The following is a 57,199-nucleotide window of genomic DNA, read 5'->3' on the forward strand; positions in this document are numbered from 1 at the left end:
CCCCTCAAGATTGAGGGGCAGGGGAGTTGAATAGGCGAAGCCTATTTTTTATGTCAAGTACTGTGATCTGTCACTGAACTATAGACAAATGGTTATAACTGTTATAGATATGATAGATAAGAAACAATCATTGATCGGTACATCTCGCATATCGTTTTACAGATTATTTATTACAATCATCTTTTAGATCATTTCCAGAAATGTACTGACTACCCGTGGCATATAGCGGCCCCGTTTATAATAAAAATTCACTTCCCGGAGAGCATCTTTATGATCCAGCTTGTAGTATACCAGGCCTTCATCGTCAGGAACATGGCGCACCAGGGTATCAGAACAGAAAGAGATCCCCATTCCATACCGGGACAGATTGTAGGCAGTGATCTGCTGGTCCAGCTCCAGTTTTATTTTGGGGAGAACATGGGCATTATGGCAGATGCGGTCTGCCCGGGAGCGGGTATCATTTCCGGATTTTAAAAGTAAAAACGATTCATTTTGAAAATTTTCCAGGGGAACCGGCGGGATCCGGGAGTTTAGATGCCGGTTTTCTCTTATATCGGAAGCTGTAAGGGCATAATTTTTCATTTTTTCATTTACAGCCAGGCGGATGGGCACAGCCAACAGCAGGTGTTCTTCACAGAAGAAACTTTTCTGGTAAACAGCCGGATCCATGTTTTTATTGTCAATGAGCAGATCTAAGGAGCCGGAGAAAAGGCGGTCTGTCAGCTGGGAAGTGGTAGCTTCCACCAGATCGACCTGGACCTGGGGATATTGTTCTGTAAAGCGGGATAAAAGAGGCGGGAGCACATAAGAGGCAAACAGATTAGTGCCGCCAATGGCAATGGTACCGCTTTTTAATTCTTTCATATCATTAATATAATTCTGAAATCCAGTTTCCACATCCATGATGATCTCAATGGAACGTATGTATTCTTTTCCCAGTTCTGTCAGCTGGATATGATTGGAACTGCGGTCAAAAATAGGAAAGCCGATCTGTTTTTCTGCTTTTTTAACTGCAGCACTTAAGGAAGGCTGGCTGATAAAAAGATTTCGTGCAGCTTTGGAAAAACTCATTTCTTTGTAAACTTCATAAACATAGTGCATTCCCTGGAACATGGGAGTCCTCCTTGTCCTTGGTATTCATACAGATAATGTATTATAGACATTTATCTATAAGAAGTATGAAATTATAAGTATTTGAAAATATTGTAGCCTGGATCTATAGTAGAGTCAAGAGGATGATTGCGTACAAAAGAACGAAAAAATGGTCACTGATGTACGTATGATAAATGTGGAGGAAAGACATGAGCGAGATCATGAATAATGGAATGAATGAAATAGGAAGTAATGGAATAAAAGGTAATGGAACAGAAGAGAAGAAATACCGCATAGAGCACGACTCTATTGGAGAAAAGGAAGTACCTATTGATGCTTATTATGGGGTACAGACTCTGCGTGCCCATGAAAATTTCTATATTACAGGCTTAAAAATGCATCCGGAGCTGATCAAAAGTGTAGCCCAGATCAAAAAGGCAGCAGCTATTACCAATTTTGAGGTAGGAGAGCTGGATAAAAAGCGTGCTTCTGCTATTACACAGGCCTGCGATGAGATCATAGCAGGGAAGCTTCACGACCAGTTTATTGTTGACCCGATCCAGGGCGGTGCAGGAACTTCCCTGAATATGAACGCCAATGAGGTGATCGCAAACCGTGCCATTGAGATCTTAGGAGGCAAAAAGGGCGATTACAGCCTGGTAAATCCAAATGACCATGTAAACTTCGGCCAGTCTACCAACGATGTATTCCCGTCCTGTGGCAAGATGGCAGCCTTAAAGCTGATCTCTAATGCTCAGGAGCAGTTAAAACGTCTGGAAAAGGCATTAATGGATAAGTCAAAGGAATTTGACGCTGTTATTAAAATGGGAAGGACCCAGCTTCAGGATGCAGTGCCCATCCGTTTAGGACAGGAATTTCATGCCTATGCATCTGCGATCCGCCGCGATATCAAGCGTTTTGACAATGCAAAAGAAGAGATCCGCTGCTTGAACTTAGGCGGAACTGCTATTGGAACCGGCTTGAACGCAGATGTACAGTATTTCCACAGAGTAGTTAAAAACATGTCCACATTGACAGGAGAAGAACTGGTGCAGTCCTATGACATGATCGATGCAACCCAGAACCTGGACAGCTATGCTTCTGTATCCGGTATCGTGAAAAACTGTGCAGTGAACCTTTCCAAGATGTGTAATGACCTGCGTCTTATGTCATCCGGCCCAAGGACCGGCTTTGGAGAGATCAATCTGCCTGCAAGACAGAACGGTTCTTCCATTATGCCAGGAAAGATCAATCCGGTTATCCCGGAGGTGGTAAACCAGGTTGCGTTTAACATTATAGGAAATGATATGACCATTACTATGGCAGCAGAAGCAGGACAGCTGGAATTAAATGCCTTTGAGCCGATCATTTTCTATAACCTGTTTGAGTCTCTTGAAACACTGGCATCAGCCGTTAATACACTGGTAGATAACTGTATAGTGGGAATTACCGCAAATGAAGAACACTGCCGTAAGCAGGTGGAGAACAGTATCGGTGTTATTACTGCGATCTGTCCTTATGTAGGATATGAGACAGCTGCCAATATTGCAAAAGAAGCGCTGCGCACCGGCAGACAGGTCCGTGATCTGATCCTGGAAAAGGGACTGATGGATGAAAAACAGTTAAATACAGTATTAAATCCATACACCATGACAGAGCCGGGTATCCTTGGAAAGGACCCTATGGACCAGCTTCGTTAGATGATCAGAATAAAATTGGGACAAAAATACAAAAAAATTAAAAAAGTGCTTGACTAGAACTGGTATTATATGTATAATAATCTTCGCAGTCGCGATTGAGGCTGCGAAGACAAAATAATGGGCTATCGCCAAATGGTAAGGCAACGGACTCTGACTCCGTCATTGTGAAGGTTCGAGTCCTTCTAGCCCAGCTAAAGCGCAAAGCGCTTTTAAAAACTTCCTATTATAATGGGCTATCGCCAAATGGTAAGGCAACGGACTCTGACTCCGTCATTGTGAAGGTTCGAATCCTTCTAGCCCAGCTAAAGCGCAAAGCGCTTTTAAAAACTTCATATTATAATGGGCTATCGCCAAATGGTAAGGCAACGGACTCTGACTCCGTCATTGTGAAGGTTCGAATCCTTCTAGCCCAGTTTGAGAGAGTCTTTGATTTCTGAGTTTTGGAAATGAAAGACTTTTTTGTTGCACCTGTAACCGCCCCGTGTTATACTTGGGGAGAAAAGCGGTTATCTATGATAACACATTTATAATAAGAAGAAACACTAAAAAGAAACAGAGGAAATGCATGTATACATTTGACAGCAGGATCCGTTACAGTGAGACAGATGAGACCGGTGCGTTAAGTTTGCTGGGAGTTATCAATTATATGCAGGACTGCAGCACGTTTCAGTCAGAGGATATTGGCCTGGGAGTAGAATATCTGGAAAAAAAGAAGAGGGCGTGGCTGTTGTCTTCCTGGAGGATCGTTATTGACAGATATCCGGTCCTGGGAGAAAGGATAAAAATAGGAACCTGGGCTACTTCTTCTAAAGGAATTTACGGTTACCGTGATTTTGTACTTATGGACCAGGAAGGAAATTACCTGGTAAAGGCAGAGTCCGTCTGGTTTTTCTGTGACACGGAAAAGATGATCCCGGTGCGTGTAATGCCGGAAGATGTAGAAGCCTACGGAGAAGGGGAAGCGCTGGATCTGGGAAAGGCACCAAGAAAGATCGCTGTTCCGGAAAATTATGAAGAGGAAACACCGGTTACTATTGCAGTCCATCATTTAGATACCAACCACCATGTAAATAATGCCCAGTACGTAGATATTGCAAGGGAAGCAGTAACCTGTACGAAAAAGGTAAAAGAGATCCGGGTGGATTATAAAAAGGCAGCTGTTTTAGGGGAAGTCCTTATACCAAGAGTGACGAAAACAGGGGAAGATGAGTGGACCATTGTGTTGGCCGGAGAAGATAAAGAGATCCGTGCGGTGGTCTGGCTTAAGTACGAAGAAGCATAAAAGGAGTATAAACATATGATAGAATTAGGAAAGACACAGGAATTAGAGATCGTGCGCACCAAAGAATTTGGCGTGTACTTAAGTGAGAAAGCAGGAGATGAAGCAGCAGTCCTTCTTCCTAAAAAGCAGGTTCCTGCAGGAGCAAAGATCGGAGATAAGATGACTGTATTTATTTACAAGGACTCTTCCGACCGTCTGATCGCAACCACAGGTACTCCAAAGTTGGAATTAGGCCAGTGTGCAGTTCTGGAAGTAAAGGATGTGGCAAAGATCGGTGCATTCCTTGACATGGGTCTGGAAAAAGACCTGCTCCTTCCATTTAAAGAGCAGACCCATCCGGTACGCAAGGGAGAAAAATGTCTGGTATGTCTCTATGCAGACAAGAGCCACAGACTGGCTGCAACCATGAAGGTCTACTCCCATATGAGTAATCAGTCTCCGTACAAGGCAGAAGACTGGGTAGAAGGTACTATTTATGAGATCAATGAAAATATTGGTGCTTTCGTTGCAGTTGATAATAAATATTATGGTTTGATCCCTAAAAAAGAGATGTATGGAAAGTACCGCGAAGGAGATACTGTTAAGGCAAGAGTCATGAGAGTCCGCGAAGACGGAAAGTTAGACCTTTGTGTAAGAGAACGTTCCTATGTGCAGATGGGTTCTGACGCAGAACTGGTATTAAAGGTGATCGATGAATTTGACGGAGTTCTTCCTTTTAATGATAAGGCAAGACCGGAGACCATTTTAAGAGAATTCCATATGAGCAAGAACGCATTTAAGAGAGCCGTTGGACATCTCTTAAAAGAAGGCAAGATACGGATTACGGAAAAGACCATAGAAAGGGTATAAGAAGTACTCTTAAAATATTGCAGGAGAATATCCGCAGATATAAATATGGGTAGCAGAAAGACAGTTGTGTTTAGCAGCTGTCTTTTGTTTTTAGATAAGGAGGGAACATAAAAATGCAGAAAATATGGAAAGATTACGGTGCCATCACCATAGGGACCATCCTCATTGGTCTGGCCACCAAAAATATTTTTGATCCCGCCAGTATGGTAACAGGAGGCGTTTCCGGTATTGCCATTATTGGAAAGGAACTTAGGAACCTGCCTTTGTGGGTCACCAATACGGTTTTAAATATCCCGCTGTTTTTGGCAGGTTTTAAGATCATGGGATGGAAATTTATTAAACGTACATTGTATGCAACAGTGTTACTGTCCGTTGCCTTTTATATCCTGCCGGAAGGTATGTATATAGAAGATGATCTGCTGCTGTCGGCTCTTTTTGGCGGTATCATCACAGGCGTTGGTACAGGTCTTGTACTGGCCGGAGGCTGCACTACAGGGGGAACAGATATGCTGGCCGCTCTGATCCGGGCAAAATTCCCCCATTATTCCGTTGCGCAGATCATGCAGGTATTAGACGGGCTGGTAGTAGTAGCCGGTGCAACCGTATTTGGGATCCGCGCTGCCCTTTATGCACTGATCGCTATTTTCTGTATGGGAAAAGTTGCAGATGGTCTTATTGAAGGAATGAAATTTTCCAAGCAGGTTTATATTATTTCAGATAAATATAAAGAAATTTCAGATGCCATCATGACCCGTATGGGAAGAGGCGTTACAGGTCTTGCGGCAAAAGGAATGTATTCAGATGAGACGAAAAATATGCTTTTTTGTGTAGTTTCCAGAAAAGAGATCGTGGAGATCAAAGAAATTGTATCAGAATACGATCCGAAAGCATTTTTTATCGTCAGTGACGCCCGTGAAGTTTTTGGTGAGGGATTTATTGAAGATAAAAACCAATTAACATAATAACCAAAGTTTTTGAGGCAAACGAAGGAAAACTTTGACAGATACAGCACTTTTTTAATTGAATATACATTTTAGCTAAATTCCAAATTTAGATTTTGTGGATTTACAGTATGGAATAAAAATACGCTTTCCTGTATGATAGAGACAGTTGCAAAAGACCTATATGAACTTCCTAAAAAGCCTGTAAAAGGGCAGGAAGTACATCTATAAATCAGGAGGAAAATAGAATGGCAAGTTTATCACTGAAGAATGTAACAAAGAAATATCCTAACGGATTTGTGGCTGTTAAGGACTTCAATCTGGAGATCGCTGACAAGGAATTCATCATCTTCGTAGGCCCTTCAGGATGCGGAAAGTCAACCACTCTTCGTATGATCGCAGGTCTGGAAGATATTTCATCCGGTGAACTGTATATCGATGGAAAACTGGTAAATGACGTAGAGCCAAAAGACAGAGATATTGCAATGGTATTCCAGAACTACGCTCTGTATCCACATATGTCCGTATATGACAACATGGCATTCGGCCTGAAGTTAAGAAAGACACCAAAGGATGAGATCGATAAGAAAGTACATGACGCAGCTAAGATCCTGGATCTGGAGCATCTGTTAGACCGTAAGCCAAAGGCTTTATCCGGTGGTCAGAGACAGCGAGTTGCCATGGGACGTGCCATTGTCCGCAGCCCTAAAGTATTCCTGATGGATGAGCCTCTGTCAAACCTGGATGCAAAGTTAAGAGGCCAGATGCGTGTTGAGATCTCCAAATTACATCAGAGACTGGAAACAACCATCATCTACGTTACACATGACCAGACCGAGGCTATGACACTGGGTACCAGGATCGTTGTTATGAAGGATGGTGTTGTACAGCAGGTAGACAGCCCACAGAACTTATATGACAAGCCATGCAACAAGTTCGTTGCAGGATTTATCGGCGCACCTCAGATGAACATGATCGATGCCCAGGTAGCTAAGAACGGTTCTGATGTAACTTTAGCATTCGGCGGACATACATTAACTCTGCCAGAAGCAAAGGGCAAAGCACTGGAAGCAGCTGGTTATGTAGGCAAGGTAGTTACCCTTGGTATCCGTCCAGAAGATCTGCATGACGAAGAAGCATTCCTGGCAGCTAATCCAAAGAGTACCTTCCAGGTAGAGATCCGTGTATACGAAATGTTAGGTTCTGAAGTTCTTCTGTACTTTGATATTGACGAAGCTAACTTCACTGCAAAGGTTAACCCACGTACCACTGCAAGACCTGGCGATACCGTAAAACTGGCTATGGATCTGGATAAGGTTCACATCTTTGATAAAGAAACAGAAAGCGTTATCATTAATTAATTATTAGCTAATATTCAGAGGAAATAGTGAAAATCCTCTGTAGAAAACGACAGTAAAAAAAGGCAGGAGAGTTTACAACTCTCTTGCTTTTTTTGTTATTTTGCATTAAAATATGAAAATAGGGAAAACAGTAACTCCACCATGATTTATCATGGCAATGTTCATAAATTTTCAATAAGGCGAAAAGGAGAGAGTTGAATGATCTCAAATCAGATACTTCAGACTACATTAGATGGATTAAAAGCAATCACAAGAATTGACTTAGGTATATGTGACACCGAGGGAAAGGTACTTGCTTCTACTTTTACAGATGCGGAAGAATCTGAAAGCTCCGTTCTGGCTTTTGTAGACTCACCGGCAGACAGTCAGGTGATCCAGGGCTATCAGTTTTTCAAGGTGTTTGACGAGCATCAGTTAGAGTACATCTTACTGGCAAGAGGAGCAAGTGATGATGTATATATGGTAGGAAAGTTAGCCGCTTTCCAGATCCAGAACCTGTTAGTTGCATATAAGGAGCGTTTTGATAAGGACAACTTTATCAAGAACCTGCTTCTTGACAACCTGCTGTTAGTAGACATTTACAACCGTGCAAAGAAGCTGCACATTGATACAGATGTAAAGCGTGTTGTATATATTATCGAGACTCACAATGAAAAAGATGTAAATGCATTAGAGACTGTACGCAGCCTGTTTGCCTCTAAGACAAAAGACTTTATCACAGCTGTAGATGAGAAGAACATTATCCTTGTAAAAGAAGTACGCCAGGGCGAGTCATATGCAGAATTAGATAAGACTGCAAACATGATCTTAGACATGTTAAATACAGAAGCTATGACCAAGGTACGTGTAGCTTACGGTACTGTGATCAATGATATCAAGGAAGTTTCCCGTTCTTACAAAGAAGCGAAGATGGCTCTGGATGTAGGCAAGATTTTCTACGCAAGCAAGAATGTGATCGCATACAGCAACTTAGGTATCGGACGTCTGATCTATCAGCTGCCGATCCCTCTGTGCAAGATGTTCATCCGAGAAGTATTTGATGGCAAGTCACCGGACGAGTTCGACGAGGAGACCTTAACTACCATCAATAAGTTCTTTGAGAACAGCTTAAATGTATCCGAAACTTCCAGACAGCTGTATATCCACAGAAATACCCTGGTTTACCGTCTGGACAAGCTGCAGAAGAGTACCGGTCTTGACCTTCGTGTCTTTGAGGATGCTATCACCTTCAAGATCGCTCTTATGGTTGCCAAGTACATGAAGTACATGGAAAGCCTGGACTACTAATTTCCGGTGGTTCTGGCACGTAAGAGGTAAGTTAGAAAATGATAGAAATAAGTCATGTAAGTAAATCTTACGGAAGCGGCAGCAAGGCCATCCGTGACCTGTCCTTAACCATTGATGACGGGGAATTTGTGTTTATCACAGGCCGCAGCGGTTCCGGAAAGAGTACATTGATCAAGCTCCTGATGAAGGAGCTTGATCCTACTAAGGGGCGTATTGTAGTCAATGATATGGATCTTGGGAAGATGCCCCGCAGATATGTTCCCAAATACAGAAGAAAGTTAGGGGTAGTTTTTCAGGATTTCCGCCTTTTAAAGGACCGGACGGTATTTGAAAATGTGGCTTTTGCCCAGAGAGTGATCGGTGTTCCATCCAGGATCATCCGCGAGACGGTTCCCCAGATGCTGCGCCTGGTAGGTCTTTCTTCTAAATATAAGGCATACCCGGGTCAGTTGTCCGGCGGCGAACAGCAGAGAGTGGCTATTGCAAGGGCATTGATCAACAAGCCGGAAGTTTTACTGGCGGATGAGCCAACAGGAAACCTGGACAGCTTCAATACCCATGAGATCATGAACCTTTTGGATGAGATCAACCAGAGGGGAACAACGGTGATCGTAGTAACCCACAGTCAGGAGATGGTTGCGGAGATGAACAAACGGGTCATCACCATGGACCGCGGGGAAGTCATCCGGGATGAGGGCGGAACCAGGAGATAGAAACGGCCTGGAACCGCCGGAAAGGCATAAGAAGTAAATGAGTACATTTTTATATTGCCTGAAACAGGGCGTTATTAATATATGCAGGAATATATGGTTTTCCCTGGCGTCTGTGGCAACCATTTCTGCATGTATTTTTTTATTTTGTCTGTTTTTTGCCATGGTGGCCAATGTACAGCACGGAGCCAGGGCTGCGGAAGAGACAGTAGGGATCTCTGTGTTTTTTGATGAAGGAATGGATGAAGAACAGATCAGGTCCATTGGATCACAGATACAAAGCTGGAGCGAAGTGCGGGAAGCAAGGTATATATCCGCAGAGGAAGCATGGGAGTCCTTTAAAAGTGAATATTTTGAGGGAATGGAAGAGCTGGCAGAAGGTTTTGAGGCAGATAATCCTCTGGCAAATTCCTCCTCTTATGAGATCTATTTAAAAGATATTTCTAATCAGGATATGATCGTAAAGCGGTTAGAAGGTATGGAAGGCGTGCGAAAAGTCCGTTATTCCAGCGCTTTGGTGGCAGGCTTTACAAGCGCAGGAAAGATGATCGGCGCTTTATCTGCTGTGATCATTGGTGTGCTGTTAGCAGTTGCTATTTTCCTGATCAGCAATACCATATCTGTGGCAGCTGCCTTCAGACGGAGGGAAAATGAGATCATGCGCTATATAGGCGCTACGAATTTTATGATCCGGGCACCTTTTATTGTAGAAGGCCTGCTTTTAGGGCTCTTTGGAGCAGTGATCCCTCTGGCTGGAATGACCATTCTTTATAAAAGAGGACTGGTGTATCTGAATACCAATTACCAGATGATCACAGGACTTTTTGAACTGCTGCCTTTAAAACAGATCTTTCCTGTAATGGCAGGTGCAGCTATGGCTTTGGGCGTTGGGATCGGAGCTATTGTAAGCTTTCTGACCATACAGAGACATCTGCGTGTGTAGAGAGGAAGGAACAGATGAAGAACCGAAAAAACAAATTTCTGGCTCTTGGACTGGGGGTCGTTCTTGGCCTTAGCTGTGTATTTTCTTCTTATGCTACCAGTGCGGATCTGAAGGATGCAAAGAAGAAAGTTTCATCTCTTCAGGAGGAAAAAAAGAAGGTCCAGGATACCTTAAAACAGTTAGAAGGACTGAAATCAGATGCAGCTGCTTATGTAAAGGAACTGGATAAGAAGTTGACTTCCTTAGACTCCGAACTGAGCCAGTTAGAGAAAGATATTTCCGCAAAGGAAGATCAGATCGAGAATACAAAAGCGGAGTTAGAAGAGGCAAAAGCAGTGGAAAAGGAGCAGTATGCTTCTATGAAACTGCGTATCCAGTATATGTATGAAAATGGAAATGTCAGCTTTGCGGACAGCATTATGACTTCTAAAAACGCTTCCCAGCTGTTAAACCGTGCAGAGTATGCCAGCCAGATCGCTACTTATGACAGGAAAATGTTAAAGGAATATCAGGCTACCAGGGAAAAGATAAATCAGAAAGAGCAGGATCTGGAAACAGAACATTCCAATCTGTTAGCACTTCAGGAGTCTACGGAAGCAAAACAGGCTTCTGTAAAGGAGCTGATGAGTTCCAAGCAGAAGGAACTGACCTCTTACAACAGCCAGATCGGTGCGGCTCAGAGTAGTATTGACCAGTATAATGCGGATATCAAAGCCCAGGAAAACCAGATGAAGGCCATTGAGGCAGAGATGAAGCGAAAGGAAGAAGAGGCCAGAAAGAAAGCGGAGGCCCAGAAAAAGACGTATAACGTAACTAATCTTGGGAATATTAGCTTTAAATGGCCATGTCCTTCCAGCGGACGTATCACCTCCGGTTTTGGCGGAAGAAAGTCGCCTACCAAGGGCGCGTCCAGCAATCACCAGGGTATTGATATTTCGGCCAGTACAGGAGCTTCCATTGTGGCAGCTGCCGATGGTACGGTAGTGATCGCTACATACAGTTATTCAGCGGGAAATTATATTATGATCGACCATGGCGGCGGCGTCAGCACCGTTTACATGCACTGCTCCCAGCTTCTTGCAAGCCAGGGACAGAAGGTGAAAAAGGGACAGACCATTGCAAGAGTGGGCTCTACAGGATATTCTACCGGTTCTCATTTACATTTTGGAGTCCGTTCCGGTGGAAGTTATGTAAATCCAAGTAAATATGTAAGCCCATAGGAAAGGGACAGTCCTTTGAAGGGCATTTTGCAGGAAAAAACAGCATAGGCTGTGAATAAGAAAAAGGCACAGGCAGATAGGAGAGCGGAGCAGTGGAAGAACAGGACAGAGAAGAGATCTCAGACAGCATAGATAAAAAGAAAGGGCGAAAAGGCGGCCGCTTCTGGGCGGGGGTCCTTGTAGGTGCCCTGATCATGGCATTGGCCGTTCTTTTGGTAGTAGGTGTATCTGCCGGTATTTATATTACAGGCAGAAAAGTGATCCGTACAGAGCAGTCTTCCGGTACAGGAAATGGTGCTCCGGGTATCACGGACGGCGAAAAGGCAAGCAAACCTGATCTGAAAAAGGTATCCTCAAAAATGCAGATGATACAGAGCATTATCGACCAGGTATTTTTATACGATGAGGATGCCACAGAGGTGGAAGAGTATATTTACAGAGGAATGATGGCAGGTTTAAATGACCCATATTCCGTGTATTATACAGCAGAGGACTATAAAGCGATCCAGGAAAGCACAGACGGAAGCTATTCCGGGATCGGAGCTATGATCAGCCAGAATAAAACGACGGGGCTGTGTACGGTTGTAAAGGTATTTGAAGGTTCACCGGCTCTGGAGGCTGGTATGAAACCCGGGGATATCATATACAAAGTAGGGGATACTCTGGTAGCAGGGGAAAGCCTGGATGTACTGGTAAGTAATTATATCAAGGGTAAGGAAGGCACAGATGTACAGATCACCGTATACAGGGCAGAGTCTGATACCTATGAGGATATGACCATTACCAGACGTAAGATCGAAGTTCCTACTGTAGAGTCAAAGATGCTTGCGGACAATACAGGTTATGTGGCAGTAAGTGAATTTGACGCTGTTACAGTGGAGCAGTTTGAAAAAGCCATTGATGAACTGGAAAACCAGGGAATGAAGCAAATGATCATTGATCTTCGCAGCAATCCAGGTGGTATGTTAGACAGCGCTGTTGCCATGGTAGATTACATTTTACCAGATGACAGGAAAGACTTTGAAAAGGGCGAAGGAAAGACTCTGATCGTGTATACAGCAGATAAAAATGGAAAGGGAGACACCTACACAGCTGCTGACGGACACGAAGTAGATGTTCCTATTGCGATCCTGGTCAATGAGAACTCTGCCAGCGCTTCTGAGGTATTTACAGGGGCTTTAAAGGATTACAAGAAAGCTGTAGTTGTGGGAACCACCAGCTATGGCAAGGGCATTGTGCAGAACCTGATCCCCTTAGGTGACGGATCAGCAATTAAGATCACCACGGCTCATTACTATACACCAAGCGGTTTTGACCTTCATGGAAAGGGAATTACCCCGGATGTGGAAGTAGAGTTAGATGAAAACTTAAAGAGTCAGTCCGTAGTTACACCTGAGGAAGATAACCAGGTGCAGGCGGCAATAGAAGCACTGAAAGAAAATTAAAGAGTATGTGAAAAAGCTGAGGCAGCATAGCAGTCAGATGTTATGCAGACCTTGGCTTTTTTGTAGATAAAACGTATGGAAATCGTATATAAATAGTAAGTAAACAGGCATAAATCAGATAGCTTTTCTGTCGTGTATTTGCTATAATCAGGTGTGTAGATAGTGTACTATATGCACAAGTATTGACGTTTTTTTTTGTGTGTTGGGGGGGGGTGGATAAAGGCATGAAAAAGAAAACAACTTATTATAAGCATTACACGATGGTTACGGGATTATTTATTTTGTCAATGATCCTGGGGATCATGATATTTTTTGGCTACGTACAGTCTTCTGTAAGGAAAAATTCCAGGCAGACCATGATGAACAATGTTTCACGCCAGAGTCAGCATTTACGGACGATCTTAAGCATTCATTACCAGTATCTGAATGAGATCGCGGAAGAGATGGCAAAGGAAGAAGAACTGTTTTCTCAGATCAATCTGGATACTCTGGTTACGATCCACAATAAAACAGATCTGGACCGGGTGGCACTGATCGAAACAGATGGTACGGCTCATTATGATACCGGGGATGTGAAAAATGTATCCCACCGCAGATATTTTAATGAGGCTGTAAACGGGCAGCAGACCTTAAGTGACCCAATAGAGAGCAGTGTTGATAAAGAAGTAAGAGTGGTCCTGGGAGTCCCGGTATTAAAGGATGGGGAGATTGCCGGTATTTTAGGCGGTTCTTATAATGTTACGGCTTTAAGTCACATGATGTTTGATGACCTGTTTGGGGGAAATGGCTACAGCCTGATCACAGATAAAGATGGAAACGTGATCACTTATGACAGAGTGTATTCAGAGCAGGAACAGGAGGTATTTTCCGGCAATATATTTGATTATTTTGATAATTGTCAGATCAGGACAGCTGCAATCCAGGACATTAAGACAGATTTTGCGGCTGGAGAAGAGGGAATTCGTGAATTCCGCTTTTCTGCCGGGAGAAAGCCCTTTTATTATATTGCCTATACCCCTCTTGGGATGAATGACTGGATGATCAGTTATATTGTTCCTGTGAGGGCAGCGGAAGCTTCCTATGACTTTATCAGGGATTATGAGATCATTTTTATCATTGTCTTTGGAATGTTGATAGCAGCCATGGTCCTTTTTATTGTTTATAAAAACCGGCAGGAAAAGGCGAGACTGTTAAAACGGGCACAGAGAGATGCACTGACAGGGCTTTACAATAAAAAAACGACGCAGGACCTGATCGAAAGGTCATTAGAAGAAGGGGAGGCAGAAAGCTGTAACGGCCTTCTCATTATGGATGTGGACTATTTTAAACAGGTCAATGACACCTATGGCCATATTGTAGGTGATAAGGTATTAAAGACATTCGGACATCTTCTTGCAAGACAGTTCAGGGAGCACGATATTGCAGGGCGTATTGGCGGTGATGAATTTATGGTCCTGATCCGGAATATAAATAATGGAAGTATTGCGGAAAACAGGGTGAAAAAGCTGATCGACGAGGTGAGAAGCCTTGAGATACCGGAGATGGATGGAAATGGCATTACCATCAGCGTTGGTCTGGCATTTTCACCGGAACACGGAACAACGTTTATGGAACTGTACCGTCATGCAGATACTGCATTGTATCAGGTGAAGCAGGGCGGCAGAAACGGGTTCAGTGTGTATGAAAAGGCAAATTAAAAGTTGACAAAATTTTTTAAATAGACATATTGACTTACAAAAAAAGCTATGCTATAATCCAACCAATTTAATACTTCAAACCGATGAAGCGGAGATAACGGCTATGATGCCTTCACAGAGAGCCTGAGGTGGTGGAATTCAGGTAAGAAACACATTGTCAAATGGATCGCTGAGGGCGCAGTCAAAAGCGAAGTTCCGGATATTGTCTGGTGCATATGCTGAGTATTCTGCGACGTTGCAGGCAGACGTCATTTGCCGGGGATATAGTTGTATCCTGCTAAGAACTCGGCTTATACCGTGAATCAAGGTGGCACCGCGGATCATATTTTAGAGAAATTGTATTCGTCCTTGACAGAGTAGTAGTATTCTGTCAGGGGCGTTTTTTGTTTATCCCAATTGTGCATAAGGAGGTCATTCTATGAAGTTTTTTCCGGAACTTGAGGAAGTTAAAAAGATCGCAGCAGATGGAAAATACCGTGTACTGCCTGTAAGCTGTGAAATGCTTTCTGATTTTACCACACCTATTGAAACCATGAAGATCCTTAAAAATGTTTCTACCCATTGCTACATGCTGGAGTCAGCCATGGCAAATGATAAATGGGGCCGGTACACATTTATGGGATATGAGCCGAAAATGGAGATCACCTGCAGGGACGGGGAAATGAAAGCAGGCAGTTTTTCCGTAAAGACAGAGGATCCTTCTAAATTTTTAAGACAGATATTAGCGGACTATAAAAGTCCAAGATTTGACTACCTTCCGCCATTTACCGGTGGTCTGGTGGGATATTTTTCCTATGACTATCTGGGATACAGCGAACCGGCAGTGCGGTGCAAGGTGGAAGATACGGAAAATTTCAAAGATGTGGACCTGATGCTTTTTGACAAGGTGATCGCTTTTGATCACGTAAGACAGAAGATCATTTTAATGGTGAACATGTCTTTGGATGATGTGGAAGTTGGATATAACAAGGCTGTAATGGAGTTAAAGCAGCTGGCGGAACTTCTGAAAAAAGGAGAGAAGAAGCAGGAACCGGGGGGTAAGCTGACAGGAGAAGTTACGCCTTTATTTAACAGGGAACAGTATTGTGCCATGGTGGAAAAGGCAAAGCATTATATCCGGGAGGGAGACATTTTTCAGATCGTTCTTTCCAACCGCTTAAGTGCTCCTTTTGAGGGAAGTTTATTAAATACTTACCGGGTACTGAGAACATTGAACCCGTCTCCTTATATGTTTTATTTTTCAGGAACAGATGTAGAAGTGGCAGGTGCTTCACCGGAGACACTGGTAAAACTGGAAGATGGCGTGCTCCATACATTCCCACTGGCAGGAACAAGACCGAGAGGAAAGACGGATGAGGAAGATAAGGCATTGGAAGAGGAGCTTTTAGCAGATAAGAAGGAACTGGCAGAACACAATATGTTAGTGGATCTGGGAAGAAATGACCTGGGAAAGATCAGTAAGTTTGGTTCTGTAAAAGTAGAGAAACTTCATTCCATTGAGCGGTATTCCCATGTAATGCATATTGGTTCCACAGTGCGGGGAGAGATCGATGAGATGCATGACGCACTGGATGCCATTGAGGCTGTGCTTCCGGCAGGAACCTTATCCGGTGCGCCAAAAATCCGTGCCTGCCAGCTGATCGGGGAACTGGAAAATAATAAACGTGGCATTTACGGAGGAGCCATTGGATATATTGATTTTACAGGAAATATGGATACCTGTATCGCCATCCGTATTGCATATAAGAAAAATGGCAAGGTATTTGTAAGAAGCGGCGCCGGTATCGTAGCAGACTCAGATCCAAAGAAGGAGTTTGAAGAGTGTTTAAATAAGGCAAGAGCCGCATTAAAGGCACTGGAAATGGCACAGGAGGAAGAATTATGATCTTATTAATCGATAATTATGACAGTTTTTCCTATAATCTTTATCAGCTGATCGGTGAGATCAACCCGGATATTAAGGTGATTCGCAATGATGAAATGACAGTGGAAGAGATACGGCAGTTGAAACCGGAACGGATCATCCTTTCACCGGGACCTGGAAGACCGGAGGACGCAGGGGTGATCGTGGATGTGGCAAAAACGTTGGGAAAAGAGATACCGGTTCTTGGTGTCTGCCTGGGCCATCAGGCCATCTGCGCTGCTTTTGGAGCTACAGTTACTTATGCGAAGGAGCTGATGCATGGAAAACAGTCGGAGGTGACGTTTGATACAGAGTCGTTGCTGTTTAAAGGATGCCCAAAGAGTATCATTCACTGGCAGCGGATCCGGAGACAATGCCGGATGTGCTGAAGGTAACAGCAGTGACAGATGACGGGGAGATCATGGCAGTACAGCATGTGGAATATCCGATCTATGGAGTACAGTTTCATCCGGAGTCCATTATGACACCGGATGGGAAAGGGATGATACAGAATTTCCTGGAACATTGATCGTTCAGCTTTCCTCCTGCGTCAGCAGGGGGATGACGAGAGCGGGAAGAGAGTACAGAATGTTTTGAACGGTTTGAAATTTTTAAAATGAGCAGAATATCAGGAGGTAAGAACGATGATCAAAGAGGCTATTGTAAAGATCGTAAATAAAGAGGATTTAAGTTATGAAGAAGCATATACCGTGATGAATGAGATCATGAGCGGAGAGACTACACCTACCCAGAACGCGGCATTTCTGGCAGCTCTTTCTACGAAAAGCGCCAGAGCAGAAACGACCGATGAGATCGCAGGCTGTGCAGCTGCTATGAGAGATCATGCTATCAAGGTAGAAACAGATATGGATCTGTTTGAGATCGTTGGTACTGGCGGTGATAATGCAGGAAGCTTTAATATTTCTACTACAGCGGCCCTGGTTGCAGCAGCAGGCGGTGTAAAAGTGGCAAAACACGGAAACAGAGCGGCTTCTTCCAAGTGCGGAACAGCGGACTGTTTAGAGGCGCTGGGAGTTAATATTGAGCAGAGTCCGGATCTTTGCAGAAAATTATTAAAAGAAGTGGGAATGTGCTTCTTCTTTGCACAGAAATATCATACTTCCATGAAATATGTTGGCGCGATCCGGAAAGAGCTGGGATTTAGAACAGTATTTAATATTTTAGGACCGCTGACCAATCCGGGAACACCGACCATGCAGCTGTTAGGTGTATATGATGAATATCTGGTTGAGCCTCTGGCAAGAGTTCTGGTAAGTCTGGGAATTAAGCGTGGTATGGTTATTTATGGTCAGGATAAGTTGGATGAGATCTCTTTAAGTGCTCCGACTACCATTTGCGAGATCAGAGATGGATGGTACAGAACTTCTGTTATTACTCCTGAGGAGTTTGGCTTTGAACGGTGTACAAAGGATGACCTTAAGGGCGGAACACCGGCAGAAAATGCAGAGATCACACGGTCTATTTTAAGAGGTGAAAAGGGTCATAAGAGAAATGCTGTTCTGATGAATGCAGGTGCTGCTTTGTATATTGCAGGGGAGGCAGAGGATATGAAGTCTGGTATTGCCCTGGCAGCAGAACTGATCGATTCTGGAAAGGCACTGGATACACTGGAGAAACTGATTGAAGTGAGTAATGTTCTCTAGAAAAGACTCCTAGAGGACATAGTAACGGAGAGGCGGAATAATATGACGATTTTGGATCAGCTGGCGGATCATGCCAGGGAGCGGGTAGAATATGGGAAAGAGAAAGTGGCTGCGGATGAGATGAGAAGGCGGGCCTTTGATCTTGGAAGAGAGGGCAGGCTGGGCAGTTTTGCATTTGAGAAGGCTCTTAAGAAGCCTGGGATCTCGTTTATTTGTGAGTGTAAGAAGGCTTCTCCTTCTAAGGGACTGATCGCACCGGATTTTCCTTATTTAAAGATCGCAAAGGAGTATGAAGCAGCGGGAGCGGACTGCATTTCGGTGCTGACGGAGCCAAAGTGGTTTTTGGGAAGTGATGCTTATTTGAGAGAGATTGCTGAGAGTGTGGGAATTCCCTGCTTGAGGAAGGATTTTACAGTTGATGAATATATGATTTATGAGGCGAAGGTTCTGGGAGCTTCGGCTGTGCTTTTGATTTGTTCTATTTTGTCAAAGGAGCAGTTAAAGGAATACAGGTGTATCTGTGATGAATTGGGACTTTCTGCTCTGGTGGAAGCTCATGATGAGGCAGAGGTGGAAATGGCCGTTGAAGCAGGCGCCAGAATGATCGGAGTGAACAACCGGAATTTGAAGGATTTTTCTGTGGATACGGAAAACAGTAGACGGCTTCGCAGCATGATACCGGCAGAGGTGCTTTTTGTATCAGAAAGTGGCGTAAGGGATGAGAATGATGTGAGAAAGCTTCGGGAGATTGGGGCAGATGCAGTTCTTATTGGAGAAGCACTGATGCGGGCTGAGGATAAGAAGGCGAAATTGGCGGCGCTGAGAGGTTAGAAAACGGAATAAGTATGTGTGTTGACAAAGCGGGAGTATAAACAGATGACCAGAGTGAAGTTGTGCGGAATGATGCGGCCGGAGGATATCCAGGCGGTGAATGAGATCAAGCCGGAGTATATTGGGTTCGTGTTTGCAAAGAAGAGTCGCAGATATGTTTCTAAGGAGCAGGCGAAAATGCTTAAGGAAATGCTGGATCCGGCGGTGAAGGCTGTAGGTGTGTTTGTGAATGAGCCGGTGGAAAATGTGGCTGATCTTTTGAATGAAGGGATCGTTGATATGGCGCAGCTTCATGGAGTGGAAGATGAGGCGTATATTTGTCGGCTGAGGGAACTTACTGGCAGAGGTGAAGATACGTTTATTATAAAGGCGGTTCAGGTGAAGTCGGAAGCGGATGTGAAAGCGGGAGAGCAGTCCGGGGCGGATCTTGTGTTGTTTGATGCCGGCGCCGGTGATGGGAAGGTGTTTAACTGGAAATTACTGGAAAATGTGAAACGGCCTTATTTTCTGGCTGGTGGGCTGGATCCGGAGAATGTGAGGGATGCGGTGGAAAGGCTGCGACCATTTGGAGTGGATGTGAGTTCTGGGATTGAAAGCTTTGGGGTGAAAGATGCTTTGAAAATGGAGCGGTTTGTGGCGAGAGTTAGAAATTGAAATAAATGGTTCCGGGAGTAACTCTTTCTCGTAAGAAACGGCCTTACATATTACTTGTCATTGTCCACTGGCTTTCGACATGCACCTGTTCGCCTGTATCGGACTACGTCCGCTACATTCGGACAGCTGCGCTCAAGATGTGGACAATTGACAAGTAAGATGACGGCCTGTGTATACAAGGAATAACTGAAAAATAAGTGTGATTATTAAAATACCGTCTGGGACAGCGAAGGATTGGATTGCTGCCCAGGCGGTATTTTTATATACTTGTTTTACTTGTCTTCTGGAGTGTGCCACTGCCAGTTGCGGATCTCTTCCAGATCCTGGCCATATTCGGCAATGTACTGTTTGTGTTCTACCAGTTTGTCATTCATCTTCTGGATCAGGAAGGAACCTCTGTTTCCTAACTGTGGAAGATGCATGATGGCGTCTTTTACAAGGTCGAAACGGTCTAACTGGTTCTGGACACGCATATCGAATGGAGTGGTGATGGTACCTTCTTCCTGATAGCCGTGAACGGATACGTTGTGGTTGTTGCGTCCGTAGGTGAGTTCGTGGATCAGGGTTGGATAGCCGTGGAATGCGAAAATGACTGGAGTATCTTTGGTGAAGATCGCGTCATATTCGGCATCGCTTAAGCCGTGTGGATGCTTGGTGTTGGACTCCAGCTTGAACAGGTCTACTACATTGACAACACGGATCTTTAATTCCGGCAGTTCGTCACGGAGAATGGTGACAGCAGCCATTGTTTCCAGGGTTGGTGTATCACCGCAGCATGCCATGACCAGATCTGGTTCTTCGCCGCAGTCGTTGCTTGCCCATTCCCAGATGCCGATACCCTGGGTGCAGTGCTTTACGGCCTGTTCCATGGACAGCCACTGGCAGCTTGGATGTTTGGATGCAACAATGGCGTTTACATAGTTTTTGCTGCGGATGCAGTGGTCAAAGCAGGAGAGCAGGCAGTTGGTATCTGGTGGCAGATACATGCGGACTACGTCTGCTTTTTTGTTTGCAATGTGATCTAAGAAGCCTGGATCCTGATGGGTGTAACCATTGTGGTCCTGCTGCCATACATTGGAGGACAGGATGAAGTTTAAGGAAGCAATCGGCTGTCTCCAGGAAAGCTGGTTGCATACTTTTAACCATTTTGCATGCTGTGCAGCCATGGAGTCAACAATACGGATAAATGCTTCGTAGCTTGCAAAGAAACCGTGACGTCCTGTAAGCAGGTAGCCTTCCAGCCATCCCTCACACATATGCTCACTGAGCATACTGTCCATGATACGTCCGCCTCTTGCCAGTTTGTCATCGTCATCTTTTAATTCACCGTTCCAGTCACGGTTTTCTGCCTCAAATACGCGGTAAAGACGGTTGGACATGCTTTCGTCGGGTCCGAAGATACGGAAGTTTTTGTTGTCCTCATTTAAGCGGAAGATGTCACGGATGTATCCGCCCAGTTCGATCATATCCTGGGCTTTGGTCTTTCCAGGTTCTACAGGAATTCCGTAGGTTCTGAAATCTGGCAGACGCAGGTCTTTTAAGAGAAGTCCGCCGTTTGCATGTGGGTTTGCGCCCAGTCTTGCATTTCCCTTTGGAGCCAGTTCGGCTAATTCCGGGATCAGACGGCCTTTTTCGTCAAACAGTTCTTCTGGATGGTAGCTTCTTAACCAGTCGTTTAACAGTTTTAAGTGTTCTTCCGGATTTTCCATGGAGATCGGCACCTGATGAGCACGGAAGGAACCTTCGATCTTCTGGCCGTCTACTACCTTTGGTCCGGTCCAGCCCTTTGGTGTACGAAGAACGATCATAGGCCACTTTGGACGCTCTGCATCTCCTGTTTCACGGGCATGTTTCTGGATGGCTTTGATCTCTTCGATAACGGTATCCATGGTTTCGGCCATCTTGCGGTGCATGGTCATTGGATCGTCGCCTTCTACGAAGTATGGTTTCCAGCCACAGCCTTTGAAGAAATCTTCAATCTCATCATGTGGGATACGGGAGAAGATGGTCGGGTTGCTGATCTTGTATCCGTTTAAGTGAAGGATAGGAAGAACAGCGCCGTCTGTTACAGGGTTTAAAAATTTATTGGACTGCCAGGAAGTAGCCAGTGGGCCGGTTTCTGCTTCGCCGTCACCTACTACAACGGTAGCGATCAGATCCGGGTTATCGAATACAGCACCGAAAGCGTGGGCAATGGAGTAACCTAATTCGCCGCCTTCGTTGATAGAACCTGGAGTTTCAGGAGCACAGTGGCTTGGCACGCCGCATGGGAAGGAGAACTGCTTGAACATTTTCTGCATTCCTTCTTCGTCCTGGCTGATGTTTGGATAGATCTCGCTGTAGCTTCCATCCAGATAGGTATTGGCGATCAGGAAGTTGCCGCCGTGTCCAGGTCCGGATAAAAGGATCATGTCCAGGTCATAACGTTTGATCACACGGTTACAATGTACATAGACAAAGTTCTGTCCAGGTACAGTTCCCCAGTGACCTACGATCTTTTTCTTGATCTGGTCAAGGGATAATGGCTTTTTTAAAAGCGGATTGTCTAACAGGTAAAGCTGTCCTGCAGACAGGTAGTTGGCTGCCCGCCAGTATGCGTTCATTTTTGTAAGCATTTCCTCACATAAAGGCTGCTTTTCAAGACATGTGCCGGTGTTGTTTTCCATGATGTTGCCCCTTTCAAATGCACGTTATTTTTTTCACATATAATATGCCACGAATAAAAAGGGTTGTAAAATAGCAAAAATGTATTATATTCATATCAGAATGGTATGGAAAGGCGCAAAAGAAAAACAAGCGGCGCCTGCAAGGCGACATTTGTTTTTCTTGCGTCATTCACGAACGGACCGTCTGCGTCAGCAGACAGATGAGCGCGTTAGCGCGTGTCCGTGAGTCGAAGCTAGCTAGATAGAAGGGACATTAGTTATGACATCTAATTTTGAATACTACAGGATTTTTTATTATGTTGCAAAGTATGGAAATCTGACCAGGGCTGCATCTGCCCTTAATACCAGTCAGCCGGCGGTAACAAGGACCATACATAAGCTGGAGGATGATCTGGGGTGCCGGTTATTTATCCGCAGCAAGATGGGGATGGAGCTGACGGCAGAGGGACAGCAGTTTTTTGAGTATGTTTCAGCAGGCTGCGCCCAGTTTTTTAAAGGGGAAAGTGATCTGAAGGACAGGCTGAGCCTGGAAAAGGGTACGATCTCGATCAGTGCCACAGAGACAGCCCTTCATTGTTATCTGTTTCAGGCAATGGAGGAGTTTAGCCGGAAGTACCCGAAGGTCCATTTTCAGATCTTAAATAACAGTACCAGGGACTCGATCCAGGCAGTTCGTGATGGTAAGGTGGATATGGCAGTGGTTTCGTCTCTTCCTTTGCATATGGGGGATCCATTGAAAATGAAAGTGCTTCGCAGCTATCGGGAGATTTTGATCGGAGGCCCCAGATTTGAGCAGTTAAAGGGACGAAAATGTTCTTTGCGGGAGCTTTCAGATCTGCCGTGGATCAGCCTTACTTCCGAGGCGATCAGCCGTAATTTCCTGAATTCCTATTTTTTGCAGTATGGCCTGACATTTTCACCGGATCTGGAACTGGCCACTACGGATCTGATCCTTCCGGCAGTGCGCCATAATCTGGGAATTGGTTTTATACCGGAGGAGATTGCAGCGGAAGACTTAAAAGCAGGTGTTGTATTTGCCATTGATCTGGAAGAGGCATTTCCGGAAAGGAATGTTCTTATGATACGGGACAGCGAGTATCCTTTAAGTGTGGCAGCCAAGGCATTTCAGAAGTTTGCGCAGGAAAGGGAATAAGAGCAGATGGTTGCTGCAAAATGAAACATTCGCGAAAGAAAAATCGCGTCCTGTTCTTGGAAAAATGAAAGAAATGGAGTATAATGAGAAAATATAAGCAGTAAAGTGTTTCAAATTGCTTCAGGATTATATTCAACAGGAGGGCATGACCATGATTCGTAAAGACAACGTTCTGGAAGTGGAACATTTAGGCGGAGGTAAGGGAACAGCGTATGTTCATCATATTGTATCTAAGGAGGAGCTGTTAGGACACGGCAGACTGTATGCTAAGGTAGTTCTTCCTCCAGGTGCAAGTGTAGGCTGGCATCAGCATGTACATGATACTGAGCCATATTATATTTTAAAGGGCGAGGCAGATTTTATTGATAATGACAAGTCTGTGACCAAGGTTGGCCCTGGTGACTGCTGTATTATTGAAGTGGGACAGTATCACAGCATTGAGAATAATTCAGACTCTGATGTAGAGTTTATGGCTCTTATTTATAATGAACCAGGTTATCTGAATGACAGAGATTAATAGAAATGATTTGAGCCAAAGATGTGGATCTGGCAGTTGATGTTTGAAAATTTTTATAGTATACTGTGGAACGTTCATCGGAGGGCAAGTTGTTCTTTAGAAACAATAGCTGGATAAGATGGCGGGCTGAGATGCCTGCTTCTTATCCGGCTTTTTTAATGTGAAAAAGGAGAAAATGTACAATGGAGAGAAATACGACATTTACAGAAGGGAAGATCTTACAGCCTCTTATTTTGTTTGCCATGCCAGTGTTGTTTGCGCTGTTTTTGCAGGCTATGTACGGCGCTGTGGATCTCCTGGTTGTGGGTAAGTTTGCGTCTTCTGCGGATGTATCGGCGGTGTCTACAGGTTCTCAGATCATGATGACTTTGACCAATCTGATCAGCTGTTTTGCTATGGGAACCACGGTGCTTTTAGGACAGCTGATCGGCTGCGGAAAGAAGGAAGAAGGGGGAAAGGCAGTGGGAACGGCCATGGTGATGTTTGCTGGTATTGCATTGGTCATGACTGTCCTTCTGGTGTGTTTTGCACCTCAGATCAGCAGTATTATGCATGCTCCAAAGGAGGCTTTTGACAAGACGGCTGCTTATGTAAGGATATGCGGCTGCGGTATGATCGTTATTGTTGCTTATAACCTGATCGGTTGTATTTTCAGGGGAATCGGGGACTCCAAAATGCCGCTTTTTACAGTTGCGATCGCCTGTGTTTGTAATATTGCAGGAGATCTGGTGCTGTGTGCCGGTTTTCATATGGGAACTACAGGAGCGGCCTGTGCTACTGTTTTTGCCCAGGTGGTCAGTGTGGTGGTATCTTTTGGGTTTATCAGAAAGAAACAGCTGCCATTTGTATTTAAGAAGGAAAATGTGCGGATCCATAAGGATTTGCTTAAGAAAATGGCGGGCCTTGGAGCGCCGATCGCATTACAGGATCTTCTGGTAAGTATTTCGTTTCTTATTATCCTGGCGATCGTAAATTCCATGGGAGTGACCGCTTCTGCAGGTGTGGGAGTGGCTGAGAAAGTTTGTGCTTTTATCATGCTTATTTCATCTGCTTTTATGCAGTCTATGTCTGCTTTTGTGGCCCAGAATTATGGCGCAGGAAGGATGGACCGGGCAAAGAAGGCCCTTTATAATGGGATCGGACAGACCAAATTTGTTATGTTACAGGGAATTGCCGGGGCTTTTGGAGTTCGTGTGCCTGTATCTTATCTCATGAGCATCCGACCGGATACTTCTTTATTTAAAATCGGATTGGCAACGCCTATGTCATCTGTTGTGCAGCTATTGCTTTGCCTTGGATTTATGGTTATACTGAACAGGAGAGCCAGAAAAGGAGAGATCCGATAAGGAAGACTGGCAAAATATTTTCGCAGGAAAGGAGAGCGCAGGATGAGAGAAATTCACTGGGCTGTACTGGGAACAGGTGTGATCGCCAATGAAATGGCAACGGCACTGGAAAAAAATGGAAAAAAGCTTTACGCAGTAGGAAACAGAACCTACGAAAAGGCTGTAAAGTTTGGAGAAAAATACGGGATCAAAAAGGTGTATACGGATTTTAATGAAATGTTCACAGATCCGGAGGTGGATGTGATCTATATTACAACGCCTCATAATACCCATATCCAGTTTATGAAAAAGGCCATTGAGAACGGAAAACATATCCTGGTGGAGAAATCTATTACTTTGAACAGTAAGGAACTGGATGAAGCTTTGGAGCTGGCGAAGGAAAAGGGGGTTATTGTTGCCGAAGCCATGACCATTTTCCATATGCCGGTCTATAAAGAATTGAAGAAGATTTTGGAGTCCGGAAAGCTGGGAAAAGTAAATCTGATCACCATGAATTTTGGAAGTTTTAAAGAATATAACATGGAAAACCGTTTCTTTAACCGGAACCTGGCTGGGGGTACCATGCTGGATATCGGCGTGTATGCTCTTTCTTTTATCCGGTGGTTTATGGACTCCAAGCCGGATCAGTTATTGTCCCAGATGAAGGCGGCGCCTACAGGGGTAGATGAGCAGGCGGGGCTGCTTCTTACCAATAAGGAAGGACAGATGGCTACCGTGATGCTGTCCCTGCACTCCAAGCAGCCAAAGAGAGGCATGGTATCCTGCGAAAAGGGCTATATTGAAGTCATGGAATATCCAAGGGCCTGGGAGGCGAAGATCGTGGACGCAGAAAGCGGAGAGGTGCAGGTGATAAAGGCCGGAGTTCATGAGGATGCACTGGCTTATGAGCTTTCTGATATGGAAAAGGCGATTGCCGGGGATGTTTCCTGTATGCATCTGGACTATACAAAGGATGTAATGGATCTGATGACGGAGTTTAGAAAGTCCTGGCATTTTACGTATCCTGAGGAAGAATAACAGATAAATTGTTTACAGGAGGTTGCATTAATGAGTTTTTTAGATCTTTTAAAGCATAGACGGAGTATCAGACAGTATAAAGAGGAAGCAGTTTCTAAGGAGGCACTGGAGGCCATCGTTGAGGCAGGTCTGCTTTCTCCATCCGGACGAAATATCCGTCCATGGGAACTGATCGTAGTACAGAAGAAAGAAACACTTGAAAAAATGTCTGAGTGCCGCGTGGGTTCTGCAAAAATGCTGGCAGGCGCGTCTGTTGCGATCGTTGTGATCGCAGATCCGGAAAAGACAGACGTATGGACAGAGGATTGTTCCATTGTTATGTCCAACATGCACAACATGGCCCACGACCTGGGGCTTGGAAGCTGCTGGATCCAGGGACGTTTAAGACAGGCACCTGATGGAAGAACAACGGAAGAATATCTAAGAGATATTTTAGGTTATCCAAAGGAATATTGTCTGGAGGCGGTCTTATCGATCGGTGTACCGGCAGTGCATCCGGAAGGCCGTAAGTTATCTGAAGTTCCAGAACATAAGGTACATTTTGAAATGTATGGTAAATATGAAAATATATGAAGTAAAAGAGCGCACAGAATTGTTGATGGAACAGCTTTTAAAGGTGTGGGAAGAGTCGGTGAGGGCAACTCATCAATTTCTTTCTGAAAAAGAAATTGAGAAGATAAAAGAGTATGTCCCACAGGCATTAGCCGGTGTACAGAGCCTGGTTATTGCGGTCAATGGTTCAGGTGAGCCAGCTGCATTTATGGGGATAGAAGACCACCGCCTGGAAATGTTGTTCCTTTCCCAAAAAGAAAGAGGAAAAGGCCTTGGAAAACAATTGCTTTTATACGGGATCCAGAATTACGGGATAGAGGAACTGACTGTAAATGAGCAAAATCCTCAGGCAGTTGGCTTTTATGAGCATATGGGCTTTGAAACATACAAAAGGACAGATATGGATGAGGAAGGAAATCCCTATCCCCTTTTGTATATGAAGAGAAATGATGAAAGGGTATAGGAGACAGAGCAATGACTGAGTGGGAAAAGGCGCAAAATGGCTATCTGTATGATGCAAATTACGATAAGGAGATCATAGAAGCAAGAACACGCTGTGCGGATCTGTGCTATGAGTTTAATAACTGCAGGCCATCAGATACTGAAAAACAGCAGAAATTACTGGGACAGATCCTTGGAAGAATGGGAGCAGATCCGGTGATCACAGCTCCCTTTTACTGTGATTACGGTTTTAATGTTTCTATAGGAAAAAATTTTTATACGAACCATAATGTTACCATACTTGACTGTGCAAAAGTTACTTTTGGGGATAATGTATTTATTGCGCCCAACTGCGTATTTTCTACAGCCGGACATGCTATTGACAGTGAACAGAGAAGTAGGGGACTGGAAATTGCACTGCCAATCACAGTAGGAGATAATGTCTGGATCGGAACCAATGTATCGGTGCTACCGGGAGTAACCATTGGAAGTAATACGATCATTGGCGCAGGAAGCGTTGTGAATAAGGACATTCCGGATGGTGTGATCGCAGCAGGCAACCCCTGTAAGGTGATCCGCAAAATAACAGATGCTGATAAGAAAAAATATCCTGTGTTTGAGGGATAGATGAGTTTGTTACAGGATAATGCTTTTTAAGCATAAAAAACCATGTAATATAAGTATTAGACATAATAAAAAAAAGAGTTATATAATAAATGTGCAGGATAGAAGTGAAAGGTCCTGCACATTTTTCATTTTATTATTTTTCACTGTTAAGCATAACAGTAGGAGGTTTTAGCCATGAAAAAAACATTAGTAGCATATTTCAGTGCAAGCGGAACAACCAGAAAAGTAGCAGAGATGATCGCAGAAGCAGGAGATTGTGCGCTGTATGAGATCACACCAAAGGAATTATATACAAATGACGATTTGAACTGGATGAATAAGAAATCCAGAAGCAGCGTGGAGATGAGCGATAAGAAGATCCGTCCACAGATCACAGATACAGATGCTCATATTGAAGAATATGATACTATTATCCTGGGATTTCCGATCTGGTGGTATGTGGCACCTACCATTGTAAATACATTCCTGGAGAAATATGATTTTTCCGGTAAAAAGATCGTGCTCTTTGCAACATCCGGCGGAAGCGGCTTTGGCAATACAGTAAAGGAATTAAAGCCATCTGCACCGGGAGCTGAGATCGTAGAAGGAAAGCTTTTAAACAGAGCCAACAAGCAGGAAATTGAAAAGTGGGTAAAGTCCTTATAATTAAAAGTTTATCATACAGATAAGGAGAGACAGAAAGATGAAAAAAGTAGTTCAGACAGCAGGAAGAAATGCATTAGGAACCTTTGCTCCTGATTTTGCACATTATAATGATGATGTCCTTTTCGGAGAAAACTGGAATAATCAGGACATTGATCTGAAAACAAGAAGTATCATAACCGTAGTAGCTTTAATGGCATCCGGTATCACAGACTCTTCTTTAAAATTCCATTTACAGAATGCAAAGGCTCATGGCGTAACCCAGAAAGAGATCGCAGCCGTTATCACCCATGTTGCTTTTTATGCAGGCTGGCCAAAGGGCTGGGCTGTATTTAATCTGGCAAAGGAAGTATGGGCAGATGATGAAGGCGACCTTCCATACGAAGATGAGGCAATGAGAGCCCACGCAAAAGAAATGGTATTCCCCATCGGTGCGCCAAATGACGGTTTTGCCCAGTATTTCTCCGGAAAGAGTTTCCTGGAACCTGTATCTACCAGCCAGGTTGGTATTTTTAATGTAACTTTTGAGCCAGGCTGCCGCAACAACTGGCATATCCATCACGCAAAGAGCGGTGGCGGCCAGATCTTAGTCTGTGTCGCAGGACGTGGATATTATCAGGAAGAGGGAAAAGAAGCCGTTGAAATGAAACCAGGCGACTGCATCAATATTCCTGCAGAAGTAAAGCACTGGCATGGCGCAGCACCGGACAGCTGGTTCAGCCATCTGGCTGTTGAAGTACCAGGTGTTGAGGGCTCTAATGAGTGGTGCGAGCCTGTTTCTGATGAAGAATATGGTAAACTGAAATAAACGATAAAAGAAACAAAAAGTAAGGCCGGAAATCCGCTGTGGATCTCCGGCCTTGGTTATTTCTGAAATAATTAAGGCATTTCATATGCGCGTTTTTCTTAAAAGATAAACTGGATAAGAAGCATATAGCAAACCGTACCGCCTGCAATAGACAACAACATTTGTCTTTTCCAAATGTGAAGTCCAACTGTCAGAAGAATTGTGATCAGCTCCGGTAACCCATGACTGCCCTGCAGTAAGGAAACATGTCGCAGGCAGTAGACCACCAGCATGGAAAAGATCGCGCCAGGCAGTACTTTTCCTAAATATTGAATGTATGGCGGCGTAGGACGTTTGGAACTGAAGACTGCGAATGGCAGAAAACGTGTCAGCATAGTTCCAAGAACGCACATAGCAATGGTAATGATCTGTTGTGATAAAGTCATGCTGCATCCACCTCTTTTCTCTGGTCCAGGGTTTTTCTAAGAATTGTTAAGGCAACTAAAATACAGATCATGGTAGGGATCAGAAAATTATCTGCGCCGAAGAGCAGCAGGCAGCCGATACTTGCCCCAAGGCCGATCCACTCGCTGATGTGGTGTTTTTCTTTCAGCCATTGTTCCAGGAAGATAACTGTAAACATTGCTGTCATGACAAAATCCAGCCCATCGGTGTTAAATTTTAGCAAACTGCCTACAAGCCCGCCGATGGTCGCTCCGCTGAACCAGTAAAAATGGTTGAGAAGTGTGGTAAAGAAATAAAACCAGCTGCGGTCAACATCAGCAGGTATGTCCGCTGTATAGTTGATACTGAATGTTTCATCACACATTCCAAAAATCAGGTAAGGTTTTTTCCAGCCCATTCCTTTAAACTTGTCCAGCATGGCAATTCCGTAAAACAGATGGCGTGCCTGGATCATCAATGCCATGATAAATGCCTGTACCGGGGCAAATGGCGCAAGCAGCATACTGACTGCTAAAAATTCCAGACTGCCGCCGAAAATAGTCAGGCTCATTAACATGGGATACCAAAAACGGAAGCCGGATACATTCATGTAAATACCATATGTCATCCCAAGAAAGCAAAAGCCGGCAAAAATCGGTATTGTATGAGGAAATGCACATTTGAATGCCTTTGTTATAACTTGTCTTTTGTTTTGCATAAAAACCTCCTGTATTAAAATCCGCCTGATCAAGAGTAACATTGTTTATGAAAACATTCAATGATATAATTGTAGGTATTAAAAAATGGGCGAAGGCAAAAGAAATAAAAAGAGGAGTTTATATGGATTTAAGAGTATTGCGTTATTTCCTGACAGTGGCAAAGGAACAAAGTTTTACCAAAGCTGCCAAACAGCTGCATATTACCCAGCCTACACTTTCCAGGCAGCTGGCTGCTTTGGAGGCAGAACTGGGAGTGACTCTTTTTGACCGGGGCGGACATGGGATCACCCTTACTAATGAGGGGATCCTTCTTAAACGCCGTGCTCTGGAAATGGTGGATCTGGAAGATAAGATCGCCAGTGAATTTAAAGGCAGTGACGGGATCGTAGAAGGGACGATCACCGTAGGCTGTGGGGAATTTATGGCTGTGGAGATCTTTGCCCGGATATGTAAAATCTATAAAGAAAAGTATCCTATGGTCCGTTTTGCCGTGCATACAGGTACCGCAGATACTGTTTTTGAAATGATGAACCGTGGACTGGTGGATATCGGCCTGTTTTTAGAACCTGTGAATACAGAAGGTCTGGATTACATCCGGATCCAGGGAAGTGATCATTGGATCGTAGGAATAAAGCCGGATGATCCCCTTGCAGAGAAAGAATATATTACAAAAGAGGATCTGATAGATCTGCCTTTGATCCTTCCGGAACGGCTGACAGTCCAAAGTGAGCTTGCCAATTGGTTTGGAAAGGATTTTAACCGGTTAAATATTGCATTTACAAGTAATCTTGGGACCAATGCCGGGGTAATGGCATTGTATGGGCTTGGATATCCTGTTTCTGTGGAAGGAGCAGGAAGATACTGGAGATCAGACCTTCTGGTCCAGAAAAAACTGTATCCTGAGATCAAAACCAGCACTGTGATCGCCTGGAGAAGAAATATCCCCTATTCCACAGCCGTAAGTAAGCTGATCGAGGAGATCAATGGATTTAAGATACACATGTAATATGTAAGAAAATAGTAAGTTCCTCTTTCTTGTCAGAAAACAGGATCGTTATCTATAATGATCATAGATAGAACATTGAGAAAACAGGACTGTTTTGCGGAAAGGGGATGGGGACATGAAGGAAAAGAAACGGGTCTGGTTTACTTTTAATTTGTGTGAGGCAGATGCATTTGAGCAATATCTGGAGAAAATGGCACTCCAGGGCTGGTTTTTAGAAAGCGTTGGTGGCGCTGTGATGAGATTTTACAGGGCACAGCCGGAAAAACGAAGATATGCCGCCCTTCTGGTACCGGAAAGCTCTTCCCTTATAGGCGCAGATGACTGGAAAGCAGAGCAGTTGCGGGAGCAGTGCGAGGAAGCAGGCTGGATTTTTCAGTGCAACAGCATCTACTGGCAGATATTTTATACAACAGATGATGCAGCAAAACGAAGGGGCGATATGGAGAAAGAGAGACAGTTTCAGATCCAGAAAGCCCTTTCCTGGAACTGGTCGGTGAAATTTTTCTATCCTATCTTGGTTGTATTAGAAATATGGGCTGTGTATCAGTATCTGCAAAATCCAGGGAAACTGTTTGCAGATCCCATGCAGCTTCTTTTGACTCTGCTGCTGACAGGTATGATCATTTCCTGGGCAGCGACGTATATACGGCTGTTTCGCTGGAGTCATGGAAATATGGCGGCCATAAAGAAGGGAGAGCCTCTTACGGAACAGGATCTTAAACGGACCCTGAAATGTAAAAAGTATACTTTTATGGGAGATGGGATCCTGATACTGGGAGTTATAGCGCTGGCATTTCTTTCTTCCATGGAGGCTCTGATCAGCTTTATACTTTCCTCCACCCTCATTGTACTGATCGCCCTTTTCGTAAGAAAATGGGTAAGGGAAAATGGAAGTGGAAGTAATAGAGATGACTGGATGACCTATCTGGTTGGAGTTGGGGTTGCCTGTATGATCCTTATTCCATTGTGCAATGGGGCTGCAACGCATTTTTTTAGCGAAGAGGAACCGGACACCGGGAGAAAACAGACGATATTGGCAAGTTATGAAGAAGGTGATCCCAGTGGAAAAAGCATTGACAGACCTATAGGCGTTACCGTGTATACAAGTCCTATTCCCTGGATCATCAACAAAACCAGCAAATGTTATCCCAAGGATATGACAAAACTGTGGGATTGTACCAGGCAGGAGATTCCGGCGGAGATCGGAGCGCTTCCAGAGGATATGGAAGTGTCCTGGTACCGGTATATGGTCCGCAAAGACGGGATAAGATCCGGTGGTCAAGAAGGAAACGATCCTCAAGAGGATGCATATGAGGCAGAACCGGCAGTGGATGAAGTGATATTAAAAGATAAAAGGCGGTTAGTGGTGCTGGATTATGGCGGTGGAACGGATTTAGATGGAATAAAAGAGGCAGTAGATGCTTTTAAGGAGGGAAATATACAATGAGTAAAGTTATAATAGCAATAGTTGCAATGTTTGCCTTAATGATTTTCCCAGGCGCAGGATTTTGGAACTTACTTTCCAATGTAGTCGGCGGAGGTGTAGCTGAGTCCTTTTTATATCCCATTTACGGAGGTCTTATCCTTTTAGCAGGGCTTGTAGTGGGATGTACGGTGCTTATTTTGGAAGAGATACAGTCATTAAAAGAAAAAATCGATGATTTATCAAATAAATAAATTGAAAAAATAAAGTCTTGTGAGATAATATTATATAAAACAGAAAGTATATCAGAAATGATGGAGGAATTGTTATGAACGAGATTATGAATGTTATGAAAGAACGCCGCAGCATCCGCAAGTTTAAACCAGATATGCCATCTAAAGAGGATTTAAACCAGATCATAGAGGCTGGTCTGTATGCAGCAAGCGGTATGGGAAAGCAGGCAGCGATCATTGTTGCTGTTACCAATAAGGAACTTAGGGATAAACTGTCAGAGATGAACCGCAGGATCGGAGGCTGGGAGAAAGGATTTGATCCTTTTTATGGTGCACCGGCAGTCCTTGTTGTGCTGGTTGACAAAAACTGTCCGACCCATGTGTATGACGGAAGTCTTGTAATGGGCAATATGATGCTGGAAGCGAAAGCCTTAGATCTTGGAAGCATCTGGATCCACAGGGCGAAAGAAGAATTTGAACTGCCGGAGTATAAGCAGTTGTTAAAGGACCTGGGTGTAGAAGGCGAATGGGAAGGCATCGGCCACTGTGTAGTTGGCTATGCAGATGGCGATCTTCCAAAAGCAGCGCCGAGAAAAGAAAATAGAGTGTTCTGGGTAGAATAAATAGTGTTCCGTACATTTTTATGACCACGAAACAGATGGGGAACAGAAGATGCAGATAATAGGGATCGATATTGGGACAACGACCATCAGCGGTGCAGTTTTAGAGTATGAAAACGAAAAAACGGTAAAATTACTGGAAGCAAAAACCATAGAAAATGGCGGCTTTATGCCAACTGCCAATGAATGGGAAAAGATCCAGGATGCCGGGGCGATCGTTAAAAAGGCTGAAAAACTGTTGGATGATCTTTTAGATAAATACCCGCAGACAGAGCGGATCGGTCTTACCGGACAGATGCATGGGATCGTATACATAGATCAGACGGGTACATGTGTCAGTCCTTTGTATACATGGCAGGATGGCAGAGGAAGTCTTTGTGAAAAAGGGCAGTGTTCTCTGGTCCAGGAGATCAAAGAAAAATGTGATCTGGAGGCAGCATCTGGATATGGACTGGTTACTCACATTTGCAATTTAAAACATGGGCTGGTTCCGGAAAGGGCAGTTGGTTTTTGCACCATTATGGATTATTTTGGAATGTGTCTTACTGGCCGGAAAAAGCCAGTGGTACATGTAAGCAATGCAGCGGGCTTCGGATTTTTCGATGGTCGGAACATGAAATTTGAAACAGAAAAATTAAGCAAAATGGGAGTAAAGGAAACCTGGCTTCCTGAAGTATGTACAGGGATTGAAAAGCTGGGACTTTACAGAAATCGCCAGGTAACTACTGCCATAGGAGATAATCAGGCCAGTTTTCTCGGGGCAGCGGGAAAAGAAGAAAATACCCTGCTGGTCAATATGGGAACAGGCGGCCAGATCTCGATCCTTTCCGATCAGTATTTTGCAGAAAAGGGGATCGAAGCCAGGCCATTTCTGGATGGAAAATACCTGTTGGTGGGGTCTTCTTTATGCGGCGGAAAGTCCTATGCACTGCTGGAACAGTTTTTCAGAAGGGTCGTAAAGGCTGTTACAGGAGAAGACAGCTCTCTTTATCCGGTGATGGAACAGTTTGCAAAAACAGGAAAAGAACAGAGCAACAGGATCTCTGAAGATAGAAAACTTAAGATCAGGACAACCTTTGACGGCACAAGAACAGATCCAAAAAGCAGCGGAAGCATCCGGGGTTTAACGTCTGACAATTTTACTCCTGAAGCGTTCACCTATGGAATACTGGAAGGTATGGGTGATGAATTATATCAGATGTACAGGACGATCAAAAATGGAACCGGTATCCAGATCAAAAATCTCATCGGTTCAGGCAACGGAGTGAGAAAAAATCCTGTATTTTGTGAAATGCTGGAAGAATTATTTCAAAACAAATTGGTACTGTCTGCTTATAAGGAAGAAGCGGCTGCCGGGGCAGCTATAAGCAGTACGCTGTGCAGTTAAAGAAAAAAGGATAAGAAGTTACAGGGAGAGGAACGGAATGACCAGACAGCAGTTAATAGATGCAATAGAAAAATACAGGCCCTATAATGAACAGGAAGAAATGGATAAACCGCTGATCTTAAACTGGATTAAAAATGAGAAAGATGCATTTCTAAGGGAAAATAAGATCGCTCATATAACAGCTTCTGCCTGGGTGGTAAATAAAGACAGGAGCAAAGTCCTTATGGTGTATCATAACATCTATCATTCCTGGTCCTGGCTGGGAGGCCATGCAGACGGGGAGACAGATCTGTTGTCGGTTGCCATCCGGGAAGTGAAAGAAGAAGCAGGTATTTCCAAGGTTTATCCTGTATCAGAAGAGATCTTTTCCCTGGAATCACTTACTGTAGATGGTCATGTAAAAAAGGGTAAATATGTATCCAGCCATCTGCATTTAAATGTAACATACCTGTTGGAGGCAGATCCGAAAGAGAATGTTTCCGTAAAAGCAGACGAGAACAGTGGAGTAGCCTGGTTTTCTCCGGAAGAAGCACTGGGAAAGTCCACGGAACCATGGTTTGTGGAGCATGTATACAAAAAACTGATAAATAAAGTAAAGATGGATACAATGTAATTAAAAATGGCAAAAAGCTGACCTGTTTTTTAGCAGAGTCAGCTTTTTGTTTACTGGCATAAACTGTTTCCGGTCATGCCTGCTACGATAATGGCAATACCAGCCAGTCCGATTGCGGAAGGAACAGGATCTTTTAAAAACAGGATACCGCCTAAGAGTGTGAAGATCACTTCTCCGGACTGAGTAGCTTCGATCACTGCCAGCCACTTATGGTTGTGTTTTACCATGTCAGTGGCTTTAAAGAACAGGACAGTAGCAGCGGTTCCGGAGAAAAGCGCTACAAAGAAGGACTGGATCAGTTGATCTCTTCCAGGCAGTCCGTGAGTGATAAAAGCCCATATTGAAAGAAAAATCCAAACAGGAAGGCTACATAAAGTCATGGCATAGACCCGTTCCAGGGTAGAGATATCGCTGGAAACCAGGCTCATGACTTTCCGGTTCCCCAGGGGATAGGAGAAAGCTGCAATGAGAATGGGAATCAGTGTTAATGCCATTGTCTCCAGTTTCATTTGCCGCATATTGGGAACCTGAAGGAGAAAAACACCGGCCAGGATCAGGCAGGACCAGGAGAGGTTTCTGATCGGTATTGGTTTACCCCATAAAGGTGTTAATAAAATACCGGCAACAATGGTCAGCTGCCAGGTTGCTGCTGCCAGCCATGATTCACCGAAAGTTGAGCCAAAAGTTAAAGGCGCATAAAACAGTACAAAACCAACACTGCTCCAGAGAAACCATTCTCCGGGAGCTTTTGTTATTTCTGCCCAGGTATGTGAAAGAGGCCTTGTCTTTTGCTTTTTTCCTGAAATTGCCAGTACCGCAGCAAGGATAGGAAAGGTAAAAAGATAACGCAGGCATGCAGACCATAGCCAGTATCCTCCTGCAAGATGCATACTACGGTTTAGTAAAAATGTAAAAGCAAAGAAAAATGAAGCAAGTATCCCGTAAAACAGTGCCTTTTTCATTAAAATACCTCCAGATCCCGTCCATTCACAGTCATTCCCTCATAACCGGCAGCACGGATCTCATCTAAGATGGCATCATCCCTGCGTCGCATTTCCGCTTCCAGATTGATGTGGTTATCCTGGATATTCATGTGGTAGATGCGGTGATAAGTGACAAGAAGTTTTGGCTTTGCTTTCTGGGCCACTTTTGCCAGGTCCGTGCTTAAGGTGTGGACCTCCTGGTGGTATTTCTGCCATTTTGGTTCCCTGCAGGCGATACCGGCACTGTATTCTACTTCATGGAGAAGGATATCGCAGCCAGCGGCTTTTTCAGCAACAATGTTCAACGGGGCAGTATCTCCGGAGATCACAATGGTGCGATCAGCAGTGACAAATTTATAGCCGTAGCTGATCAGGGTTCCGTGGCTTACCGGAAAGGCCTCTACAGTGACACGGTCATCTTTATAAACAATACCAGGTTCTTCAATTTCTGTTACATCTACCTGATAGCCCTGTTCATTTGCCTTTTCAAAGCCATGGATACGGAAATCAATATCAGTTTCATAGGCCATTAAAATGTGTTCGGTCATGTGCTTTAAGCCCTTTGGGCCAAAAACTTTTAACGGAACAGGCCGCTCTAATACCCATGGAGTAAAAATAAGGTCCGGGTATCCGGCAGTGTGGTCTGTATGCAGATGAGTGGAAAAAGCCACGGTAAGGCGGTCCGGGCGAAGGGCATCAATGCCGTTAAAATAAGCTTTGGAAGCCTGACGTACCACGCCGGGGCCAAAATCTACAAGGTAGGCTCTGTCACCAACAACTACAGCAGAAGCAGGTCCGCTGGCATTGGGGCAGGCATTTGGGGTTCCGGTTCCTAAAAGGACAAGTTTTGTTTCCATAATATATATTCTCCTGTGTATTTTACTATATATGAAAGTAAGTCAGTTGTTACGTGCCGCTGGCACTCCCACAACTGCCGCCAGCATTCGTAATCCGGGCTGTCGCCCTGCTTACTCATACCGGCTTGGTTGTCAAATGTCTATGGTTCCTTGCGTGCAAGCACGCAGTCCCCATAGTCGCTTGACAACACTTTCATAGTATATCAAGCAGCATTTTCTTTACTTCGATCATACGGTCGCGCAGATTTGCAGCTTCCTCAAAGTTCAGCTCTGCAGCAGCCTGGCGCATCTTCTTTTCCAGTTCCTTTGCCAGCTTCTTTAATTCCTTTTCGTCCATGGACTCAGGATCTTTGGTATCGGCAGCATGAGGATTTTCCACAGCTTTGGAGATAGCAATCAGATCACGGACCGCTTTTTTGATGGTAGTAGGAGTAATTCCGTGTTCTTCATTGTATTTCTGCTGGATCCTGCGGCGGCGTTCTGTTTCATCAATGGCTTTTCTCATAGAGTCAGTAATGGTGTCAGCATACATGATCACATGACCTTCCGAGTTTCGGGCGGCACGTCCGATGGTCTGGATCAGGGAAGTTTCTGAACGAAGGAAGCCTTCCTTATCTGCATCCAGAATGGCAACCAGTGTGATCTCCGGGATATCCAAGCCTTCACGCAGCAGGTTAATACCCACCAGGACGTCAAATACATCCAGACGCATATCCCGGATGATCTGTGCCCGCTCTAAAGTATCAATATCTGAGTGGAGATATTTGACCCGGATACCAGCTTCCCGCATATAATCTGTAAGATCTTCTGCCATTCGTTTGGTAAGAGTGGTGATAAGGACTTTGTGATGGGCGGACGTTTCTTTGTTTACTTCAGAGATCAGGTCATCGATCTGTCCTTCTACAGGCCGCACAGAGATCTCCGGATCTAAAAGTCCGGTAGGACGGATGATCTGCTCTGCACGGAGCAGTTCGTGGTCTCTTTCATAGTCAGAAGGAGTAGCAGACACAAACATCATCTGGTTGATCTTACTTTCAAATTCCTCAAAATTTAAAGGTCGGTTGTCAAGGGCAGAGGGCAGGCGGAAACCGTAGTTTACCAGAGTAGACTTACGGGAGCGGTCACCGGCATACATGCCACGGACCTGGGGCAGTGTAATATGGGACTCATCTACAATAATAAGGAAATCTTCCGGGAAATAATCGATCAGTGTACAGGGCGGTTCTCCTGGTGCCAGACCGGTTAAATGTCTGGAATAGTTTTCAATACCAGAGCAGAACCCGGTTTCCCGCATCATTTCCACATCAAAATTGGTGCGTTCCGAAATACGCTGTGCCTCTAAAAGCTTGTCTTCGCTTTTAAAATAGGCCACCCGTTCTTTTAATTCCTCTAAAATGTGCTCTGTTGCCTCTAACATCTTCTCCTTGGGAACAACGTAGTGGGAGGCAGGGAAAATAGCCACATGGCCTAACTGGGCTTTGATCTCGCCGGTTACTGTATCAATTTCCATAATGCGGTCTACTTCATCACCGAAAAACTCGATCCTGTAGGCTTCACTGTCCGAGTAAGCCGGGAAAATGTCGACCACATCTCCTTTAACACGGAAAGTACCACGCTTAAAATCCATATCATTGCGGTCATACTGGATCTCGATCAGCTTTTTGATCACATCATCCCGGTCTTTTTCCATACCCGGCCGCAGGGAAATAACCATGTTCTGATAATCAATGGGACTTCCCAGACCATAAATACAGGAAACAGAAGCCACGATCACCACATCCCGGCGCTCAGAAAGAGCAGCAGTGGCAGAGTGACGCAGCTTATCAATCTCATCGTTAATCGAAGAGTCTTTTTCAATGTAAGTGTCCGTAGAAGGAACATAGGCTTCCGGCTGATAATAATCGTAGTAGGAAACAAAGTATTCCACTGCGTTTTCCGGGAAAAATTCCTTCATTTCAGAATAAAGCTGGGCTGCCAGCGTTTTATTGTGGGCAATGATGAGCGTCGGGCGGTTTAGCTGCTCGATCACATTTGCCATGGTAAATGTCTTACCGGAACCGGTAACACCTAAAAGAGTTTCAAACTGATTTCCCTCTTTAAAGCCCTTTACCAGCTGCTCGATGGCCTGAGGCTGGTCACCGGTGGGTTTATATTCAGATACTAATTTAAAATGATCCATGAAATGCTCCTTAGTTGCTTAAAATTTTTCATATCATTTTGAACAGTCGAGAATTACTCGACAGTTGCAGGTGTATCTATTTTTCTTCATAAATTAAAATTTATAAAAAGTATACCATGCATTTTATAAAAAGTATAGATATAATAAAGAACATTTGTTCTACTGGTGAATAAACAATATTCTTCCACAAACCTATATTATATGGTAAAATGGATATAGAAAGACCGGGGGAGGGAAATGAAAATGCCAAGAAAGAAAAATGATCTGAACACCATTTACATATCAGAGCGTTTGCAGGAGAAGCTGCGGCCGATCTCCCGGTGTACCCTGACAACGGTGGTAGCTCCTATGGGCTATGGGAAGACCACGTCTGTAAACTGGTATCTGAATGAGCGGGTGAAAAAGGATCATGGGGTTGTGATCCGCATCAGCATTTATACCAATAACCTTCCGATTTTCTGGAAAAGCGTGCAGAATGCCTTTCGGTTTGCAGGTTTTGACTTTTTTGAGGAATATGAGTGCCCTTCGGATCCGGCCAGCGGCGGTCTGTTTGCAGATGACCTCAGCCATCTTCTGGCAGGCGAGACAGATTATTATATTTTTATTGACGATTTTCATCTTCTTACGGATGCAAGGATCAGTGAATTCCTCTGTACATTAGCAAGGCGGATCCCGGAAAATGTTCATCTGGTAGTGGCCAGCCGGGACCGTTTTTTATCAGGCGGTGCAGTGGTTGGCTTAGGCGGCAAGCTGCATCAGATCACAGTGGATCATCTGCGGTTAAACCATACAGAACTTTCTGTCTATGCCCATCTTTGCGGTACACAGTTAAGCGACCGGCAGATCGAGTCACTTCTTCATTCCAGTGAAGGCTGGTTTTCTGCTGTTTACCTGAATTTATGCGCCTTTGCGGAACAGGGAGAGCTGCCGGATAATCATTCCGATATTTATGAAATGTTTTCAGCAGCTATGATCGATCCGCTCCCTGAGATACAAAGGGAATTCCTTGTTGTAATGGGCCTTGCAGATGAATTTTCTGCAGAAATGGCCAAATTTATTACGGAAAATGAAGACACAAAACGGCTGTTGTCTGCCATGACCAGGCAGAATGCCTTTGTCAGCCGTCTCACAGACGGAGTGACCTACCGTTTCCACCATATGATGAAGGAATGCGCAGAGCGGGCCTTTATGGCAATGGATAAAGAGAAACAGACAATTTATCTGGACCGCTATGGCAAATGGTACGAAGAACATAAGCAGTATCTGCATGCACTGGACTCTTACAGGAAAAGCGGAAATTTTGATGCAGCCCTCAGAGTGATCCGGAAAGATGCGGGAATTCTCCTGGCATCTTTAAAGGCGGATGATGTATTAAACTTTTTAAGTAAATGCCCAAAAGAGGATTTAGAAGCCCATCCGTTATCGATCTTAGTGCTGATGCGCTGTATGTTTAACTGGCGTAAGATCCAGGAGATGTTAAAATTAAAAGATTTTCTGATCCGGGTCATTGAAAGACACACGGAAATATCAATGGAAGAACGGGGAAATCTCTTAGGAGAGTGCGACCTGATCACCAGTTTTCTGATGTACAATGACATTTCAAAAATGAGTCATTTCCACCGCAGCGCCAGCAGGCAGATGTCGCGGCCTGCCATCAGTATCCGCAATGACGGTGGCTGGACCTTTGGTTCGCCCTCTGTACTTATGATGTTCCACAGGGAACCAGGCAGTCTTTTAAAAGAGCAGGAAGAAATGAATGAGTGCATGCCCCATTATTATAAGATTACCAATGGTCATGGTCAGGGGGCAGAACGGGTCATGGATGCAGAGGCACTGTTTATCCAGGGGCGTTTGTCAGATGCCCAGATCGCTTTGGAAGGAGCCTATGCCCGGATCGAGGAAAATGGTCAGGAATGTATGGCATTGTGCTGCGATTTTCTGTCCCGGCGGCTGTCGTTGTGTATGAACATTAAACAGAGGTATTCCTTTGAACAGCGTTATATGGATCTGATGAAGCATCATAATTCCATGTGGATCAATATTTTTAACAGCACCAGCGCTTATTATTATGCATTGATCGGCCGTGTGGAGAAGATCCCGGAGATATTCGGAGAACACAGACTTTTTGCTGTGAATTTCCTGGCGCCGGGAAGACCGATGATGGAAATGATCGAAAATCAGGTGTATTTAGCCCAGGGAGCCTATGCCAAGGTGATCGGGAGAAGTGAAGGGATCCTGGCAGTGTGCAGTGCTATGCATTATGCTTTAGTTGCCCTTCATGTGCAGATCCAGACTGCAGCGGCCTATGAAAGGATCGGAAAACACGGGGAGGCCAGAACGATTTTAAAACAGGAGCTTTCAGATGCTTCCAAAGATCATATGGTCATGCCTTTTGTGGAAAATTTTATCTATCTTTCATCCCTCTTTGAAGGGAAATTCCCGGAAATAGACCAGGAATTTCTTGCAAAAATCCTTTCGCTTGGAAAAGCATATGAAGAAAATTGTAAAAAAATGGGAAAAGAAAAGTCTTATCCGGAGCAGTTTAAATGTCTTACAGAACAGGAGTTGAAACTGACAGAATTAATGGCAGCCCACATGAGCAATAAGGAGATCGCAGCAAGGCTTTATCTTTCAGAGGGAACGGTAAAGCAATATATTAACCAGATCTATTCTAAATTAGAGATCACAGGGGATACCCGAACCAAGCGGAAACAGCTTTTAGAACAGTTTTATACCAATAACTAACCTTTAGTTAATATTTTTTCAGAAGGATCTATCGTACAGTAAAGATACGGTAGATCTTTTTTAGTATGAAAGTGTTGTGGAGTGGCTGGTCAGATTGCGTGCACGCACGTAGATGCTGATCTTTATTCAACTTGGAAGGAGGACTCATGTGGAGAGAAAGTATATTTTGGCTGTTAAGCCCTTAGAACCTTATATCCTGCAGATCGACTTTATATCAGGAAGCCGGTTGCTTTTGGATATGAAGCCTTATGTAGATAAAATACGGTTCCGCACCCTTACAGATCCAAAGGTCTGGAACAGTGCCGTAACAAATGGGATATTTGTCCGGTTCGGCGATGTGGAACTGAGCCATGATGAGATCCTTTCCATGGCAGAACGGGAACATTTGAACTGGCAGTAATTATTTTTTAACGTGTCACACATGATCGGGAGAAAAGAGAGAGGAGAAGGAGTATGGCGGATCGGAACGAAGCGGATGCTTTATTTGCTACTAAAAGAAAAAAACAGCAGGAAGAACAGGCAGAGCAGGAACGAAGGGAAGAAATGAGCCGGAAAAAGGCAGAAATGGAAGCAGAGATCCGGCGGTTAGAAGAAGAGGCCAGACGGCAGAAAGAAAAACAGGAAGAAGACAGGCGCCAGGCAGAAGAAGAGGCCAGACGGGTAAAGCAAGAGGCAGAAGAAGCAGAAGCCAGGGCTAAAAGAGCTCAGGAAATGGCAGAAGAAGCTAAAAGAAAGCAGGAAGAGGTAAGGCGGGAAGAAGAGCGCCGGGTCCAGGAAAAGCGGGAAGAGGAGAAACGGGCAAGAGAGCGGGCAGCACAGGAAAAAGCCCAGGCAAAAGAGGCTGCGAAAGCAGAGACCAGAAACGGAGTAAAAGAAAAACCAGCACGTCCAGGAAGAGATAAAGCAGACATACAGCCGGGAAAGAAGCTTCCCGTACTACCGTTAGCTATCGGCGGTGTAGCTGTGATAGCTGTACTTGTTATCTGTCTGGTACTGTTTTCAGGCGGCAAAAAGGGTGGTGTATTTGGTACAGACTGCGATCGTATGGCAGCAAAACAGGTGTTAAGCTACGATGTATTTTACCCGGAAAGTTTTGAAGAAGCATACGACGATGGCGGTGTCTACTTAAAATATGGCAGTGTAGAAAACGGGGATTTTTCCTTTGTTTATGTGTTAGGAAGTACACAGGAAGATATGAATTACATGACAGAAAGCACAGATCCTACTGATCTTATACATGTAATGGAAGAATATGTTTTCGGTATGAATGACAAGCAGGTATATAAGATGACTACGGGATCCGGACGGTCGGTTTACTGCAGTGAATATATCTCCTTTGATATCAGCAGTATCACAGACCAGGAGGAAGGTGTCATGGCATCCACTTCCATAATGATGCTTCCCTTAGAAGGAGAATATCTGGTTGCTGTTTACGGGACCATGAAAACTTCTTATGAGGAGCCGCTGGAAGAGGTAACAGCAAGTATCCTTGACAACACCTATTAAAGGAGGGAGATCTATGGCATTACTTATGACCGTTTTCTTTGAAAATGGCTTTTCGGAAAATTATTTCCCCAATGTAGATAACCGCAATTTCCCCATTGCCATACGTCCCTATGTAAGCGGTTTAAAAGAAGAACTGGTATTAAATGCAGAAGTCTGGGACGGACAATGGAAACTGCGAAGATCCCCACAGTATTCCCTGATCTTAAAGGGAGATCCGGTGGAAAGTGCGGATCTAAAAGATGGTACCGTGATCGAGGGAATGGTGACCAAAACAGACCTGTACTTTTCTGTTAAGATCGATCAGGTCCAGAGGGAACATGTAAATTTTGAAAAATATATGCTGAAAGAGGGCAGCATCTTCAAACTGGAGATCGGCAGTGATGATCTTTGTAATATTGTATACAAAAACCGCTTTGTAACAGGAAGCCATGCAGAGATCACTTTTGAGTCAGGAGCTGCTTACATAACCGATAAAAACAGCGTAAATGGCACATTCTTAAACGGCAGGCTGGTAAGGGAGAAAACAAAGCTGCATTACGGCGATATTATTTACGTAGTAGGTCTTAAGATCGTATATCTGAATAATCTTCTGACCATCAATAATCCCAATAACCAGTGCAGGATCCGGGAGCTGAAAGCAGTAGAGATCCCACATTTTGAAGATGAACCATCAGAAGAGACAGAGGTGGAAGATGTATATTTCCTGCGCACTCCACGAAAGCTTTTAAATTTGGACCGGGAAACCATTTCCATTGAAAAATGCCCTAAAAAACAGCAGCAGAAGCGACAGCCTTTGATCTTTACCATAGGACCTTCTTTTACCATGGTCATCCCCATCGCTTTAGCAGCAGCCATGACCAGCGATGGCTTTGGTGCAGGAAGTATCTGCATGTCCTTAGGTGCAGCCGGGATCGGGGCTATATGGGCGGTAGTTAATTCTGCTTACAACAAAAAAGAGGAAAAAGAGTCAGAAGAAAGCCGGGTCAGCAAATATTTAGAGTACATGGTCCGTGTAGAAGAAAAATTGAAAAATAAAACGGAGTATAACCGTCTCGTACTGGCAGAGCAATACCCTTCTTCTGGGGAACTTCTGGAATTTACCACTTCCAATACCCGCAGGCTCTGGGAAAAAAGCAGTACCCATGAAGATTTTCTTTCTCTCCGTTTAGGAGCAGGTGATATGCCTTCTCCTAATGAGATTGAGGATGCAAAAGAAGATCTGGGCAGTGAACATGATCCTTTAAATGACCATATAGAAGAACTGAAGGAGAAATTTGATATACTTCGCCAGGTTTCGGTGGCAGTTTCCCTTTATGATCACCGCCTCTTAGGTGTAGTAAGCGGGGATGTGGAAAAACGGGATCAGCTGATGCGCATTTTAGCCTTGCAGATCGCTGCCCTCCACCCATATACGGATGTACGCATGTGCTATGTATTTCCAGGCAGAGACCTTGAAAAAATGGAATATACCCGCTGGCTTCCCCACACTTATACACCGGACGGAAAGCTTCGCATGATTGTCTGCGACTCCAAAGCCATGGGCGATGTGATGTATTACCTGTCTGATGTGATCAGAGAACGGTTAGAAGCAGGGGAAAACAGGAAAAACAAGGAAGAAGAGGAAAAAGTCCTTCCTCATTATGTAGTCTTTATCAGTGATATTTCCATGATCGAAGGGGAACCTGTTTCCAAGTATCTTTTAGATCCGCCGAAGAATGCAGGGGTTAGTGTGATCTTCAGTGCAGATGCCATTGATAAGCTTCCGTCCCATTGCAATACCATTGTACAGTGGGAAAAGGATTACAGTGGTTGTTACAATACGTTATCTAAATTTGAAGAACGGGAAGGAGTAGCCTTTGACCGTGTCAGCCTGGCCGAAATGGATGTATTTTCCAGGCAGCTTTCCAACTTTAAAGTACGGGAAAATGCATCCAATGCAGCGATCCCGGATATGCTTACCTTCTTAGATATGTATAAGACTTCCAGGGTGGAAGATCTGGATATGTACCATAAGTGGCTGGAAAACCGCACATATGAAAGTATGCGTTCCCTCATCGGTCAGAAGGCAGGGGAACAGCCGGTTTATCTGGATATCCATGAAAAATACCATGGTCCCCACGGTCTGGTGGCTGGTACTACAGGAAGCGGAAAGTCAGAAACACTGCAGACCTATATTTTAAGCCTTGTATTAAATTATCATCCTCATGAGGTGGCATTTATCCTCATCGATTACAAAGGCGGTGGCATGGCCCAAAGCTTTATCGGACTTCCTCATCTGGCAGGTGTGATCACCAACCTGGGAGGAAACCAGACTACCAGGGCCCTTCTTTCCATTAACGCGGAGATCAAGCGTAGACAGCGCATTTTCAACGAATATAAGATCAAGCACATTGACGCCTATATTGAACTTTACAGAAATGGGGAAGCAGAAGAACCAATGCCTCATCTTCTGATCATTGCCGATGAGTTTGCTGAGCTTAAAAAAGAACAGCCGGAATTCGTCCGGGCGCTGGTTTCCGCAGCCCGTGTAGGTCGTTCTTTAGGTATTAATCTGATCCTTGCAACCCAGAAGCCAAGCGGCGTAGTAGATGATGAGATATGGAGCAATACAAGATTTCGTATCTGTCTTCGTGTGGCAGACAAACAGGACTCCAATGAAATGTTAAAGCGCACGGATGCAGCTTACATCACCGGAACCGGACGGGGCTTTTTACAGGTTGGAAATGATGAGATCTTTGATGAATTTCAGTCCGGCTGGTCCGGAGCACCTTACACGCCGGAAATTCCATTTAGTGATGACAGCAAGGCAAAAGCCATGATCATAGGGCTGACAGGAAAGCCGGAGGCAGTGAAGAAGAAAAAGAAGAAAAAAGGGGATAATGTGAAGAAATTCACCCAGTTAGACGCTATGGTCCAGTATGCGGCAAAGCTGGCGGAGGAAAATCATATTAAACCTCTCAGACAGATCTGGCTGCCGCCGCTTCCAAAACTTCTTTATCTGGAGGATATGAAGCTTACCTGGGATGAAAAACAGATGAAACTTCCTATTGGTCTGGCAGATGATCCGCAGAACCAGAGGCAGTTTCCGGTTTATCTTGATTTTATAAGAGATGGTCATTTACTGATCTGCGGTTCAGCTGGTTCAGGAAAGACATCTCTGGTACAGACCATTCTTTACGGTGCGGCCCTTCATTATACGGCAAAACAGGTGAACTTTTATATAGCAGATTTTTCCAGCCGTACCATGACTGCCTTTGCAGGACTTCCCCATACAGGCTGTATCTGTATGGAGGGGGATGATGAGAAGATCCAGCAGATGATGGGTTTTGCAGAGGAAGAATTAGACAGTCGAAAGAAGTCATTTTCACAAAAAGGAATGGGCTCTTACAGAGGCTATCGTGAAAGTTACAGCGATGTGCCGGCGATCTTTTTAGTCATTGACAATTATCCCGCCTTTTCAGACAGCTATGAGCAGTATGAGAGTACTTTGATCCAGCTTTCCAGAGAAGGTGCCAGCTATGGTATTTACCTGATCCTTACCTGCAACAATTCCGGTGATATCCGAAGCCGTATTTTACAGAATATCACAAAGGGTATTGGACTTCAGTTAGCAGACCGGTTTGAGTATGACAGTGTGATCGGGATGCGCTCCGAGATCCTTCCGGATGACCGGACTACAGGCAGAGGTCTTATAAAAGAAGGCGTTCCTTTGGAATTCCAGGCAGCTCTTCCTGTAAAAGCTTCCCAGGGAGAAAGCATGATGCTGGCGATCCGGGAAAAATTAAAGGCTTTAACAGAAGAAGGTACCCAGGGAGCGAGAAAACTGGGAGTGCAGTTAGATGAGATCAATGCAGATACATTTTTGGAGATGATCCATCTTAAAGGGCTGGCAGAAGAGAACTTTGTAATGGGAGCAGAGGATGGATCCCTTATTTCCACAGATTTAGATAAGACCCTTTGTTTTACCGTCTGTGGTGCAGGAAAAAAAGGAAAGACCAATTTTCTAAAATATACGGCCCTGCTTATGAAGAAAAAGGGCGCAGAAGTTTATGTCTTTGACGGGTGTTTAAGAGAATTGGAAGAATTTTCCAGAAACAATGATCTGGATGGCTACATGACAGATAAAGAAGAACTTTATCATTTTATGGAAAATGAACTTTTGCCCCAGTTAGGAGAGCGCAATGAACTTGTGTATGAAGCGAGACAGGCGAAAACTTCGGTAAAAGAGGCTTTAAAGAACTATAAGCGCATGGTCCTTCTGATCAACAGCGCATCGGAATTTATGGAAGCAGTTTACAGTGAAGACTTTGATGTAAGTGAAGTCCTTGAAACTGTATTTGAAAAAGGAATGAATCACAGACTGCATTTCTTTATGGCACTGTCTCCAAGAGAGTATGAAGAACTGGCCGGTTACAGGGCGATTCGTCAGTTTGGAGACTGGAAGCAGGGAATCCACCTTGGGGGAGCTTTTGATGAGCAGGGTATTTTTGATTATGAGATCACACCTTCTGAGAGGAGCAGGACTTATCCGGCTGGAGCCGCATTTACAGGGCAGGAAGGAAGAGCAGTCCTCTTTATGACACCTTTTGTAAAGGAGGGAGAACATGAGTAAGATCCATTTGGAGATCGAGATACCGGGAAATGCCAAAACCTATGAATTTGTGTTAGACGACCGGATGAAAATAGGAACTGCCAAGGAGCAGATCAAAAAGCAGATCGCAGAGTTAGAGGGGCACGACCTGTTTGCAGGACTGGATAATATTGTTTTCGGATCTTTGGAGTTAGAAGGTCTGATCCAGGATAACGAAACCTTCCGGGAAGTAGGGATCAAAAACGGCAGCCGGGTGGTCATGGTATAAAAACGTTCAGTGGTTGCAAAGAATGTATTCATGGAAGCTCAACTGCAAAAACAGATGCGGTAAAGAGTTCGGGAGTACATCAACAGGAACAGGAGGAGAGCATGGCAGAAAATAAAATGGAAATGGATCCGGAAGTGCTGCGGACCACTGCCAGAAAAGTAGAAACTTCTGCAGGGGATGTAAGAAAAGAGTTAAAGCGTTTTACATCTGTGATCGAAGGTTTAAGCAGCACCTGGAGCAGTGAAGTAAAAGACCGTTTTTTGCAAAATTACCAGAAGGACCGGGCGGCTCTTTTGGAAATGGCAGAGCAGTACACAGAAGTGGCAGAAGGACTCCTGGGGATCGCCGATGAATTAGAGCAGACAGAAGAGGAGATCAGCAGCCAGATCCGTGCAGCGGCAAAGAGCTGATGCTGTACCAGACTTTACAGGGAGGTGGCATATGGCAGGAGATGGAACCAGTCGGATCAATACAGAGGAACTTTTGCGGGCAGTGCAGGAAATCACTTCTATCAAAAAATCCATTGCAGCGAATACAGATGCGACCTATGCGATCTTTCGCAAACTGCAGGACTCTTATGCAGGGGAGAGCGCAGATGATATTTACGCAGTGGCCGGTCAGTTAAGGAAAAGTTCCGGTGCGATCATCACAATGCTGGGAAATTATGAAAGAGTCCTTAAGGAACTGGCTGGTGTATACGAGGATACAGAAAAAACTGTAAGCAGAAATGCAGGCAGGCTTAAGTTTGGAGGGATGAGATAAATGGCAGCCATTCATTTTGACTCTCAGAGTGTGAAAAAACAGGCAAAGTTGTTGGAAGAGGCGGCCGATCAGATCCAGAACCAGACTGTGAAAGTGATCACAGCCGCCAATGAAGCAGTAGCTGCATCCTGGTCAGGAAAAGCAGCAGAGATCTTTGTGAAATTTATGCAGGAACAGAATACAGACCTGGCGTCTGGTGCAGCTTCTTTAAGGGAGATCGCGGCAGTCCTGCGGGACGCATGTTCTTCCATGGAAAAAGCAGAAGCGCAGGCAAAGGCAGTGGTAAGCAGGAGATAGGAGGGAGTGTATTATGGCAACACAGCAGGTAAATGCGGCAAAACTTAAATCCACAGGAGTTAATCTCACCAATCTGGCAGCAAAAATGAAAAGTGAGATGAATAAGTTAGATGAAAACATCCAAAAAGTATCTTCTGTATGGAGCGGGGAAGCAAGTGCTTCGTATTTAAAACGATATCAGGCAGACAAAGCAAATCTGGCCCAGCTGACCCAGATCTTACAGCAGATGGGAGCAGCTCTCGGAGAATTTTCCAACAGTTACACCCAGGCAGATAACAAGGCCATGGATCTGGTACATAAATATCTGGGTAAATAGGGAGGTGAGCGTAAATGGCAGACGCAAATATTAAAGTGGATCCCAAACAGTTAAAAAACTATTCCAACAACATTAAAACAGGCTACAAAAACATGTACAGCTATCTTTCAGAAAGTAAGACTGCAGTAAAAAATTTAAGATCCACCTGGACCGGCAGCGGTTCTGCGGAGTTTTACAGCCGTTTTGATGCCATTATCGGGAAATGTGAAGAGGTATTGAATGTGGTAAATACTTATGCATTAACCCTGTCGGAAGCTGCAGATGTATACAGTGCCAATGAGAAGAAGATCTCCAGTTCTGCAGGTAAACTGAAGATCAACCTGAAATAGGAGGCGCCTATGGCTTTCGTAAAAGTTAAGGTGGATGCCCTGGAGCAGCAGAAAAAGGAGTATGAAAAAGCAATAAAAAGCCTGGATGGTGCTTTGGAGCAGATCAAAAAAGTAAATGCTTCCCTGGGGACAGATGCCATGCTTGAGGGCGTGCGCACTTCTCTTACAAAGTTAGCTGTTTCTCTGGAAACAAGGCAGGGAACTCTTCTTGTAATGATAAAAGCTTTAGAGCAGTCCGGGACGAAATACAGGACAGCTCAGAAAAAAGCAGTGACAAGAAGCAATCAGTTCCGCGCCCACCACAGGGATTTTTATGGAAATCTGGTGGTTGTAACGGTAGTTGCGGGAGGAGCCGGGGCGATGGCAGGTGCGGCGGCAGACGCAGGGGTCCGTCCCGCTGTATACACAGAAAGAGGCACCAGTACAACAGTCTCTCAGGTAAGTGAACGTGCAAGAAATACAGCCGCAGGTGTGCCTTCTTCCAATAGGTCAGAGACAACAGCCGGACCGCCTGTTACAGCTTCCACAGAAAGTATTGGGTCTTCAGACCAGCCTGTTTCCACGGAGCCAGTTCCAGATGCATTGGGAACAGAAAATGGTTCGGATCCAGATTTTGGCTCATATATAGGAACAGCTGGAGCCGCAGCTGCGGGAGCTGTGATCGGCGCAGCTGCAGGAAGTGTGCTGGGAACGCTTGCAGGAAAACATCCCCAAATATCAGGAAAAGCAGCGGAGCATAAGACCATGAAACCGGCAGCAAAAGAGAAAAAACAGGAGCCGTCCACAGATATAGAGGCGCAGTTAGAAGCAGCCAGAGAACGTTTAAGGCGGTTTAATGAAATGGAAATGAAGGAGAAAAAATGAGAAAGAGGATGAGTCGTATGAAAAAAGAAATGGCAGTAGCAGTTGCAGCAGCAATGTGTATTTCTCTTGTTGGCTGCGGAGGTGGTTCTTCCAAAAAAGTAGTAGCTGATAAAAAAGAAGCAGTAGAAACAACAGTGGCAGAAACAACGGAAACGGAAACAACAGCAGAGAAACTTACTGGTGTTAATGACTCAGAAATGGCCGATATCCTGGCAGGAACTACCTGGGCGGGAATTTCCAGCACCCAGGAGATCATGGTGGCGGCCTTTGATGAGAAAGATGCCTATCTGGCAATTTTAGATACAGATGGAGAGGTGACAGATCTGGATGGTTACTGGAAAGCAGATACCGATACCTTTTATCTGTATCTCAATGAAGACTATTCCGATGATCCAACTACATTTGCTTTTGACTGGTACAACACAGAAAACGGAGAATATATCCAGTTAGATGATATTGTCTTATCCAGCGAAGGAGACGGAAGCAACCTGGAAACTACGTTGGACCAGATGATGACGACAGCCAGCGTGATCGAATATGTAGCTCAGGGAACTTACTGGATCGGTTCCGGTGATGAAACAGCTATGATCTTCTATTTTGAAGATGATCAGGCATATTTTGACCTTCTCTACAATGATAACGGCCAGATCCAGACACAGTCTATTTCCGGCATATGGAGTCTTGATTATGACCATTTGAACCTGATCGATGATGAAACTGGCGTATCCTATGAATTAGGCTGGGATCTGTCAGAAGAAGGTGACAGCTACTGCTTTGAGCTGACGGAAGATGATACCACCTATTATCTTTATGAGTCGGCAGCAGAAGATGTAGACAGCACATTAGATATCCTTACAAGCTATCTTACAGCAGAAGACAGCGTAGATGTGGAGTCGGATGACATTGATCTCAGTGATTTCTTAGAGGGATATGAAGGCCATTCTGTTATTGACGCATTTATGCTCAGCGGTATTTCTCCTGATTTTGAAACCAGAAAATACTGTGCAGAACTGTTGGGATTTGTAAACTACAGCGGTACCAGTGACGAAAACCTTGCACTGATCCAGTTAATGGGCGGCACGGTACAGTAAAAGAAAAAAGGATCAGCAGGGAGGTGCAAAATGGATCAGCAGAAAATAACAGAGGAAGAGCTTAACCGGGAACTGAAAGGAAATAAGACAACGGCTGCTGTATGCAGGCTCATAGGAAAAATCGTGGCAGTATTGGCATTTATATGCGTGGTAACAGGCCAGATCCTTTTGACCATTCTGTTGATCATCCTTGCCTGTGTACTTGGTTCTGTAAAAGATAAAAAGGATACAGTCCTAAAAAAGCAGATAGGTGAAAATCTGGTAAAAGAAGCCCTTCAGGAGGTATTGGAAGATGTGATCTATGAGCCTTTCGGAAAGATAGGGATCACCCAGATCCAGGGTTCCGGTGTGATGATCCCTCTGGACTATAACTGTGCAGAGGGAAATGATCACATAAAAGCGGTTTATAAAGACTTGAATATGGAATTCAGTGATATAATCCTTTGTCAGGACGAAAATATATATAATGAAGAAATGCAGGTCTGGGAAAATAAAAAACGGGAGGTTTTTAAGGGGCAGTGGCTGATCTGTGACCTTGGCAGGGAGCTGTCAGCACAGGTCAGTCTGTTTCCAAGGACTGGTTTCCAGCGTCTTATCCGTACAGATACCATTAAAACGGGCAATGAGGTTTTTGATAAACATTTTACGGTCCGTTCTGATGATGGGGAGAAAGTTTTTCACATTTTAACACCCCATATGATAGAATATATCCTTTCAGCAGCGGAGATAAGCGGCGGAAAACTGTACATGAGCTTTTTAAAAGAAGGAAAACTTCATATTGCGGTGGAAAGTGACTGCGACTTTTTTGAAGCAGGCAAAGGCAGTATAGATGCAGACCGGCTGAGAGAAAAATTTACGACACAGATCCGCTGGTTTACAGACATGATCGATGAACTGCGTCTTACAGATACACTTTATAGATAAAATGAGTGTATAATTTTGTAACCATGTAAAATTTTTGCAAAAATCGTAAGTTCTTTTTAAGGTTTCTGAAATTGCATAGATCCATGCTCTTTATTATAATAAAAGTAAGTTAAAAACGTTATAATTTATCTAATGAATAGATAAGAAGGAGGATGGAATATGAAGATGAAAAAAGCCTGGTGTATCGCGTTAGCTGCAGCAATGACCTTTATGTCCGTGATGCCTGCATTTGCAGCAGATATTAAAATTGACACTGTGAAACTGACTTTTTCCTATGACACGGCACCTGCCAGCGGAGACTCTATTGGTTCGATCCATGTAAGCGGTGATACATCCAGCTATTATGTAGAGTCCGCTGAGTATACCAATGCAGATGACCAGGATACCTGGACAGTAGGTGACATACCGGAAGTAAAAGTGGAACTTTACGCAAAGGACGGTTATCGCTTCTCGTATACCAGTAAAAGCCATTTTAAACTGTCCGGCTGTAATGCAGAATTTAAGAAAGCAAAGATCTACGACAGCGGCGACTACATTGAAGTGACAGCCCAGTTAAAACGCATAGGTGGAAAACTGGAAGGAACTTCCAACCTGGAATGGAATGACGGTATTGCAGAATGGGACTCCATTGACGGTGCAAAAAGCTATGATGTAAAACTTTTAAGAGATGAGAAGACAGTGACCACTGTAAACACCACAGGAACGACCTTCAATTTCAATGGCTATTTTAATAAGGAAGGAGATTATACATTCCGTGTAAGAGCCATTGCAAGTTATAATGATAAGGCAGGCGAGTGGTCTGATGACTCTTCTTCCTATTATGTAGATGAAGATGAGGCAGGCGTTTACAATGGAACCGGCAGATGGGTCCAGGATAATGTTGGCTGGTGGTATTCCTATTCAAGCGGCGGTTATCCATCCAATGGCTGGAAGCAGATCAATGGAGCATGGTACTACTTTAATACATCCGGTTATCGTCAGACTGGCTGGGTAAGAGTAGACAGACAGTGGTATTACTTAAATGGTGATGGTGTAATGACTACCGGCTGGCAGCTTGTAGGAGGCCAGTGGTATTATATGAACGGAAGCGGTGAAATGCAGACCGGCTGGCAGGCAGTAGGCGGTAAATGGTACTATCTGGATCCAACGGGTGCAATGAAGACTGGCTGGCAGCAGTTAGGCGGCCAGTGGTATTATCTGAATGGCAGTGGTGAGATGACTACCGGCTGGCAGGCAGTAGGCGGCAGATGGTACTATATGGGTTCCAATGGTGTTATGTATGCAAATACCTGGACACCTGACGGACGATATGTAGATGGCTCCGGTGCCTGGGTACAGTAAGAATCAGCAGACAGCAGAAGGACCAAAAGAAACAGTGGTGATCCTGTCTTCTTTACGGGAATAGAGATAGACCTGATTGGAAAGACGGTCTTCGGCAACTACTTCTGTCTGGTTGATATGAGTCACCAGATGCCCCAGCTCATCATAAGATAGCGGGTCATCATCAGGAAGCAGAAGAACTTCATGAATGCTGGAGGGAAGGATCAGGATATCCCGGTCCATCCCTTCAGCAAAATTTTTTATAACATCTTTGTAAAGGATGCAGGCAGCGCCATTGATCCCATTCTGGTTGGTGAGAACATAAAAAGGAGTTTCCGGGAAAGCTGGCTGATGTTGCAGGTGTTTGGGATCAAGGGACTCCAGGATACAGGCCATGCTGGATATAACAGGAGGAAAAAGCCTGGGAGTGTTTAAAAGAGAGTCGTGGTAGAGATCATGGACTGTAACACCCCAGGTTTTCATATGGTGATCAGAAATAGCTGCGGTCATGATGCCGTTTTCATTTTCCTGTATGTACAGATAAAAGACAATGGCAAGATCCATCCAGGGAATATGAGGCATTGTTTTTAAAAGGGATTGATTGGAAGAAGCGTTGATCAGACGGAAAGCAATGTGGGAACGGAGAGAGTCATAGTCAGACAGGACCAGCTTGTTAAGAATGGGAGGCCAGCTGCTTTCGTAGTAGGCTGTGAGCAGCTTCTGGATGATCTCCTCCATTGAAGTTCCGTTTAAATACTGTTCATAACAGGAGTTCAGATAAATGGAAGGAGCAATGGTGCCGTTACCTTTTGCAATGCACAGACCGTCCAGGATAAGACCATTATTTTTCTGGACTTTCCGCAAGGTAAGGGAATATCCGTCTCCTAAAGCCTGTTCCATCTGTTCTTTTACTGTGTTGAGAAATGTGTCGTATACCAAAAGATATACCTCCTAAAAATAATATTTATGAAAACTGCCCAGGCAGATCCATAGCAAAATCATTTGTAAAAATAAAGTAGCCGGGATATAAAATAAGGAGTAAAATAATAGAAATAAGAATTATAAAAAATAAAATGAATGAAATTATGATGAGATTACAGATTGACAGATAATAGAAGATATATTGAAATATATGTAATCAGAATAAGGGATGGGGGAGGATTTGTCAAGGGAAAGACCGAAAAAGGGTAATAAAAAAATGCGTCTGAGAGGAATCGAACCTCCGCACGCGGCTCCGGAGGCCACTGCTCTATCCACTGAGCTACAAACGCATCTCTTGTATAATACTATATTTTCACTAAAACTTCAAGTATCAATTTGAAAAAGAAGTTCATTCAAAATTTATTACAATTTAGAGGAGAAAGATGAAAAAGAAAAGAATTATGGCAGCAGGACTTGCTGTTATCATGGCGTTTACAGGAACTGGATGTCAGAAAATTTTAAAGGGAGAACCAGCAGAGACAACGTCAAAGGAAAGCCAGGAAGCGGATGCAGCAACAAAAGAAAGTGTAAATGAAAGTGAAAGTGGTGCAGAAGAGTCAGAAAGCGGACCAGAGACGGAAGAAAATGCAGAGTCAAAAAAAACGAATGACGGTATGCCACAGATGTTACATCCCTATATCCATACAGACAGTGCAAATGGATATGCAGACAGTGCAGATGGCAGCGTTCAGGTAAGTTACAGTCTGAAAACAGGGGGACTTGTGTTAAGCGATGAGGAAGCGGCTGCTTATCCGAAGCTGAATCAGGCGCTGGCTTTGGAGTATGACACATTAAAAAAGAGTGCAGAAGAAGATCTGGAAAACCTGAAAACATCGGCAGAGGAGATGGTTGAATATGTACAGGAGGATAGTAATATGCAGCTGTCAGCTGTGTATACACCCGATATCCTTCGCGCAGATGAAAATGTGGTAAGCTACGAGCTGTTTTATTATGACTATTACGGCGGAGCCCATGGATACAATTCCTATACAGGTCTTACTTTTGATACAAAAACCGGGAAAAAGCTGGGTTTTTATGATGTGATCACAGATGAAGATAAGGTGAAATCCGGGATCGTACACGAACTAAAAGACAAGTATGCCAGCGAAGAAGGTCTGGTAGAGAACAGTACTCCTGAGGAAGATGCAGATGTATTTTTTGAATGTATCAATACACCACAGGACAATGGTGCTGTTGCCTGGAGTCTGGGGACAGACCGTCTGAATATTTAGATTAAATTTTTATATCTAATTTTGGATTATTCGCATAACCACTATACTTTCAAGCATTTTGGAGTATAGAAAACCATTCATTTTACCACTAATTTACCACGATTGAATGAGCCTTGATATGACTATAAAAGAGAGTATGAGAAAATCTCTGTAAATAAGATTCTTCTATGATAATTAAGAGC

The 57,199-nt window shown here is 44.3% G+C and carries 53 protein-coding genes, 4 tRNA genes and 1 pseudogene; 49 read left to right on the plus strand and 9 right to left on the minus strand.

What is annotated here, in order from left to right; translation table 11 throughout:
- Positions 1 to 183 precede the first annotated feature (183 nt).
- The gene (locus tag DW251_RS14685; protein ID WP_021871442.1) at positions 184 to 1,113 is read right to left on the minus strand and encodes a LysR family transcriptional regulator; all 930 of its coding nucleotides are present in this window, start codon (positions 1,111 to 1,113) and stop codon (positions 184 to 186) included.
- Between the two features lie 212 nt (positions 1,114 to 1,325).
- Here DW251_RS14685 and DW251_RS14690 point away from each other — a divergent pair, with 212 nt between their 5' ends.
- From DW251_RS14690 to DW251_RS14780, 19 genes and pseudogenes are all read left to right on the plus strand, one after another.
- A complete protein-coding gene (locus tag DW251_RS14690; RefSeq protein WP_118301615.1) occupies positions 1,326 to 2,792 on the plus strand; it encodes an aspartate ammonia-lyase in 1,467 nt (488 codons plus the stop codon).
- 118 nt (positions 2,793 to 2,910) lie between these two features.
- A tRNA-Gln gene (locus DW251_RS14695) sits at positions 2,911 to 2,983 on the plus strand.
- 38 nt (positions 2,984 to 3,021) lie between these two features.
- Positions 3,022 to 3,094: transfer RNA gene (locus DW251_RS14700), tRNA-Gln, on the plus strand.
- A gap of 38 nt (positions 3,095 to 3,132) precedes the next feature.
- A tRNA-Gln gene (locus tag DW251_RS14705) sits at positions 3,133 to 3,205 on the plus strand.
- Positions 3,206 to 3,357: 152 nt separating this feature from the next.
- On the plus strand, positions 3,358 to 4,074 hold the full coding sequence (locus DW251_RS14710; RefSeq protein ID WP_118301593.1) for an acyl-ACP thioesterase domain-containing protein: 717 nt from the start codon (positions 3,358 to 3,360) through the stop codon (positions 4,072 to 4,074).
- Between the two features lie 15 nt (positions 4,075 to 4,089).
- Complete coding sequence (locus tag DW251_RS14715) at positions 4,090 to 4,923, plus strand: S1-like domain-containing RNA-binding protein (protein ID WP_118301594.1); 834 nt, start codon at positions 4,090 to 4,092, stop codon at positions 4,921 to 4,923.
- 113 nt (positions 4,924 to 5,036) lie between these two features.
- A complete protein-coding gene (locus tag DW251_RS14720; protein ID WP_118301595.1) occupies positions 5,037 to 5,885 on the plus strand; it encodes a YitT family protein in 849 nt (282 codons plus the stop codon).
- A 227-nt stretch (positions 5,886 to 6,112) separates the two neighbouring features.
- Positions 6,113 to 7,225, plus strand: coding sequence for a sn-glycerol-3-phosphate ABC transporter ATP-binding protein UgpC (ugpC, locus tag DW251_RS14725; RefSeq protein ID WP_118301596.1), 1,113 nt, complete (start codon positions 6,113 to 6,115; stop codon positions 7,223 to 7,225).
- Positions 7,226 to 7,423: 198 nt separating this feature from the next.
- Positions 7,424 to 8,512, plus strand: coding sequence for a helix-turn-helix domain-containing protein (locus DW251_RS14730; RefSeq protein ID WP_021871448.1), 1,089 nt, complete (start codon positions 7,424 to 7,426; stop codon positions 8,510 to 8,512).
- Positions 8,513 to 8,550: 38 nt separating this feature from the next.
- Positions 8,551 to 9,225, plus strand: a complete 675-nt coding sequence (ftsE, locus tag DW251_RS14735) for a cell division ATP-binding protein FtsE (RefSeq protein WP_118301597.1) — start codon at positions 8,551 to 8,553, stop codon at positions 9,223 to 9,225.
- A gap of 37 nt (positions 9,226 to 9,262) precedes the next feature.
- A complete protein-coding gene (gene ftsX, locus DW251_RS14740; protein ID WP_118301598.1) occupies positions 9,263 to 10,165 on the plus strand; it encodes a permease-like cell division protein FtsX in 903 nt (300 codons plus the stop codon).
- Between the two features lie 14 nt (positions 10,166 to 10,179).
- Entirely contained in the window at positions 10,180 to 11,385 is a 1,206-nt protein-coding gene (locus tag DW251_RS14745; protein WP_118301599.1) for a peptidoglycan DD-metalloendopeptidase family protein, read from the plus strand.
- A 92-nt stretch (positions 11,386 to 11,477) separates the two neighbouring features.
- Complete coding sequence (locus DW251_RS14750; RefSeq protein WP_347474674.1) at positions 11,478 to 12,830, plus strand: S41 family peptidase; 1,353 nt, start codon at positions 11,478 to 11,480, stop codon at positions 12,828 to 12,830.
- A gap of 224 nt (positions 12,831 to 13,054) precedes the next feature.
- Positions 13,055 to 14,527, plus strand: coding sequence for a diguanylate cyclase (locus DW251_RS14755; protein ID WP_021871453.1), 1,473 nt, complete (start codon positions 13,055 to 13,057; stop codon positions 14,525 to 14,527).
- Between the two features lie 418 nt (positions 14,528 to 14,945).
- Positions 14,946 to 16,412: an anthranilate synthase component I gene (trpE, locus tag DW251_RS14760; protein WP_021871454.1), complete on the plus strand. Its 1,467-nt coding sequence runs from the start codon at positions 14,946 to 14,948 to the stop codon at positions 16,410 to 16,412.
- A pseudogene (locus tag DW251_RS14765) lies at positions 16,409 to 16,959 on the plus strand (aminodeoxychorismate/anthranilate synthase component II). Before trpE ends, DW251_RS14765 begins: the two are co-directional and overlap by 4 nt.
- 115 nt (positions 16,960 to 17,074) lie before the next feature.
- Positions 17,075 to 18,094 (plus strand): anthranilate phosphoribosyltransferase, encoded by a 1,020-nt coding sequence (gene trpD / locus DW251_RS14770; protein ID WP_021871457.1) that lies wholly within the window; start codon positions 17,075 to 17,077, stop codon positions 18,092 to 18,094.
- Positions 18,095 to 18,136: 42 nt separating this feature from the next.
- Positions 18,137 to 18,925: an indole-3-glycerol phosphate synthase TrpC gene (trpC, locus tag DW251_RS14775; protein WP_021871458.1), complete on the plus strand. Its 789-nt coding sequence runs from the start codon at positions 18,137 to 18,139 to the stop codon at positions 18,923 to 18,925.
- 45 nt (positions 18,926 to 18,970) lie between these two features.
- The gene (locus tag DW251_RS14780) at positions 18,971 to 19,579 is read left to right on the plus strand and encodes a phosphoribosylanthranilate isomerase (RefSeq protein WP_118301600.1); all 609 of its coding nucleotides are present in this window, start codon (positions 18,971 to 18,973) and stop codon (positions 19,577 to 19,579) included.
- A 272-nt stretch (positions 19,580 to 19,851) separates the two neighbouring features.
- On the opposite strand, the gene DW251_RS14785 is transcribed toward DW251_RS14780, so the two are convergent.
- Entirely contained in the window at positions 19,852 to 22,245 is a 2,394-nt protein-coding gene (locus DW251_RS14785) for a phosphoketolase family protein (RefSeq protein WP_021871460.1), read from the minus strand.
- 259 nt (positions 22,246 to 22,504) lie between these two features.
- Between DW251_RS14785 and DW251_RS14790 the strand changes: the two genes are divergently transcribed.
- The 9 genes from DW251_RS14790 (at position 22,505) to DW251_RS14830 (ending at position 29,348) form a co-directional block, all read left to right on the plus strand.
- The gene (locus DW251_RS14790; RefSeq protein ID WP_021871461.1) at positions 22,505 to 23,398 is read left to right on the plus strand and encodes a LysR family transcriptional regulator; all 894 of its coding nucleotides are present in this window, start codon (positions 22,505 to 22,507) and stop codon (positions 23,396 to 23,398) included.
- A 151-nt stretch (positions 23,399 to 23,549) separates the two neighbouring features.
- Positions 23,550 to 23,915, plus strand: coding sequence for a cupin domain-containing protein (locus DW251_RS14795; RefSeq protein ID WP_021871462.1), 366 nt, complete (start codon positions 23,550 to 23,552; stop codon positions 23,913 to 23,915).
- A gap of 182 nt (positions 23,916 to 24,097) precedes the next feature.
- Positions 24,098 to 25,261: an MATE family efflux transporter gene (locus tag DW251_RS14800; protein ID WP_021871463.1), complete on the plus strand. Its 1,164-nt coding sequence runs from the start codon at positions 24,098 to 24,100 to the stop codon at positions 25,259 to 25,261.
- A gap of 42 nt (positions 25,262 to 25,303) precedes the next feature.
- Positions 25,304 to 26,278 carry a Gfo/Idh/MocA family oxidoreductase gene (locus DW251_RS14805; RefSeq protein ID WP_118301601.1) on the plus strand — a complete coding sequence of 325 codons (975 nt, stop codon included), beginning with the start codon at positions 25,304 to 25,306 and terminating at the stop codon, positions 26,276 to 26,278.
- A 30-nt stretch (positions 26,279 to 26,308) separates the two neighbouring features.
- On the plus strand, positions 26,309 to 26,851 hold the full coding sequence (locus DW251_RS14810; RefSeq protein ID WP_118301602.1) for a nitroreductase family protein: 543 nt from the start codon (positions 26,309 to 26,311) through the stop codon (positions 26,849 to 26,851).
- On the plus strand, positions 26,838 to 27,293 hold the full coding sequence (locus DW251_RS14815; RefSeq protein ID WP_118301617.1) for a GNAT family N-acetyltransferase: 456 nt from the start codon (positions 26,838 to 26,840) through the stop codon (positions 27,291 to 27,293). The genes DW251_RS14810 and DW251_RS14815 overlap by 14 nt, the downstream gene beginning before the upstream one ends.
- An 11-nt stretch (positions 27,294 to 27,304) precedes the next feature.
- Positions 27,305 to 27,898 carry a sugar O-acetyltransferase gene (locus DW251_RS14820; protein WP_021871467.1) on the plus strand — a complete coding sequence of 198 codons (594 nt, stop codon included), beginning with the start codon at positions 27,305 to 27,307 and terminating at the stop codon, positions 27,896 to 27,898.
- Positions 27,899 to 28,072: 174 nt separating this feature from the next.
- Positions 28,073 to 28,543: a flavodoxin gene (locus DW251_RS14825; RefSeq protein WP_021871468.1), complete on the plus strand. Its 471-nt coding sequence runs from the start codon at positions 28,073 to 28,075 to the stop codon at positions 28,541 to 28,543.
- 37 nt (positions 28,544 to 28,580) lie between these two features.
- Positions 28,581 to 29,348 (plus strand): carboxymuconolactone decarboxylase family protein, encoded by a 768-nt coding sequence (locus DW251_RS14830; RefSeq protein ID WP_021871469.1) that lies wholly within the window; start codon positions 28,581 to 28,583, stop codon positions 29,346 to 29,348.
- Between the two features lie 98 nt (positions 29,349 to 29,446).
- Here the strand turns inward: DW251_RS14830 and DW251_RS14835 are convergent, their stop codons facing one another.
- Positions 29,447 to 29,773: a branched-chain amino acid transporter permease gene (locus DW251_RS14835; RefSeq protein ID WP_021871470.1), complete on the minus strand. Its 327-nt coding sequence runs from the start codon at positions 29,771 to 29,773 to the stop codon at positions 29,447 to 29,449.
- Positions 29,770 to 30,489, minus strand: coding sequence for an AzlC family ABC transporter permease (locus DW251_RS14840; RefSeq protein ID WP_021871471.1), 720 nt, complete (start codon positions 30,487 to 30,489; stop codon positions 29,770 to 29,772). Before DW251_RS14840 ends, DW251_RS14835 begins: the two co-directional genes overlap by 4 nt.
- Positions 30,490 to 30,611: 122 nt before the next feature.
- Here DW251_RS14840 and DW251_RS14845 point away from each other — a divergent pair, with 122 nt between their 5' ends.
- From DW251_RS14845 to DW251_RS14870, 6 genes are all read left to right on the plus strand, one after another.
- Positions 30,612 to 31,496: a LysR family transcriptional regulator gene (locus DW251_RS14845; RefSeq protein ID WP_021871472.1), complete on the plus strand. Its 885-nt coding sequence runs from the start codon at positions 30,612 to 30,614 to the stop codon at positions 31,494 to 31,496.
- Positions 31,497 to 31,611: 115 nt separating this feature from the next.
- Entirely contained in the window at positions 31,612 to 32,943 is a 1,332-nt protein-coding gene (locus DW251_RS14850; RefSeq protein ID WP_118301603.1) for a DUF2812 domain-containing protein, read from the plus strand.
- Positions 32,940 to 33,173, plus strand: a complete 234-nt coding sequence (locus DW251_RS14855; protein ID WP_021871474.1) for a hypothetical protein — start codon at positions 32,940 to 32,942, stop codon at positions 33,171 to 33,173. Before DW251_RS14850 ends, DW251_RS14855 begins: the two co-directional genes overlap by 4 nt.
- A 74-nt stretch (positions 33,174 to 33,247) precedes the next feature.
- Positions 33,248 to 33,775, plus strand: a complete 528-nt coding sequence (locus DW251_RS14860; protein ID WP_118301604.1) for a nitroreductase — start codon at positions 33,248 to 33,250, stop codon at positions 33,773 to 33,775.
- 49 nt (positions 33,776 to 33,824) lie between these two features.
- Complete coding sequence (locus DW251_RS14865) at positions 33,825 to 35,159, plus strand: FGGY family carbohydrate kinase (RefSeq protein WP_118301605.1); 1,335 nt, start codon at positions 33,825 to 33,827, stop codon at positions 35,157 to 35,159.
- A gap of 37 nt (positions 35,160 to 35,196) precedes the next feature.
- The gene (locus DW251_RS14870; protein WP_021871477.1) at positions 35,197 to 35,772 is read left to right on the plus strand and encodes an NUDIX hydrolase; all 576 of its coding nucleotides are present in this window, start codon (positions 35,197 to 35,199) and stop codon (positions 35,770 to 35,772) included.
- Between the two features lie 50 nt (positions 35,773 to 35,822).
- Here DW251_RS14870 and DW251_RS14875 read toward each other — a convergent pair whose 3' ends face one another.
- From DW251_RS14875 to uvrB, 3 genes are all read right to left on the minus strand, one after another.
- Positions 35,823 to 36,734, minus strand: coding sequence for a multidrug resistance efflux transporter family protein (locus tag DW251_RS14875; RefSeq protein ID WP_021871478.1), 912 nt, complete (start codon positions 36,732 to 36,734; stop codon positions 35,823 to 35,825).
- Positions 36,734 to 37,612 (minus strand): MBL fold metallo-hydrolase, encoded by an 879-nt coding sequence (locus DW251_RS14880; RefSeq protein WP_118301606.1) that lies wholly within the window; start codon positions 37,610 to 37,612, stop codon positions 36,734 to 36,736. Before DW251_RS14880 ends, DW251_RS14875 begins: the two co-directional genes overlap by 1 nt.
- Positions 37,613 to 37,805: 193 nt before the next feature.
- A complete protein-coding gene (uvrB, locus tag DW251_RS14885) occupies positions 37,806 to 39,791 on the minus strand; it encodes an excinuclease ABC subunit UvrB (protein ID WP_021871480.1) in 1,986 nt (661 codons plus the stop codon).
- A gap of 243 nt (positions 39,792 to 40,034) precedes the next feature.
- On the opposite strand from uvrB, the gene DW251_RS14890 reads away from it, so the two are divergent.
- From DW251_RS14890 to DW251_RS14955, 14 genes are all read left to right on the plus strand, one after another.
- Complete coding sequence (locus DW251_RS14890) at positions 40,035 to 42,536, plus strand: LuxR C-terminal-related transcriptional regulator (RefSeq protein WP_118301607.1); 2,502 nt, start codon at positions 40,035 to 40,037, stop codon at positions 42,534 to 42,536.
- A 148-nt stretch (positions 42,537 to 42,684) separates the two neighbouring features.
- A complete protein-coding gene (locus tag DW251_RS14895) occupies positions 42,685 to 42,936 on the plus strand; it encodes a DUF2442 domain-containing protein (RefSeq protein ID WP_021871482.1) in 252 nt (83 codons plus the stop codon).
- 53 nt (positions 42,937 to 42,989) lie between these two features.
- The gene (locus DW251_RS14900; protein WP_118301608.1) at positions 42,990 to 44,042 is read left to right on the plus strand and encodes a hypothetical protein; all 1,053 of its coding nucleotides are present in this window, start codon (positions 42,990 to 42,992) and stop codon (positions 44,040 to 44,042) included.
- 13 nt (positions 44,043 to 44,055) lie between these two features.
- Positions 44,056 to 48,654, plus strand: coding sequence for a type VII secretion protein EssC (gene essC, locus DW251_RS14905; protein ID WP_118301609.1), 4,599 nt, complete (start codon positions 44,056 to 44,058; stop codon positions 48,652 to 48,654).
- Positions 48,647 to 48,901 carry a hypothetical protein gene (locus DW251_RS14910; RefSeq protein ID WP_021871485.1) on the plus strand — a complete coding sequence of 85 codons (255 nt, stop codon included), beginning with the start codon at positions 48,647 to 48,649 and terminating at the stop codon, positions 48,899 to 48,901. Before essC ends, DW251_RS14910 begins: the two co-directional genes overlap by 8 nt.
- 101 nt (positions 48,902 to 49,002) lie before the next feature.
- Complete coding sequence (locus tag DW251_RS14915; RefSeq protein WP_021871486.1) at positions 49,003 to 49,311, plus strand: WXG100 family type VII secretion target; 309 nt, start codon at positions 49,003 to 49,005, stop codon at positions 49,309 to 49,311.
- Between the two features lie 31 nt (positions 49,312 to 49,342).
- A complete protein-coding gene (locus DW251_RS14920) occupies positions 49,343 to 49,663 on the plus strand; it encodes a WXG100 family type VII secretion target (protein ID WP_021871487.1) in 321 nt (106 codons plus the stop codon).
- The gene (locus DW251_RS14925; protein ID WP_021871488.1) at positions 49,664 to 49,960 is read left to right on the plus strand and encodes a WXG100 family type VII secretion target; all 297 of its coding nucleotides are present in this window, start codon (positions 49,664 to 49,666) and stop codon (positions 49,958 to 49,960) included.
- Between the two features lie 13 nt (positions 49,961 to 49,973).
- Entirely contained in the window at positions 49,974 to 50,276 is a 303-nt protein-coding gene (locus DW251_RS14930; protein ID WP_021871489.1) for a WXG100 family type VII secretion target, read from the plus strand.
- 14 nt (positions 50,277 to 50,290) lie between these two features.
- Positions 50,291 to 50,605 carry a WXG100 family type VII secretion target gene (locus tag DW251_RS14935; RefSeq protein WP_021871490.1) on the plus strand — a complete coding sequence of 105 codons (315 nt, stop codon included), beginning with the start codon at positions 50,291 to 50,293 and terminating at the stop codon, positions 50,603 to 50,605.
- A 9-nt stretch (positions 50,606 to 50,614) separates the two neighbouring features.
- The gene (locus tag DW251_RS14940; protein WP_118301610.1) at positions 50,615 to 51,469 is read left to right on the plus strand and encodes a hypothetical protein; all 855 of its coding nucleotides are present in this window, start codon (positions 50,615 to 50,617) and stop codon (positions 51,467 to 51,469) included.
- A 17-nt stretch (positions 51,470 to 51,486) separates the two neighbouring features.
- On the plus strand, positions 51,487 to 52,560 hold the full coding sequence (locus DW251_RS14945) for a hypothetical protein (protein ID WP_147352242.1): 1,074 nt from the start codon (positions 51,487 to 51,489) through the stop codon (positions 52,558 to 52,560).
- Between the two features lie 30 nt (positions 52,561 to 52,590).
- The gene (locus DW251_RS14950) at positions 52,591 to 53,484 is read left to right on the plus strand and encodes a DUF3137 domain-containing protein (RefSeq protein ID WP_118301611.1); all 894 of its coding nucleotides are present in this window, start codon (positions 52,591 to 52,593) and stop codon (positions 53,482 to 53,484) included.
- A 159-nt stretch (positions 53,485 to 53,643) separates the two neighbouring features.
- The gene (locus tag DW251_RS14955; RefSeq protein WP_118301612.1) at positions 53,644 to 54,825 is read left to right on the plus strand and encodes an N-acetylmuramoyl-L-alanine amidase family protein; all 1,182 of its coding nucleotides are present in this window, start codon (positions 53,644 to 53,646) and stop codon (positions 54,823 to 54,825) included.
- Between the two features lie 3 nt (positions 54,826 to 54,828).
- Here the strand turns inward: DW251_RS14955 and DW251_RS14960 are convergent, their stop codons facing one another.
- Together DW251_RS14960 and DW251_RS14965 are read right to left on the minus strand one after the other, a co-directional pair.
- The gene (locus DW251_RS14960) at positions 54,829 to 55,743 is read right to left on the minus strand and encodes a DUF5688 family protein (RefSeq protein ID WP_118301613.1); all 915 of its coding nucleotides are present in this window, start codon (positions 55,741 to 55,743) and stop codon (positions 54,829 to 54,831) included.
- Between the two features lie 260 nt (positions 55,744 to 56,003).
- Positions 56,004 to 56,075: transfer RNA gene (locus DW251_RS14965), tRNA-Arg, on the minus strand.
- Between the two features lie 93 nt (positions 56,076 to 56,168).
- Here DW251_RS14965 and DW251_RS14970 point away from each other — a divergent pair.
- A complete protein-coding gene (locus DW251_RS14970; RefSeq protein WP_118301614.1) occupies positions 56,169 to 57,017 on the plus strand; it encodes a DUF4163 domain-containing protein in 849 nt (282 codons plus the stop codon).
- Positions 57,018 to 57,199 lie beyond the last annotated feature (182 nt).

It is taken from the genome of Clostridium sp. AM22-11AC, assembly GCF_003473545.1.
GTDB lineage: Bacteria > Bacillota > Clostridia > Lachnospirales > Lachnospiraceae > Enterocloster.

Coding starts and splice junctions, on each gene's coding strand:
- DW251_RS14825 (WP_021871468.1), top strand. CDS start 28,073: ATGAAAAAAACATTAGTAGCATATTTCAGTGCAAGCGGAACAACCAGA.
- trpC (WP_021871458.1), top strand. CDS start 18,137: ATGACGATTTTGGATCAGCTGGCGGATCATGCCAGGGAGCGGGTAGAA.
- essC (WP_118301609.1), top strand. CDS start 44,056: ATGGCATTACTTATGACCGTTTTCTTTGAAAATGGCTTTTCGGAAAAT.
- DW251_RS14810 (WP_118301602.1), top strand. CDS start 26,309: ATGAGTTTTTTAGATCTTTTAAAGCATAGACGGAGTATCAGACAGTAT.
- DW251_RS14805 (WP_118301601.1), top strand. CDS start 25,304: ATGAGAGAAATTCACTGGGCTGTACTGGGAACAGGTGTGATCGCCAAT.
- trpD (WP_021871457.1), top strand. CDS start 17,075: ATGATCAAAGAGGCTATTGTAAAGATCGTAAATAAAGAGGATTTAAGT.
- DW251_RS14930 (WP_021871489.1), top strand. CDS start 49,974: ATGGCAACACAGCAGGTAAATGCGGCAAAACTTAAATCCACAGGAGTT.
- DW251_RS14835 (WP_021871470.1), bottom strand. CDS start 29,773: ATGACTTTATCACAACAGATCATTACCATTGCTATGTGCGTTCTTGGA.
- ugpC (WP_118301596.1), top strand. CDS start 6,113: ATGGCAAGTTTATCACTGAAGAATGTAACAAAGAAATATCCTAACGGA.
- DW251_RS14845 (WP_021871472.1), top strand. CDS start 30,612: ATGGATTTAAGAGTATTGCGTTATTTCCTGACAGTGGCAAAGGAACAA.
- DW251_RS14865 (WP_118301605.1), top strand. CDS start 33,825: ATGCAGATAATAGGGATCGATATTGGGACAACGACCATCAGCGGTGCA.
- DW251_RS14860 (WP_118301604.1), top strand. CDS start 33,248: ATGAACGAGATTATGAATGTTATGAAAGAACGCCGCAGCATCCGCAAG.
- DW251_RS14690 (WP_118301615.1), top strand. CDS start 1,326: ATGAATGAAATAGGAAGTAATGGAATAAAAGGTAATGGAACAGAAGAG.
- DW251_RS14925 (WP_021871488.1), top strand. CDS start 49,664: ATGGCAGCCATTCATTTTGACTCTCAGAGTGTGAAAAAACAGGCAAAG.
- ftsX (WP_118301598.1), top strand. CDS start 9,263: ATGAGTACATTTTTATATTGCCTGAAACAGGGCGTTATTAATATATGC.
- DW251_RS14955 (WP_118301612.1), top strand. CDS start 53,644: ATGAAGATGAAAAAAGCCTGGTGTATCGCGTTAGCTGCAGCAATGACC.
- DW251_RS14910 (WP_021871485.1), top strand. CDS start 48,647: ATGAGTAAGATCCATTTGGAGATCGAGATACCGGGAAATGCCAAAACC.
- DW251_RS14800 (WP_021871463.1), top strand. CDS start 24,098: ATGGAGAGAAATACGACATTTACAGAAGGGAAGATCTTACAGCCTCTT.
- DW251_RS14715 (WP_118301594.1), top strand. CDS start 4,090: ATGATAGAATTAGGAAAGACACAGGAATTAGAGATCGTGCGCACCAAA.
- DW251_RS14685 (WP_021871442.1), bottom strand. CDS start 1,113: ATGTTCCAGGGAATGCACTATGTTTATGAAGTTTACAAAGAAATGAGT.
- DW251_RS14745 (WP_118301599.1), top strand. CDS start 10,180: ATGAAGAACCGAAAAAACAAATTTCTGGCTCTTGGACTGGGGGTCGTT.
- DW251_RS14840 (WP_021871471.1), bottom strand. CDS start 30,489: ATGCAAAACAAAAGACAAGTTATAACAAAGGCATTCAAATGTGCATTT.
- DW251_RS14875 (WP_021871478.1), bottom strand. CDS start 36,734: ATGAAAAAGGCACTGTTTTACGGGATACTTGCTTCATTTTTCTTTGCT.
- DW251_RS14870 (WP_021871477.1), top strand. CDS start 35,197: ATGACCAGACAGCAGTTAATAGATGCAATAGAAAAATACAGGCCCTAT.
- DW251_RS14850 (WP_118301603.1), top strand. CDS start 31,612: ATGAAGGAAAAGAAACGGGTCTGGTTTACTTTTAATTTGTGTGAGGCA.
- DW251_RS14880 (WP_118301606.1), bottom strand. CDS start 37,612: ATGGAAACAAAACTTGTCCTTTTAGGAACCGGAACCCCAAATGCCTGC.
- DW251_RS14915 (WP_021871486.1), top strand. CDS start 49,003: ATGGCAGAAAATAAAATGGAAATGGATCCGGAAGTGCTGCGGACCACT.
- DW251_RS14855 (WP_021871474.1), top strand. CDS start 32,940: ATGAGTAAAGTTATAATAGCAATAGTTGCAATGTTTGCCTTAATGATT.
- DW251_RS14970 (WP_118301614.1), top strand. CDS start 56,169: ATGAAAAAGAAAAGAATTATGGCAGCAGGACTTGCTGTTATCATGGCG.
- DW251_RS14790 (WP_021871461.1), top strand. CDS start 22,505: ATGACATCTAATTTTGAATACTACAGGATTTTTTATTATGTTGCAAAG.
- DW251_RS14710 (WP_118301593.1), top strand. CDS start 3,358: ATGTATACATTTGACAGCAGGATCCGTTACAGTGAGACAGATGAGACC.
- DW251_RS14950 (WP_118301611.1), top strand. CDS start 52,591: ATGGATCAGCAGAAAATAACAGAGGAAGAGCTTAACCGGGAACTGAAA.
- DW251_RS14755 (WP_021871453.1), top strand. CDS start 13,055: ATGAAAAAGAAAACAACTTATTATAAGCATTACACGATGGTTACGGGA.
- DW251_RS14935 (WP_021871490.1), top strand. CDS start 50,291: ATGGCAGACGCAAATATTAAAGTGGATCCCAAACAGTTAAAAAACTAT.
- DW251_RS14730 (WP_021871448.1), top strand. CDS start 7,424: ATGATCTCAAATCAGATACTTCAGACTACATTAGATGGATTAAAAGCA.
- DW251_RS14945 (WP_147352242.1), top strand. CDS start 51,487: ATGAAAAAAGAAATGGCAGTAGCAGTTGCAGCAGCAATGTGTATTTCT.
- DW251_RS14720 (WP_118301595.1), top strand. CDS start 5,037: ATGCAGAAAATATGGAAAGATTACGGTGCCATCACCATAGGGACCATC.
- trpE (WP_021871454.1), top strand. CDS start 14,946: ATGAAGTTTTTTCCGGAACTTGAGGAAGTTAAAAAGATCGCAGCAGAT.
- DW251_RS14785 (WP_021871460.1), bottom strand. CDS start 22,245: ATGGAAAACAACACCGGCACATGTCTTGAAAAGCAGCCTTTATGTGAG.
- DW251_RS14820 (WP_021871467.1), top strand. CDS start 27,305: ATGACTGAGTGGGAAAAGGCGCAAAATGGCTATCTGTATGATGCAAAT.
- ftsE (WP_118301597.1), top strand. CDS start 8,551: ATGATAGAAATAAGTCATGTAAGTAAATCTTACGGAAGCGGCAGCAAG.
- DW251_RS14795 (WP_021871462.1), top strand. CDS start 23,550: ATGATTCGTAAAGACAACGTTCTGGAAGTGGAACATTTAGGCGGAGGT.
- uvrB (WP_021871480.1), bottom strand. CDS start 39,791: ATGGATCATTTTAAATTAGTATCTGAATATAAACCCACCGGTGACCAG.
- DW251_RS14780 (WP_118301600.1), top strand. CDS start 18,971: ATGACCAGAGTGAAGTTGTGCGGAATGATGCGGCCGGAGGATATCCAG.
- DW251_RS14830 (WP_021871469.1), top strand. CDS start 28,581: ATGAAAAAAGTAGTTCAGACAGCAGGAAGAAATGCATTAGGAACCTTT.
- DW251_RS14815 (WP_118301617.1), top strand. CDS start 26,838: ATGAAAATATATGAAGTAAAAGAGCGCACAGAATTGTTGATGGAACAG.
- DW251_RS14900 (WP_118301608.1), top strand. CDS start 42,990: ATGGCGGATCGGAACGAAGCGGATGCTTTATTTGCTACTAAAAGAAAA.
- DW251_RS14920 (WP_021871487.1), top strand. CDS start 49,343: ATGGCAGGAGATGGAACCAGTCGGATCAATACAGAGGAACTTTTGCGG.
- DW251_RS14940 (WP_118301610.1), top strand. CDS start 50,615: ATGGCTTTCGTAAAAGTTAAGGTGGATGCCCTGGAGCAGCAGAAAAAG.
- DW251_RS14890 (WP_118301607.1), top strand. CDS start 40,035: ATGCCAAGAAAGAAAAATGATCTGAACACCATTTACATATCAGAGCGT.